This is a genomic window from Janthinobacterium sp. YR213 (genome assembly GCF_900099875.1).
GTDB classification, from domain to species: Bacteria; Pseudomonadota; Gammaproteobacteria; order Burkholderiales; family Burkholderiaceae_D; genus Janthinobacterium; species Janthinobacterium lividum.
On record NZ_FNDA01000007.1, the window covers coordinates 55976 to 113646 of the forward strand.

Sequence of the window (57671 nt, forward strand, 5' to 3'; positions counted from 1 at the left end):
TGACGGCCTTCCAGGTGGGCGGCGTGACCGTTGCCACCAGTGCCGCCAGCGAGACCAGCGTGACCCTGGCCATGCCTGGCGTGCCCGTCACTGGTGCCTTGAGCCTGGTCAGCGCCAGCGGTACGGCGGCCACCAGCTATAACGTCAATGTGTACCTGCCGTTGAGCGTGGGCAGCGTCGCGCCGGCGACGGGCGGTGTCGGTTCCAGCGTGACGATCACGGGCGGCGGCATGGGCGCCGTGACGGCGGTACAGTTTGGCAATGGCGCGGCGGCAACGCCGCAAAGCCAGACGGCCAGCAGCGTGACAGTGGTGGTGCCTGCGGGCGCGGCGACAGGCGCGCTGACGGTGCGCGGTCCCTACAACGATGTGATCAGCAGCGACGCGTACACGGTCCTGGCCAGCGTGGCAGTGACGTCGATTACGTCGGCCGTCAACGGCGCGACCTTGTCGGTGACGGTGCAGGGCAGCAATCTCGACCAGGTCAGCTCGGCTTCGGTGGGCAATACGCCGGCCGTCATCGTCAGCGCCAGCGCCAGCCAGCTGCTGCTGTCCGCGCCAGCCTCGGCAACGGGCAATGTGATGCTGTCGGCCGCTTCGCGCATCGCCGTGAATGCGGGCACGGTGTCGGCCTTTACCTTGGGCAGCATTGATTTCGCGCAAGTGCTGAATTTGAACGCCAGCAATACGGCCTTGCGCCTGACGCGCGGCAAGCCGGCCGCCGTGCGCGTGTCCGTGCTGGCCACGCAGGCGGGCCAGGCCAGCCCGGCCGTGACCTTGAATGCGACCGCCGCCAATGGCAGCAACCTGGGCAGCATCGCAATGACGGGGCCGGCGCTCTTGCCAACGACGAAGAACGATGACAGTTTCAACGGCAATTTCAGTGCCGTCCTGCCCTCCGGCTGGATCTTGCCCGGCGTGCGCGTGCGCGTGACGGCCGTCGGCAATGACGGCGTGCAAGTGAGCCAGGAAGCGGCACCCATGGTGGCCAGCCTGGCCAGAATCCGTTTGGTACTCGTTCCCTTGAGCACCGACGATGGCGTGGCGCAACTGCCTGACGCCGAGGTGATCCGCGCTGCGCTGTTGCGCGTGTATCCGTATGCGACGGAAAATATCAGCATCACCACGCGCGCCGCGCTGAGCATGCCAGGCAGCAGCACGGCCGACAGCTGGTGGAGCGATACCCTGGGCAAGCTGGAAAACAAGCGCGCGCTGGAAGACAGCGGCGCCTATTACTATGGTTTCGTGCCGAGAATGTCCTCCACCCGCGCCGCCGGCCTGGCCTACATCAACCAGCGCAGCAGCGGCAGCGACTTCACGTCGGCCATCGGCCTGGATGCCCGCTTCAACAGCATCGCATCGGTCGACCCATTCGGCAATCAATGGCCTGAATGGCTGACCACGCTCGTGCACGAACTGGGCCACAACCACTCGCTGCAGCACGTTGCCTGCGGCGGCCCGGCCGGCGCCGCTGCCGACTACCCGTATGCGGATGGCAATCTGGGACCGCAACCCCTGTATAACAGCAACTATGCGGGCAGCATCGGCCAGCTGAGCAAGGCAGTCTATGGCAGCACGCCGATGAAAGACGTGATGAGCTATTGCAGCGGCGCCTGGTTCTCCGACTACAGCTATGCGCGGGTGCAGCAATTCCTGGAAAAACGCAGCACGCAGGGGACGGGCAGCAATGTGCTGGCCGCCAGCATGTCCGTGGCCGAGAACGGCTATCTGACCATTTCCGGCCGCATCACGCCAGCCGGCGTGGCCTTGCGCCCAGCCGTTGCCTCGTCGGCGCGCATCGGCGCCGCTGCCAGCGGCAGTGGCCATGCTTATACCTTGCGCGTGTTGACGGCGTCCGGACAGACTATCGACTTGCCCTTCGATGGCGTCTCCGTGGCCGACCATGGCGGCAACGCCATGAGCCACTTCCGCGTCAGCTTCGCCAATCCGGGCGAAATCAGCGATGTGCAAGTGCTGGCAAATGGCAAGGCTTTAGCCAAGCTGGAACGCACGGCGCGCCGCAGCAAGGCTGCCGCCAACGATGCCACGTTTGATGCGACGCAAAGCGGCGGCCAACTGGCGCTGGTTTGGAATGCCGAGGCGGAACCGTATGCCGCCGTCATGCACGTGGCTGCCGATGGCCGCAAGACGGTGGTTGCCAGTGACTTGACGGGTGGCAAAGCCAATGTCGACGTGAGCGCCGTGCCGGCCGGTGGCCGTTTCGAAGTCAGCCTGTCGTCGTCCGTGGGCGCACGCCTGATGAAGGTGCAGCGCCGCTAAGCGCTGTGGCTGGATACAAAAAAGGCTTGCCGCGGCAAGCCTTTTTTTATGGCCATCGGCATGATGGCGCGGTGCAACCCGGTGAAGTCAGGCGAAGCGTTTGCCTTCGAGAGGGAAGCCCTTGATGAATTCGGCCGCGGGCAGGCGCTTGCCGCCCGGTTTTTGCAGTTCCGTCAGGCGCAGCGAGCCATTGCCACAGGCCACGACGATGCCGTGCTGGGCGTCGGCTGCCAGCACCTGGCCGGGCGCTTCCTTGCTATCCGCTTCGAGCACGTCGGCGGCCCAGATCTTGATGGTGGTGCCATCGACCTGGCCGCAGGCGCCGGGAAACGGATTGAAGGCGCGGATCTTCAGGCCCAGTTCCAGCGCCGGCAGGCTGAAATCGAGCGCCGCTTCTTCCTTGGCGATCTTTGCCGCGTAGGTGACGCCCGCTTCCGGCTGCGGCACGGCTTCCAGCGGCTGCTGCTGCATCTTGCGCAGGGTTTCGACAATCATCTTGCCGCCCAGGGTGGCCAGCTTGTCGTGCAGGGTGGCGGTGGAGTCGCCCGCTTCGATGGGCGTGCGCTCGATGGCCAGCATGGGGCCCGTATCGAGGCCTTCTTCCATCTGCATGATGGTCACGCCCGTTTCATCGTCGCCGGCTTCGATGGCGCGGTTGATGGGCGCCGCGCCGCGCCAGCGCGGCAGCAAGGAACCGTGGATATTGATGCAGGGTTTGATGTCGAGCGTGCTGCGCGGCAAGATCAAGCCGTAGGCCGCCACCACCATCACGTCGTAGTCGGTGGCCAGCAGGCGCGCGTGGGCTGCCTTGGCTTCGGCGGCGCGCTGCGGGTCCTTGCTGTCCATGCGCAGCGACAAGGGCTGCAGCACCTCGATGCCATGTTGCTGCGCATATTGCTTGACGGCCGAGGCGTGCAATTGCATGCCGCGTCCGGCAGGGCGGTCGGGCTGGGTCAGCACCAGCGGAATCTCGAATCCCGCTTCGTGCAAGTCTTTCAGGGCCGTGGCGGCAAATTCAGGCGTGCCTGCGAAGATCACTTTCATATGGTTCCTTGACGTGAGGTGTACAGGCCCGCGCCAAAATGCGCCAGGCTGGCGTGGTGTGACGACTTCTGTTGCGGCTTAGTCTATCAGCAGTGGCTTAGAAGCGGCGGTTCTGAGCGCGCAGGCTCGCTTCGCGCTCGAGACCACGGATTTCCTTGATCATCTTGGTCTTGATGCGGTTGCGCTTGAGCGGCGACAGGTATTCGACGAATACCTTGCCCAGCAAGTGATCCATCTCATGCTGGATGCAGACGGCCAGCAAGCCATCGGCTTCCAGTTCGAACTGCTTGCCGTGGCGGTCCAGGGCGCGCACCTTGATGCGGGCCGGGCGCTCGACGCCATCGTAGACGCCAGGCACGGACAAACAGCCTTCATCGTAGACCTGCTTTTCTTCGCTGGCCCAGGTGATTTCCGGGTTGATGAACACTTGCAGCTGGTTTTTCTCTTCGGTGATGTCGATCACCATCATCTGGATATGCTCGTCCACTTGCGACGCGGCCAGGCCGACGCCCGGGGCGTCGTACATGGTTTCGGCCATGTCGTCGATCAGGGTTTGCAGGCGCGCGTCAAATTCGGTGACGGGCTTGGCGATCGTGTGCAGGCGAGGATCGGGGTAACGCAGGATATTTAATATGGACATACAGATTCGACTGGTTAAGGTGGGCGCCGGTGCGCCGGATTATTCATGCCTGGGCCATGCGAACGATGGCAGGGCTATTTTATTTGAGTACGCTACGGTTGGGCGCGTATGGCACAACGGCGCGGCAGATGCGTTTGCCAGTGCGCTATTCGTCTGCTGCAAAGGGAAATTTTATCACAGACGCCCATGCTCCTGTGGATGACGGGCCGTTTTGCACGGCCATTGCACGCATTGTTGCGCGCGTCGGTATCGCGTGCGCGCCATGGCGCTAGCATGGGATGGCACAGTACACAGCGAGGTTGTCATGCATGCAATTGCCACGACGGCAGACGCGGCCACGGAACTGGCGGGCTGGCTGCGCCTGCAGCATCTGCCAGGCGTGGGGCCGGTGGCGGCGCGTGCCTTGCTGGTCAGCTTCGGCTTGCCGCCGGCCATCTTCAGCGCGTCATTCGAGGCCTTGCGCGAAGTGGTGCCGGCCAGCGTGGCGCGCGCCATCGTGCAGCCGCCCAGGCCGGTGGCCAACAGCCAGCTCGAGCTCACTCTGCAGTGGCTGCAAGGCCCCGGCAATGCCGTGCTGACCCTGGCCGATGCCGCGTATCCGCCTCTGCTGCTGGAGATCGCCGATCCGCCGCTCTTGTTATATGTACGGGGGCGGGCGGAACTGCTGTCGCGTCCCGGCGTGGCCATCATCGGCAGCCGCAATGCCAGCGCGCAAGGCATGCAGAATGCGGCCGCCTTTGCGCAAGCCCTCAGCACGGCAGGCCTGACCATCATTTCCGGGCTGGCGCTGGGCATCGACACGCACGCGCACGAGGGCGGCTTGCGCGGCGCGGGGGCAACCATCGCCGTGATCGGCACGGGCGCCGATCTGGTGTATCCGCGACGTAACCTTGATCTGGCGCAAAGAATTGCCGAACAGGGTTGCATCGTCAGCGAATATGCACTGGGGCTGCCCGCCATGCCCGGTAACTTTCCGCGCCGCAACCGCCTGATCAGCGGCCTGGCGCGCGGCGTGCTGGTGGTCGAGGCGGCCGCGCAATCGGGCTCCCTGATCACGGCGCGCCTGGCCGGCGAGCAGGGACGCGATGTGTATGCCTTGCCCGGTTCCATCCATGCCACCCTGGCCAAGGGTTGCCATGCGCTCATCAAGCAGGGCGCCAAGCTGGTCGAGTCGGTCGATGACGTGCTGCAAGAGCTGCAGTGGCTGGGCGGCATCCCCGGCGCGCCGGCCGTGGTGGAAGACGAACCGCCGCTGCTGGCCGCGCTGGGCCATGATCCCCTCGATGCCGATACCCTGGCCGCGCGCAGCGGCCTGGCCATGGGCGCGCTGATGGGCGAATTGCTGGCGCTGGAGCTGGCGGGCCGGGTGGAGCGCTTGCCAGGAGGACTGTTTCAACGCTGTAAATGACAGCTTGTCACTTGTGTGGCGGCCTTGCCGCACGGCGGCGCTTTGTCGGCGCGCACCCTTGTGTCGCAGCGAACTTAGCTGATAGAGTAGAGCCATGTTCGATATCCTGGTGTACCTCTACGAGACTTACTATCGCCCCGATGCCTGCCCCGAGCCGGCAGTCCTGGCGCGCAAACTGTCGGCCGTCGGTTTCGACGACGTGGAGATTTCCGAAGCGCTTGTCTGGCTGACGGATTTGAATGCCATGGCCGGCGTCGAGCAAACCCTGACGGCCAGTTCCACGGGCACGCGCTTCTATGTACAGCAGGAAAGCGACGTGCTGGGCACGGCCGCCATCGGCTTCATCCAGTTCCTGGAAAGCGCCAAGGTACTCTCGCCGCTGCAGCGCGAAATCGTCATCGAACGGGCGCTGGCGCTCGACGAGGCACCCGTGTCGCTGGGCAAGCTGAAAGTCATCGTGCTGATGCTGCTGTGGAGCCAGGGCAAGGAACCGGATGCCCTGATGTTCGACGACTTGTTCGTCGACGATGAAGACCTCCCGCCGCGCTTATTGCACTAATATATAGCCGTATTCTTCGCTGTCTGCCCGACCCTGGCGCCGCTGCCGCGCCATCCCCTTTACCATGTGTTGCACCAGCGCGCCCGCCAGCCTGTTGTGTTTGCGCTTGCGCATTCTTGCTTGCAGATAACTTGCCGAATTCTTCAATAGGCGCTTATCATTGGCCGCTTGACAAGACCACAAGTCACACGGCCTTGCGCAGACAAAAGCGTCGGCGCCTGGCAATGCACTGTATGATGCGCATGCTGAAACTATCCTAGAGCATTTTTCGAGACTAAAAAATATGACAAAAACCCTCATCATCGCCGAGAAGCCTTCTGTCGCGAACGATATCGCGAAGACGCTTGGCGGCTTTACCAAGCACGATGAGTACTTTGAATCGGATGAATACGTCCTGTCGTCGGCGGTCGGCCACTTGCTGGAGATCGCCGTACCGGAAGAATTCGACGTGAAGCGCGGCAAATGGAGTTTCGCGCACTTGCCGATGATTCCACCGTATTTCGCGCTGAACCCGATCGCCAAGACGGAAGCGCGCCTCAAAGTATTAAACAAGCTGATCAAACGCAAAGACGTCACCACCCTCATCAACGCATGCGATGCGGGGCGCGAAGGCGAGCTGATTTTCCGCCTGATCGCGCAGAACGCGAAAGCCAAGCAGCCGGTCAAGCGCCTGTGGCTGCAGTCGATGACGCCGGGCGCCATCCGCGACGGTTTCTCGCACCTGCGCAGCGACGAGGAAATGCTGCCGCTGGCCGATGCGGCCCGCTGCCGTTCGGAAGCCGATTGGTTGATCGGCATCAATGGCACGCGCGCCATGACGGCGTTTAATTCGAAGGAAGGCGGCTTCTATCTGACCACCGTGGGCCGCGTGCAGACGCCGACCCTGTCGATCGTGGTCGAACGCGAAGATAAAATTAAAAAATTCGTGCCGCGCGACTTCTGGGAAGTGCGCGCTGAATTCGTCTGCGCGGCCGGTATCTATGAAGGCCGCTGGCTCGACACGAAGTTCAAGAAGGACGAGAACGATCCCGAGAAGCGCGCCGAGCGCCTGTGGAGCAAGACGGCTGCCGACTCGATCGCCACCGCCTGCCGCGGCCGCCAAGGCATCGTCACGGAAGAATCGAAACCGACCACCTCGATGGCGCCGGGCCTGTTCGACCTGACCAGCCTGCAGCGCGAAGCGAACTCGCGTTTCGGCTTCTCCGCCAAGAACACCCTGGGCCTGGCCCAGGCGCTGTATGAAAAGCACAAGGTATTGACGTATCCGCGTACCGATTCGCGCCATCTGCCGGAAGACTACATGCCGACCGTGCTGCAGGCGCTGGAAACGGTCAAGGACAACAGCAACTACCACCAGTTCGCCAAGCAGATCATCGACAAGGGCTGGGTCAAGCCGAACAAGCGCATCTTCGACAATACCAAGATCTCGGATCACTTCGCGATCATCCCGACGACGATCGCGCCAAAGAACTTGTCCGAGCCGGAACAGAAGCTGTACGACCTGGTCACGCGCCGCTTCATGGCCGTGTTCTTCCCGCCTGCGGAATTCCAGGTCACCACGCGCTACACGGAAGTGTCCGGCCATCAGTTCAAGACTGAAGGCAAGGTCATGACCAATCCGGGCTGGCTGGCCATCTACGGCAAGGAAGCATCGACGGACGCCGACAAGGAAAGCAATGGCAACGGCAACCTGGTGCCGGTCGCCAAGGGCGAGAAAGTACAGACGGAAAGCGTCAACGCCAACGGCCTGGTCACCAAGCCGCCTGCGCGCTTCACCGAGGCAACGTTGCTGTCGGCCATGGAAGGCGCCGGCAAGCTGATCGACGACGACGAGCTGCGCGATGCGATGGCTGGCAAGGGCCTCGGCACGCCAGCGACGCGCGCGGCCACCATCGAGGGCTTGCTGACGGAACGCTATCTGATCCGCGAAGGCCGCGAACTGATTCCGACGGCCAAGGCGTCGCAGCTGATGACCTTGCTCAAGGGCCTGGGCGTCAACGAATTGACGGCGCCGGAGCTGACGGGCGAGTGGGAATACAAGCTGTCGCAGATGGAAAAAGGCAAGATTTCGCGCGAAGAATTCATGCGCGAAATCGCGCAGATGACGCAAATCATCGTCAAGCGCGCCAAGGAATACGATAACGACACGATTCCCGGCGACTACGCGACGCTGGAAACGCCGTGCCCGAATTGCAGCGGCGTGGTAAAGGAAAACTACCGCCGTTTCGCCTGCACCAAGTGCGAATTCTCGATGAGCAAGACGCCGGGTTCGCGCCAGTTTGAAATCGCCGAAGTGGAGCAATTGCTGAAGGACCGCACCATCGGCCCGCTGCAAGGCTTCCGCTCGAAGATGGGCCGTCCGTTCGCCGCCATCCTGCGCATCGTGCGCGATGAAGAGATCAAGAATTTCAAGCTGGAATTCGATTTCGGCCAGAACGACGAGAGCGAAGATGGCGAAGGCGTCGATTTCACGGGCCAGACGCCTGTGGGACCGTGCCCCAAGTGCAACGCCGGCGTGTACGAAATGGGCCTGGCCTATGTGTGCGAACACAGCGTAGCCAAGCCGAAGACGTGCGACTTCCGCAGCGGCCGCATCATCTTGCAGCAGGAAATCTTGCCGGAACAAATGGCAAAACTGCTCAACGATGGCAAGACGGACTTGCTGCCGGGCTTTGTTTCGCAGCGTACCCGCCGTCCGTTCAAGGCCTTCCTCGTGCGCGGCAAGGATGGCAAGGTGAGCTTCGAGTTTGAAGAGCGCAAGGCCAAGCCGGGCGCGAAGACCAAGGCGGCAGCGACCGAGGCCGAAGGCGAAGAAGGCGCAGCGCCAGCGAAGAAGACGGCCGTCAAGAAAGCGGCAGCCGTCAAAAAGGCGCCAGCCAAGAAAGCCACGGCCGTGAAAAAGCCGGCCGCCAAGAAGGCGCCGGCGAAGAAAGCGGCAGCGGCGGAGTAATCCGGCGCCAGCCAAACAAAAGCCAGGGATGTCCCTGGCTTTTTTTACGTCCCGAGACTCTTAGTCAAGGTAGTCCGAATACTCGCGCTGCGCGTAGTTCTGCAAATTCGCCCACGGCTGCGCCTTGCTGACGGTCGGCTGCAGCTTGACGTCGACCCGGCGATAGAAGGTATTCGCGCGGTCGCCGCTTTCGATGATCAGCGGAATCTGCTTTTGTTCATCCCACAGGATGCGCTGGAACACGCCATTCTTTTCCACTTCGCGCCAGCGCGCGCCCGTCACGTTCGACGCCTGTTTCGACAGCGGCATGGCGGCCACCAGTTTCGGGTCCAGCAGATAGAAACTGTTTTCCCAGGAGCCGTCGAAATTGACGTTTTCGTATTCCGCTTTCGGGATCGCCACCACCACCTTGTCATGCGCATCGATGTATTCCACGCGCACGGTGTTCTTTTCCAGCATCACGTGGCGCGGTATCAGCACGGGATTGAAGTGCTTGTGCTCATGCTGCGTGGCCTTCAGCGCCACTTTGGTGTTGTCTCCGTGCTTGTGGCCTGCATGCGCGTCCGTCGACGGCGCCAGCACGCGCTCGACCCACACGTGGCCGGGGCGGCGCAGCATCTTTTCTTCGTAACGGCTCTCGCGCGTCACGCCTTCCGGCGTCAGGACGCGGCTGTAATAGGTGATGCCCAGGTCCAGGTCGGCAGGAGCGGACGGCGTGGCAGCAGCGGCTTGCGCGCTGGCGGCAAAGCCGGCGGCGAGGAGGATGGCGATCAGTGACGATTTCATGGTGTTGCCTTTACGTGCAGAGGGGCGGAGGGCATACGCCATCCGCCCCGGTGGGGTTGCCGTGTTGATGTGGATCAGAAGCCGAAGGCCGCCTTCAGCAAGTCAAACACCTTGGTATTGTCCAGGGTGCCCTTGAAGGTCTTGGAGCCGGCGCCCGTGGCCAGCAGCTTGACGTCGCCGCCGCCGTGGGTTTCGCTGGCCAGGCGCACGCCTGTTTCCTGCAGGTAGTTGTCTTTCAGGGCCGTGGCGCTGTCGACATTGCTGCGCAGGGCAGGGCGGTTCGGGCCGTTGCCGAACACCAGGGTGGTGTAGGTATTGCCATCGGCATCCTTGCTCGGCTGGTTATCCTTGTAGCCGCGGTTGATGTCGAGGATATGGTTGCCGCGCTTGCCGTAACCGTTGAAGGCCAGGGTATGGTCATGGTCGGCCGTGACGACGATCAGGGTATTTTCCAGTTTCGGATCGGTTTCCCGGATCTTGCCGATGGCTGCCTTGATGGCGTCGTCGAAGGCGATGGTGTCCGTCAGCGCGCGCTTGGCGTTGATGCCGTGCAAGGCGTGGTCGATGCGGCCGCCTTCGACCATCAGGAAGTAGCCGTTCGCATTTTTCGACAGCAAGTCGATGGCTTTCAGCGTCATTTCCGACAGGCTAGGCTGGGTCGCGCCTTCGCCCAGCGGTGGCGTTGCCGTGCGGTCCAGTTCATATTCCAGGTGGCTGCGGGTGCTGTACAGGCCGATGAATTTCTTGCCGCTCGGCGCTGCCGCCATTTCCGCTTTCGTCGCGGCCACGGTGTAGCCCTTGGCGGCAAATTCCGTCAACAGGTTGCGGCCATCGGCGCGGCCATACTTGTTGCTTGCCGACCAAGGCGTAAAGTGGTTGCGGCCGCCACCCATCAGCACATCGACGCCATCGCCCAGGGCCGCGTTGTAGCCCGCGCCGCCCGGCGCCGTTTGCGCGGCGATCGCGTATTGCGCATTGCGGTTGCAGATGTGCGAGAAGGTCGTCGCCGGCGTGGCGTGTGTCAGTTCCGTGGTGGTGATGGCGCCCACGGCCTTGCCCTTGGCTTTTGCCAGCTCCAGGATGGTCGGCGCGCTCTTGCCGCCGGCCGGGCAATTGTCCACGCCCAGGTTGCCGTTGGCATCGCGGCTGGGTTCCTTGGCGATCGTGTCCTGCGCCATCGAGATGACTTCATTGTTCATCTTGACGCCGGTCATGTAGGCGGCCATCGATGGCGCGCTGTCCGTCGTTTGCGCATCGTTCGAGAACGTCTTGATGCGCGCCGTGCGTTCCAGCGTGTCCATCGTCAGGCTGCCGTCTTCCTTGTACTGGTAGATGCGCGCCGCCGTCACGACGGACGGGCCCATGCCGTCGCCGAGGAAGAAGATGACGTTCTTGGCGTCGGCGGCGTAGGCGCTGGCAACGCTGGCGGCCACGAGCGTGGTCAGCAAGGAGAGTTTCAGGGCCGATTTCAGTACGGCGGGTGTCGATGCAAGTTTCATGTGCTTGTCCAATTCTTGTCTCTTGGGGATTACAGACCGCCGGCGGTCTTGACCAGGCCGAATACTTTGGTGTTGTCGATGGTGCCGAGGAAGGTTTCCGAACCCTTGCCGATGGCGCCCAGGAAGACGTCGGTGCCGCCGTGGGTTTCATTGCCCGCCGTGGTGCGGATCACCGCTTCCTGGTGGTAATTATTGGCGCTGGTGACGGTTTCATCGAGGCTGGCCATGGCGGCGCGGCTCGACTGGGTGCGGTTTTCGCCATTGCCGAAGCCGATGATCGAATACGGTGCGCCATCGAGGTCTTTCTCGATTGCACCGGTGACGTAGTTCTTCACCACGCCCAGCACGCCAGGGTTGCCGGCAGCCGTCTTGCCCGTGCGCTTGGCGTAGCCGTTCAGCACCAGGGTGTGGTCATGGTCGGCCGTGACGACGATCAGGGTGTTGGCCAGGGTCGGGTCGGTGAGCTTGGCTTTGTCGATGGCCGCCTTGATGGCGTTATCGAATGCGACGGTATCTTGCAGCGCTTTCTTGGCCGTGGTTTCGTGCAGCGCATGGTCGATGCGGCCGCCTTCGACCATCAGGAAATAACCCTTCTTGTTCTTGGCCAATACGTCCATGGCCTTGGTGGTCATTTCCGCCAGGCTCGGTTCCTTGGCGGCATCGCGGTCCAGGTCGTAGCTCATGTGGCTGGACGTGAACACGCCGAACAGGCGCTCCGTCTTGGCCGCATCGACGGCCTTGAAGTCGGCGCCCGTGTTGGCGACCGTGTAGCTCTTCGCTTTCAGTTCGGCGAGCAGGTCGCGTCCGTCGGAACGCTTGCCGCCATCCTTGAACGGCTTGAAGAATTGCGCGCCGCCACCGAGGACCACGTCCAGGCCGGCAGTGCCCAGCGCGCTGTTGTAGCCCGTGCCGCCAGGCACCAGGGCCGCGGCGATATCGTTTTCCAGGTCGCGGTGGCAGATGTGCGAATAGGTCGCGGCCGGCGTGGCGTGCGTCACGCGCGCCGTGCTGACGACGCCGGCGGCAAAGCCCTTGGCCTTGGCCAGTTCCAGCAGGGTGGTGGCGGGCGTGCCGTTGCCGGTGCCGCATTTGTTGACCAGCTTGTTGCCGTTCGCATCCGTGCCCGGATCGATGGCGACCGTGTTGGCCGACATCGAGATGACTTCATTGTTCATCTTGACGCCCGTCATGTAGGCGGCCATCGATGGCGCGCTGTCCGTCACTTGCGCGTCGTTCGAGAACGTTTTGACGAAGGCCGTTTCCGGCAGGGTGTCCATGGTCAGCGCACCCTCTTCGCCCACCGAATAGATGCGCGCGGCCGTCATGGTGGTCAGGCCCATGCCGTCGCCGAGGAAGAAGATGACGTTTTTCGGCGGTGCTTCAGCCACTACCTCTTCTTTTTTGGCGTCGCTGCCGCAGGCGGCCAGCATCAGGGTGATGGCGACGCTGCAGCCAGCGACGGAAATTTTTCTGCGTGTCATGTGGTTCATCCGGCTAGGTTTGAAAGAGCTAGCAAGATAACAATCCAATGTGACGCCCTCATGACGCTGTGACACATTTGGCCACGCCGGTGCGCGTCCGCCTGGCGTGTTGTTTTAGCGCACGTCCTCGGTGGAAAAGTACACCGTGCCGCGCAAGCGGGCCGTTGTTCCCAGCTGCGCGCGCAAGGCCGCTTGCAAGCTGGCGGCCGGGGTTTCCTGCACGCCCCGCTTGGCCGCCACGATGTCGCCATGCGGCGCCTGCGCAGGGCTGGTCCAGGCGACGATATGTTCGAAATCGGGGCGGCTGTCGATGCGCTTGACGAGGAAGCGCTGCGTGCCGTCGCCCACCTGCAGATAGCGCGCGCTGGCGTGTACGGCGGGTGCCGGCGACAGCTGGCGCATCAGCAGGACGCGCTCGACGATGATGGCGGCAGCGCCGTAGCCGGGTTCGGCTTTTCCAGCTTTCTCGAAGTGGCCGCGCACCACCGTCGCGCGGAACTGGCGCAGCGGCAGCGGCGCGGCGGGCAGCAAGCGCGCCAGCTCGAAATGTTCCGGTTCGAGGGTCCACAGCGCCGTACGGCCCTCGAACTGCTGGCGCAGCCGCGCATCGAGGGCGGCGTCGGCCAGCCGTACTTGCAGCACCACCTGGTAATCGTGCGGCGCATGGAACATCGGCAAGTGCGAGGCATACAGCCCTTGCTTGCCGCCAAACAGCACCATGCCGTGCAGGCCCCAGGTCGGGGGCGTGGCGTGGGCAAAGCTGGAGGCGAGCAGGAGCAGGGACAGGAAGAGGGTGCGCAGCATGGGTTTCATCGATGAGTTGGAATGGCCCAATGATAGGGGCGGTATCATGGACGGTACAGCAACCATTTTTCACCTTTCGTATCCCATTTGGAAATCATCATGCACATGAGCCTTGCCGACCTGCGCGTGTTTTGCAGCGCCGCGCGCCAGCCGACCCTGGGCGCGACGGCGCTGGAATTGCACCTGACGCCATCGGCCGTGTCGAAAGCCTTGCGCCGCCTGGAGGGGGACATGGGCGCGCCCCTGTTTGACCGGAGCGGCAAGCAATTGCTGCTCAACGACAGCGGCCGTTTGCTGCTCGAGCGTGCGCGCACCTTGCTGGCGCTGGCCGAACAGGCGCGCCTGGACGTGATGGGCGAACGGGGCGCCATCGATGGCCGCATCGCCGGCCCTGCCTTGCTGCTGTGGCGCCACGCGGAGACCCTGGCGGCGGCGCTGGACGCCTATCCGCAGGCCAGCTTGCGTTTGCAACCGGCTTTCGAGGATGCGGCGCTGGCGGCCCTGGCGCGCGGCGATTGCCATGCGGCACTGGTGACGCAGGACGCCATCGCCCAGCGCGGCGCCGACTGGCCTGCCACCTGGCACAGCACGGCGCTGGGCAGCATGCGCATGCTGCTGGCGGCCGGGCGCGGCCATGTGCTGGCGCGCGGCGTGCCGGTAGCCTGCGCATCCGTGCGCTGTGGCATGCAGGACGTCTTGCCGCACGCGTTTGCCAGCCCTGCCCACTCCCTGCTGTGCGGCGAGGAGCGGGGCCGCCATACCGATGGCTGGCGCGGGGTGGCCGGGCGCACCATCCGCTACTGGAGCGACGACGTGCAGCTGCTGCTGGGCTATGTGCAGTCCGGCCGGGCGCTGGCCTACCTGCCCGACTTCGCCGTGCGCGCGCACGATTTGCTGCAGGTCGAGCTGGCCGGCAGCGTCGATTGCAGCGAACAGGTGCTGCTCGTGTGGGATGGCGCGCTGGCGGGGCAATGGCTGCATGCATTGGCGCGGCAGTTGTCTATTAATCCGAAATAAGCAACAAACTATTGCGCTTTAACGGGTTTTTCTACCGGATTGAGCAACGTAAGATGCATGCATCCCAATCATTTTGTGAAGGCACAGCATGTTCTCCAAATCCATCAGCAGCGTTCTTGTTTCCACCCTGTTTGCCGCCGGCGCCGCGTCGGCCGCCGCCAGCGCTCCCTTGACCCTGGAAGTCTTCAACCCGGGCGAAGCGGCGATCTTCCCTGTCGCTTCCGTGCTGGTTGCGGGCAACCATGACGCCGTGCTGATCGATGCGCAATTCTCGCGCGCCGAAGCGCAAAAGCTGGTGGAGAAGATCCGTGCCAGCGGCAAGAAACTGACGACCGTGTACATCAGCCACAGCGATCCCGATTTTTACTTTGGCCTCGACGTGATCAAGGCTGCTTTCCCGCAGGCGAAAATCGTTGCCACGCCGGAAACAGTCGCGGAAATCCGCCGCAAGGCCGACGCCAAGGTCGGCTACTGGGGGCCTATCCTGAAAGACAATGCGCCGAAAAGCATCGTCATTCCCGAAGCGTTGCAAGGCAAGCGCATCAGCCTGGAAGGCCAGTCGCTGGATATCGCCGGACCGACGCCAGCGCGCACCTATGTGTGGATTCCATCGATCAAGGCCGTCGTCGGCGGCGTGGTACTGTTTGGCAACTTGCACGTGTGGACAGCCGATACGCAAAGCCTGCAATCGCGCCAGGACTGGCTCAAGACACTGGACGGTATCGCCGCCCTGAAACCCGTCACCGTCGTGCCCGGTCACTTCAAGGTGGGTTCGCCCCTGACGCCGGACAGCATCAGTTTTACGCGCGACTATTTGGTGACGTTTGAAGCGGAAACGGCCAAGGCCGCCAATTCGGCCGCCCTGATCGAAGCGATGAAAATGCGCTATCCGAAGCTGGGCCTCGATGGCGCCCTGGAAACCAGCGCCAAGGTGGCCAAGGGCGAAATGAAATGGTAAGCGGCAACAAGGAGTCAAGCATGCCCACACTGCATTACATTTTCGACCCCCTGTGCGGCTGGTGCTACGGCGCCGCGCCGCTGGTCGAGGCGGCGCGCGCCGTGCCCGGACTGACGGTGGCGTTTCACGGCGGCGGCATGATGACGGGCAGTAATCGCCGCCAGATTACGTCCGCCTGGCGCGGCTATGTGCTGCCGCACGACCGGCGCATCGAGCAATTGTCGGGCCAGCCGTTCGGCGACGCCTATATCGATGGCTTGCTGAACGACACGACGGCCATGCTGGATTCCGAACCACCGATCACGGCCATCCTGGTGGCCGAATCGCTGGCCGGCAAGGGCCTGGACATGCTGCAGCGCGTGCAGCGCGCCCATTACGTGGACGGCTTGCGCATTGCCGACCTGCCCGTGCTGGTAACCTTGGCGCAAGAGCTGGGCATGGATGGGACGGCATTCCAGGCCGCGTATGCGCAACAGGCGGGCGCTGCCACGCAACGGCATATCGATGCCAGCCGCGCCTTGCTGGCGCAGGTGGGCGGGCAGGGCTTTCCCACGTTCGTGCTCGACGATGGCAGCGGCACGCTGTCCGTGATCGATATCGGCGGCTTTTTGGGCCAGCCCGCGAAGTTGCAGGCGCAACTGGGTGGCGTGTGCGATGCGCAAGGGTGCGCATTGTAAATAGCTATCGATTCGATAAAATCAATTAACTTTTCCTTTGTTGTTGACCTCGTTACACTGGTTTCATTAGTCAACAACGAAGGAAAAGCAGCATGAGCCAACAGCCGCCATTCAGTACCGCCTCGGGCATCCCCGTCGCCGACAACCAGAATTCCATCAGCGCCGGTCCTCGTGGCCCGCTGCTGCTGCAAGACTTCCACCTGATCGAAAAACTCCAGCATTTCAACCGCGAGCGCATCCCCGAGCGCGTCGTCCACGCAAAAGGTTCGGGCGCCTACGGCACTTTTACCGTCACGCACGACATTTCGCGTTACACCAAGGCCAAGCTGTTCAGTGAAGTGGGCAAGCAGACGGCCACCTTTGCGCGCTTTTCCACCGTCGGCGGCGAACGCGGCAGCGCAGACACGGAACGCGACCCGCGCGGTTTCGCCGTGCGCTTCTATACGGAAGAGGGCAACTGGGATTTGGTTGGCAATAACACGCCCATGTTCTTCATCAAGGACCCGATCAAGTTCCCCGATTTCGTCCACACGCAAAAGCGCGATCCGCAAAGCAACCTGAAATCGGCCGAGATGATGTTCGATTTCTGGAGCCATGCGCCGGAAAGCCTGCACCAGGTCACCATGCTGTTCTCGGACCGCGGCACGCCGGACGGCTACCGCCACATGGATGGCTTCGGCAGCCACACGTATAGCCTGATCAATGCCGACGGCCAGCGCGTGTATGTGAAATGGCACTTCAAGACGCGCCAGGGCATCAGGAATCTGCCTGCCGCGGAAGCGGGCCGCCTGGCCGGCGCCGACCCCGATTACGCCCAGCGCGACCTGTTCGGCGCCATCGAACGCGGTGACTTCCCGCAGTGGGAAGTCAAGCTGCAGGTGGCGACGCAGGAGCAGCTCGATGCATGGGAGCAGCGCACGGGCTGGAACCCGTTCGACCTGACGAAAGTATGGCCGCATGCGGACTTCCCGCTGCTGCCGGTAGGTATCTTCGAGTTGAACCGCAACCCGGACAATTACCACGCGGAAGTCGAGCAGGCGGCCTTTTCGCCGGCCAACGCCGTGCCGGGCATGGGATACTCTCCGGACAAGATGCTGCAAGGCCGGCTGTTCGCCTACCACGACGCCCAGCTGTACCGGGTCGGCACGAATCACCAGCATCTGCCCGTGAATGCGGCCCGCTGCCCCTTCCATAACCAGCAGCGCGACGGCGGCATGGCGATCCACAATGGCGGCGCGGCGCGCAACTATGCAAACGTGGCGGCGGCGGGCACGCAACCGCAAGGCCTGGGCCATGGCGAGGGGGCGCTGGCGCTCGATGGCGGCGCGGCGCGCTACGATGGCCGCGGCGTGGAAGACGACTTTACGCAGGCCGGCAATCTGTTCCGTTTGATGTCGGCACAGGCCAAGCAGAACCTGTTCGATAACCTGGCCGGTCCCTTGAGCCAGGTGCGCGCGGAAACATTGCAGCGTCAGCTGGGCCACTTCGACCAGGCCGATGCCGCCTACGGCGCCGGCGTGCGCGCCGCCCTGCAGGCGCGTGGCGTGACCCTGTAAGCGTGTATTGCAGGCGGAACAAGCAGGTTCCGCCTGTTGTTGATCCAGCACAAATTAGAGATGAATACCAAATATTGCCGTATGGACATATTTGCCGCCCATGCGTAGACTTGTCGGTCTGATGATCGCGCCGTCTTCCTGGCGGCGCCCTGACTAGAAAGTCTTGCAATATGAATATGGCGAAGCTGTCGGTGCATGGGGACGACCCCACGCTCAAATCCATCCTTGAAGTCTTGCCCACCGATCCGGAACGGCAATGGCGCAAGGGCGAGGCGAAGGGCGCGGGCCGCGTGCACCTCGATTCCGGCTTCGAGGTGCTGATCGCGCAGGCATCCAAATCGCAAGTGTTGCCCTCGCGCATACGCAGCTACCTGGCCGAATGCCGCTCGCGCGGCGTCACGTTCACCATGCCGCGCATCGTGGCCGAACTGCAACTGGAGTTGAATGGCGACGATACGCTCGATGCGCCGCTCGACCTCTCGCTGGCCGACATGCAGCACCTGACGGAAATGGGCATCAGCCTGAGTCTGGTAACGCGTTCCGCCGCAGCCTGATGAGCGCCTGACACTTAAAAAATGGCCACCTGTTCTGGGTGGCCATTTTTTGTCATGCTTCGGCGATGTCGACGGTGACCATATTGTCGTCCGGCTTGCGGTCGATCAGCTTGTTGTCGGGATCGATGCCCGCCTTGTCGGGGCGGCTGCCGACGATGACGGTATAGCTCGCTTCGCGCTTCGTCATGCGCAGGCGTTCGCGCAGCAGCGGATGGCCATTCGCGTCGTCGACGCCGATCTCGATCCAGTCGTGCAGGGGCGCGTCGTGTTCCTCGCCCTGTTCGCCGGCCGTCAATTTGCTCGCCTGCACCTTGATGGTGACGGCGTACTTGCCGTCGCTGCGTTTCGTGGCCGTGGCCGACAGGGCGCGGTTGTCGAACAGCACGATTTTCTCGAACAGGTCGTCGATCAGGTAAGCCTGCTCGGGCGGCGCGACCTGGCGCAAGCCGGCAATCAGGGCTGTCACGCTCGCATACGGCGGGCCTTTCTGGCCATAGGTCTTGAGCAAGTCGCGCAGCACGCCGTTGACCTTGTCTTCGCCGATGATGTCTTGCAGCAAGTACATGGCCAGGCTGCCCTTGTTGTAGTGGATATACGCCTGGTTTTCATTCTCGGCCAGCGGCAATTCCTTCTTGCGCTCTTCGCTGCGCCCCATCAGGTATTGATTCAGGTCATAGCGCAGGAAGCGGCGCATCTTGGCCGGCCCCACGGTTTTCTTCATCACCATCAGGGCCGAATATTCGGCCAGGGTTTCGCTGAGCACGGTAGCGCCGCGCGTATTGCCGCCCACCAATTGATGCGCCCACCACTGATGCGCCACCTCATGCGCCGTGACGTAGAACGGATAATCGATATCTTTCGGGTTCTTGTCATCCACCTTGGCAATGAAGCCCAGCCCTTCCGAGTACGGTATCGTGTTCGGGAACGATTGCGCAAACGTGGCGTAGCGGGGGAACTCGACGATGCGCAGGATCTTGTGCTGATAAGAGCCGAAGTTTTTCGTGTAGTACTCGAGCGCTTCCTTGCTGCCGCGCACGAAGCGGTCCAGATTGTATTCATGGCCCGGGTGGTAATACACGTCGATGGCCACGTCTTGCCAGCGCTCGTGCCTGACGGCGTAGCGGGCCGACTGGAATGCGTAGAAATTCAGGATCGGCTGCTCCATCGTGTAGTGGAAGTAATGGCGGCCCTTGGCGATCCAGTCGTTGTCCAGCATGCCCGGCGCGATGGCCGTCTGGCCGTCGACGGTGCTGACGGTGGCGTCGAAGTTGATGCGGTCGGCATCGTTGCTGACGTAATTGTCGGCCAATCCCTTCGCATCGTCGCGCGGCAAGGCCCGTTCGCGCGCGGGCAAGCCGTGTTTCTTGCGGTCGCGCGGGTCCGTCAATTCCTGCTGCGCCTGGTAGCCGATGTGCGGCAGCACGGCATTCGTGAAGAAGGTGCCGTTGGCGACCACGGGCGTGTCCTGGCCCAGGCCGAAGATGCCGCGCGGCGCATAGCGGACGTCGAAATCGAGGCCCAGGGTAGCGCCCGGCGCCAGTGGCGCGGCCAGGCGGTAGCTGTAGAAGCCCAGCTTGCCATCATCGAGGCCGGGATGCACACGCGCGTCAAAACGCAGGCGCATGGTGGAGGTCGGGTCTTGCTGCACAAAAATGTGGCTGATCGGCAGGCTGGTCTTGTTTTGCAGCACATAGCGGCCCGTGACGGCGAGGGTGCGCTGCGCCGGATAGATGGCCACATCGAGTTTCACGTCGGTGATTCTCGGCTGCGGCGTGGCGGCAAACTTGCGGTACTGGCGCTCGACACTGGCGCGGTCCGCATCGCGGGCGAATTCGGACTTGTAATCGTTGGCCACGTGGAAGACGTAGAACAGCACCGTGCCGGTGCCGAGGAAGAGCAGGGCGCCGCCGGCAAAGCTGGCCAGTACGCCGTGCGTCAGGCCATGGCGCGCCAGGCGCAGACGGATGCGCCAGCTATCCTGCGCGCCGCGGGGCCAGAACAGCAGGGACAGCACCGTCAGCATGACGGCCGCACCGCTCCAATACAGCAAGTACCAGCGCTCGCGCAACAGATAGTGGCCGGCGCCGTTCATGGCCGAATACACGAAGTCCGGCGTGTTGCCATACAGCAGCAGCGGGTCGCCCAGGCCCAGCGAGGAAAAGCTGATGCTGGCGATGTGGTACAGAATCATGGCGAAATACGCCAGGTACTTGTGGTTGATCAATACCTGCAAAAAGATGGCCAGCACGGCGATCAGCGCGTAGGACGGCAAGTGCGACAGGAACAGCGATTCCAGGTACAGGCCGGGGTCGAGGCGGTAATAGCCCTTGAAGACCTGGATCGACATGCCGCACAGCATGATGACCAGGCTCAGCAGTGCTTGCAGGCCGACCAGCGCAAACAGTTTCGACAGCAGGGGCAGCCAGTTCGGCACGGGCAGGGCGTCGAGCATCTGATACGTGCCCGCTTCCCGTTCGCGCCATACCAGCTCGCCCGCGTAGAAGGTGGTAATGATCAGCATGAACAGGGCGAACGAAGCGTTGACCATGTCCAGCACCTTTTCCGTCACCGGATAGGTATTCGTGCCGTAGATGGAGCCCATGTCCAGCGCGCCCGCATACATGGTCAGCACGCCGGCCAGCACGATGACGACAAAATAGATGTTCTTGATGGTTTCGCGCAAGTTCAGCCAGCTCATCTTGACGAGCAGGGCGGCCAGGCTGCGCTGCGCGAAGTCCGGTGTTTCCTGCGTGGACAGCGAAGCGTTCGACAGGCGCAGCGGGACGTCGCCCTCGCTGCGGCGCTTGCCGGCGCCCGCGTCCGTCGTGGCGTGGAACTGGAAGCGCCAGTAGCCGAGCAGCAATGCCACCAGGGCGAGGCCGGACCAGATGGCGCGGTTCAGCAGGTACACGCCTTCCAGGGTCACCAGGCGCGTGTTGCGCTCCGCGTTTGGCCAGTATTCCGTCAGGCGTATCAGCGCCGTCGTGCCGAAAGGATCGATCAGGGCGGCCAGGGTCTTGTAGTCGAGGTCGCGTGCCAGCGACGGCGCCACCAGGTAGCCGATCAGCATGACCACCGAGCTGATGTATACAGGCAGCATGCGCCGCGTCAGGGCCGCGATGACGAAGAAGATGGCGCCGAAGATGAACAGGTTGGGCAGCAGCGTAAACACATACGGCATCAGGTAGGCCAGCGCCCGTTGCGGCCCCAGCCGTTCCGGATCGATGCCGGGCAGCCAGGCGCCCAGCCAGGCACCGATGACGATGCTGGAAAACACCACGGCCAGCACCAGGTAGGCGCCGAGGAAGCGGCCGAAAACGTACTGGTATTTCCTGATCGGCGCGCTGAAGAAGAAATGCTGCATGCCGTATTCGAAATCCTGCTGCACCGAGCGGCCCATCATGGCGGCTACCACCACGGCGCCGAAGCAGCCCAGCAGACTGCACGTGAACGCCAGCGAGCGGGGCGCGTTGATCAGGAACTTGCCGCCGAAACTGATGCTCGCTTCCTTGAAGACGCCGCCGGCGGCAGCCATCCACAGCATGGCCAGCGCCAGAAACATGGCGAAATACACCCAGGTGGACAGCAGCTTGAGCCGCTGTCGCGCTTCAAAGCGGGCGATGGCAAGCATGGCCGTCCCCTCAGTCGCACTGCGGGGCGACGCGGTGGCGCCCCGCAATGGTGGCGAAATACAGGTCTTCCAGGTCGCCGATGGCTTCCTCGAAGCCGTCGCCCGGGTCGTCGTCGCTGTAGACGTGGATTAAGGTGCGGCCCGACAGCAAGCGCGTGGAAATGACGGCGTGGCGCTGCTGGAAGCTGGCCAGCTCCTTCTTCTCGACGAAACGCGCCCAGATCTTGCAGCTGACTTCGTCGATCAGTTCCTGGGTCTTGCCGCACAGCAGCAAATGGCCCTTGTTGATGATGGCCATGTTGGCGCACAGGTCGGCCACGTCGGACACGATGTGGGTCGACAGGATCACCGTCTTGTCTTCGCCGATGTCGGACAGCAGATTATGGAAGCGGACTCTTTCCTGCGGGTCGAGGCCGGCCGTCGGTTCGTCGACGATGATCAGTTTCGGGTCGCCCAGCAGGGCTTGCGCGATGCCGAAGCGCTGGCGCATGCCGCCGGAAAAGCTGCCCAGGCGCTGGTGGCGCACGTCGAACAGATTGGTCTGCTGCAGCAGGCCATCGACGACCTCGCGCCGGCGCGCCCGCTGCGACAAGCCTTTCAGGGTGGCGAAGTGGTCGAGCAGCTCGTAGGCCGTCACTTTCGGGTACAGGCCGAAGTCTTGCGGCAGGTAGCCCAGCATGCGGCGGATCTCGTCCTTGTCGTCGAGCACGTCGTAGTCGCCGAAGAAGATGGAGCCGGAATCGCATTCCTGCAAGGTGGCCAGGGTGCGCATCAGGGTCGACTTGCCGGCGCCATTCGGGCCCAGCAAGCCAAACATCCCGGGCGGTATCGTCAGCGACACGTTATCCAGCGCCGCCACGCCATTCGCGTAGGTCTTCGACAATTTGCGAATCTGCAATTCCATACAACTCCTAACTCATGCGTTGCAGCCCGATGGTGCAGGGCTTCTCTATGCTGGCATTGTATTGAATTTAAGACGTACTGGGCAGTTACATGCGATACACGGCATTTTCGCGTGGCCAGAGTGCAGATGGGCGGGGTGGACGGCACCCCGCTTCACCCTGGCTGGCGTGTCTAGTTGCGGAACAATACGGATTCCCGGTTGAACCACCAGCGGCACAGCATCAGCAGGGCGCCCGCGATCACCGTGGTCGAGGCCAGAATCACGCCGAACATGCGGTAATCCATGGTGCCCTTGACCAGTTCCTTCATGGCCAGCGACACATTGGTCAGCGGCACCATGGCCCACATCCAGTTCAGCTCGACGCCGGGCAGCATCGCCGCCACAGTGGGCAGGATGACGAACAGCATCAATGGCGTGATCATGCCGGCCGCTTCCTTGTAGCTTTTCGCGTAGATCGAGATCGACAGCAGCAGCGAGGCGAAGATGGCGGCGGTCGGCACCAGCATCAAGGTCACCATGGCCAGGTCGGGCAAGCCGATGCTGCGCACCATGACGGCCATGTTGCCTTCCAGCGAACTGCCGAAGATGGCCAGCAGGGCGCCCATGCTGCCCACCATCAGCACGGCCGAGGTCATGCCGACCGTAAACAGCACGAGGAACTTGGCCAGCACGATGGCGCTGCGCGGCACGGGCGCCAGCAGCAGGGTTTCCAGGGTGCCACGCTCCTTTTCGCCGGCGCCCAGGTCGATGGCCGGGTACATGGCCGCCGTCAGGCACACCATCAGCAGCAGATAGGGCAGCATGCCGCCGACGATGGCGCCCATCTGCTCGCGTTCGTTGGCCGTCGATTGCTTGTCGAGCACGATAGGATTGAGGGCAAAGGCCAGTTGGGCCGGACTCAGGTTCAGGGCCGACAGCGTCCCTTCGCGCAGGCTGGCGTTGTAGGTTTCGACGATCTCGCGCACCCGCTGCTGGGTCACGTCGACGGTGCTGGCGCTGTTGTAGTGCAGCACCACCTTGGCTTGTTGCTGTTGCTGCAGCGCCTCCTCGAACCGGGGCGGAATGACGACGGCAAACTTGATGGTGTCGTCGCCGATGGCGCGGCGGATGTCGCCCTCGCTGGCCAGCGGCACTTCGCGCAGGTTGTGCTGCTGGGTAAAACGCGCGCTCAAGCCCGGCGAATGGTCCTTGCCGAACAGCGTGTAGCGCATTTCCGCCGTCTTGGCATTCTTGAACATATTGTTCGAGACATAGGCGAAGCCGCCAAAGATCAGCGGCATGGCAAAGATGGGGATCAGGATGGTGAAGATCAGCGTCTTGCGGTCGCGCGTGAGTTCCAGCAACTCTTTCAGATAAATGGTCCACATGGCTCAGGCTCCCTGGTTGATGACGCTGACAAAGGCGTCGTACAAGTCCGCGCTGCCGCCCAGGTGGCGCAGTTCGTTGACCGTACCATTGAAGGCGGTGGTGCCGCGGTTGATGATGCAGACGCGGTCGCACAGCTTTTCCACCTCGTGCAGGTGGTGCGTGGAAAAGATCAACGGCACGCGCAGCGCCTTGTAGCTGGCGATGAAGTCGAGCAGGATCTTGGCCGACATCACGTCCAGGCCCGTCGTCGGTTCGTCGAGGATCACCACCTGCGGCTCGTGGACAACGGTGCGGGCGATCGCGCACTTCTGTTTCATGCCTGTCGACAACTGATCGGCCCGCTTGCCGCCGTATTCCTCCATCTGCAGAAGTGCAAACAGTTCGTCGCAGCGGCGTTTCAGCTTGTCGGCCGGCATGCCATGCAGGCGGCCGAAATATTCCACGTTTTCGCGCGCCGTCAGGCGGCCGTACAGCCCCGTCGAGCCGGACAGGAAGCCGATGCTCTGGCGCGCCACCAGCGGCTGGCGCAGCACGTCGACGCCGTTGACGAGGGCGCTGCCCGCGTCCGCTTGCAAGGCCGTCGACAGCAGGCGCAGGGTAGTGGTCTTGCCGGCGCCATTCGGGCCCAGCAGGCCCAGCACTTCGCCGGGGGCGCAGCTGAAACTGACGTCGCGTACGGCGTGAAACCAGCCTTCATGTTCGCGCGGATCGCTGACGTGCACGCCCTTGCCCTTATGGGGCGGCAGGCGAAAACGTTTTGCCAGGTGCTTGACTTCAATCATGTGCTTCATCCATTCGACGGTGAAGAACGAGAGTAGCATGCAAAAAATGTAACTTGCAAGGTGGAAATATCGTTTGGTCTATTGAAAAAAACAGCATCTTCATGCAAGCTGGCCCGGTGGGCGCCGGCGGACGGCGCGGGAGAGCGCAATGCAAACGATCGATCAGGCGATGCAGGACAAGGTACTGGCCGTGGCGCGCGCCGGCATGACCAGTGCCGAAGCCATCGGTTTCTTCCGCGTCAGCCTGGGGCTGTACTACCTGGCCGGCCTGATGACGGAGGAAACCCTCGATTTCAAGCAGATCGACGCGAAGTACAACCGGTTTATCTACCACTCGATAGGTGGCGGGCACAGCATCGCCAGCGTGCTGCAATTCATGAGCGGCGAGAAAGTCTTGCGCGTGCTGCAATCGGAGCGTTTTCGCGCCGCGTTTGCCGAATACTGCCCGGACATCCCCGTCGACAGCATTTCTTTCCTGATTTCACTGAACCTGGGCGTGGCGAAAAGCCTGTCCGGCCTGGATGCCGTCGGCCCCGTGGTGGACTGGATCGAGCAGGAAAAAGCGCGCACAAGTCAATAAAGCCCCGTTCACCCTGCGCGCAGCGTGGGGACGGCTGGCCTTGATCGTCCTATAATTCATGTTTTCCCTTACATGAATAGCCACGATGACCGCGAACCGCCATTTTGCCCCCCTGGATCGTTTGATTGTTGGCGCCGACAAGGCCCTGCGCGTCATGGCGGGCGTGGCCTCGGCCTCGCGTCCCACGCCGGCCGCGCATGCGCCCGATGCGGAGCTGAGCCCGGCCGAGCAGCGCCACAGTGCCGGCTTGATGCGCGTCAACCATGTGGGCGAAGTGTGCGCACAAGCCCTGTACAACTCGCAGGCGCGCTATGCGCACAGCCCGGCCATCCGCGCCCAGTTCGACGAAGCGGGACGCGAAGAGGAAGACCACCTGGCCTGGACGGCGCAGCGCCTGACGGAGCTGGGTTCGCGTCTGAGCCTGCTCAACCCCCTGTGGTATGCGGGTTCGTTTGCGCTGGGCACCATCGCCGCGCGCATGGGCGACGGCCGCAGCCTGGGTTTTGTGGTGGAAACGGAACGCCAGGTGGAAGCGCACCTGGCCAGTCACCTGGAAGAATTGCCGCCGCAGGACGCCAAGTCGCGCGCCATCGTCAAGCAGATGGCCATCGACGAAGTGGAGCACGGCGCCGCCGCCCAGCGGCTGGGCGCCATCGATACCCCGGCGCCCGTGAAGGCGCTGATGGGCATCATGGGGAAGGTCATGACGAAGACGGCGTATTACTTGTAGGTCGGATTAGCGCGGCAATGCCGCGCGTAATCCGACATATTGTTGACGTTACTGGTGTTGTCGGATTACGCGCTGGCGCGCTAATCCGACCTACTCTTCGATAATCTCGAAGGAATGGGTAATCTCTGCCGTCTTCGCCAGCATGATCGACGCCGAGCAGTATTTGTCATGCGACAAGGCCACGGCCCGTTCCACGGCCGTCGGTTTCAGGGCCTTGCCCCGCACGGTGAAGTGGAAGTGGATCTTGGTAAATACTTTCGGGTCTGTATCGGCGCGGTCGGCCTTCAGGGTCACTTCGCAGCCGCTGACGGCTTCGCGCCCGCGTTTCAGGATCAGCACCACGTCATAGGCGGTGCAGCCGCCCGTGCCCAGCAAGACCATTTCCATGGGGCGTGGCGCCAGGTTGTGGCCGCCGCCATCGGGCGCGCCATCCATGGTCACCAGGTGGCCGGAACCCGTTTCTGCCCGAAAACTCATGCCCGACGGGCCATTCCAGCTGACTTTGCATTCCATCGTACTCTCCGAAAATTGTAAGCGTTTTGTATTGTAATAGAGGAATGCCTGTCCATGTGCCGCCCGCCGGCCCGCAGCCGGCCTCGATTGCGGCTTGACGCGGCAAGGCAAAGCCGCTTATACTTGTCGGCTTTCCGTTCGCTCAGGAAAAGTAAATAAGGCAGAGTCCGCACGGCAGCATCGGCGGAACCACCATTTGAGCGTGTAATCTATTAGGAAGTCAACATGAAAACATTTTCCGCTAAAGGACATGAAGTCCAGCGCGATTGGTTCGTGGTTGACGCGACGGACAAAGTCCTCGGACGTGTTGCCAGCGAAGTGGCACTCCGACTGCGCGGCAAACACAAACCAGAATTTACTCCTCACGTCGATACCGGCGACTTCATCGTCGTCATCAACGCAGGCAAACTGCGTGTGACCGGTACCAAAGCTACTGAGAAAATTTACTACCGTCACTCTGGCTATCCAGGCGGCATCTACGAAACCAACTTCCAGAAAATGCAACAGCGTTTTCCAGGTCGCGCGCTTGAGAAAGCGGTCAAAGGCATGCTGCCTAAAGGCCCACTCGGCTACGCAATGATCAAGAAGCTGAAAGTGTACGCGGAAGGTTCCCATCCGCACGCTGCTCAGCAACCTAAAGCACTTGTTCTCTAAGGAACTGACATGATCGGTAATTACAATTATGGAACCGGCCGTCGCAAAAGTGCAGTGGCTCGGGTTTTTATCAAAGTTGGCACAGGCTTGATCGTTGTTAACGGCAAACCAGCAAACGAATACTTTTCGCGCGAAACGGGTCTGATGGTCATCCGTCAACCACTGGAACTGACCGGCAATGTCGAGCGTTTCGACATCAAAGTCAACGTCCATGGCGGCGGTGAGTCGGGCCAGGCTGGTGCAGTTCGTCACGGCATCACCCGCGCTCTGATCGACTACGATGCAGCGTTGAAACCGGAACTGGCTAAAGCCGGCTTCGTTACCCGCGATGCACGTGAAGTCGAGCGTAAAAAAGTTGGTCTGCGCAAAGCACGTCGCGCAAAGCAATTCTCGAAGCGTTAATTTCTACGCTACAGCACCTTCCGGGGTGCTGGTCGAAAAGCCGCTGGACTTCGGTCCCGCGGCTTTTTTGCATTTCAGCGGGATGCGCCGTTGCGCTGTAAAATACGCGAAAACCCGCAGGGGGAGCGTTTCCCCTCTTCTTTTATGCAATCTTATGCAATCTATACACAAGGAAAGAACATGATCAAAGTTGGCATCGTCGGCGGCACTGGATACACGGGCGTGGAGTTGCTGCGCTTGCTCGCTACCCATCCAGATGTCGAGTTGACGGCGATTACTTCGCGCAAGGAAGATGGCTTGCCCGTTGCTGACATGTATCCTTCCCTGCGCGGCCATGTGAAACTGGCGTTTTCCTCGCCGGACAAGGCTAATCTGGAACAGTGCGACGTGGTCTTCTTTGCCACCCCGCATGGCGTTGCCATGGCGCAGGCACCAGCCTTGCTGGCCGCCGGCGTGAAAGTGATCGACCTGGCCGCCGATTTCCGCCTGAAAGACCAGGCCAAGTTCGAACAGTGGTACAAGATTCCCCATACGGCCCCCGAGCTGATCGAACAGGCCGTGTATGGCTTGCCGGAACTGAACCGCGAAGACATCAAGCAAGCGAAGCTGATCGCCAACCCCGGTTGCTACCCGACCACCATGCAGCTGGGTTTTTACCCGCTGCTCAAGGCTGGCCTGGTCAACGCGGGCGGCTTGATCGCCGACTGCAAGTCGGGCGTGTCGGGCGCCGGCCGCAAGGCGGAAATCGGCATCCTGTTCTCGGAAAGCAGCGACAGCTTCAAGGCCTATGGCGTGGCCGGCCACCGCCACCTGCCGGAAACGACGGCGCAATTGCAGCGTTTCACGGATGAGAAAGTGGCGCTGACCTTCACGCCACACCTGGTACCGATGATCCGCGGCATGCATTCGACCCTGTACGCGCAGCTGAACAAGGATGTCAGCAATGAAGAATTGCAATCCTTGTTCGAAGAGCAATACAAGGATGAGCCTTTCGTCGACGTGATGCCGTTCGGCGCGCACCCGGAAACCCGCTCTACGCGCGGTTCGAACATGCTGCGCCTGGCCTTGCACCGTCCCGAAGGCGGCAATACCGTCATCGTGCTGGTGGTGCAGGACAATCTGGTCAAGGGCGCGTCGGGTCAGGCCGTGCAGTGCATGAACTTGATGTTTGGCTTGAAAGAAACGGCCGGTTTGCAACACATCGCCCTGCTGCCGTAATTATCGGCGCCGCTGCTTGCGCGGGTCCGGCGCCTTTTTGCCGGACCTGTGATAAATTGGACTGCCACGTACCCCGACAGGATGACGTTCATGTTCGAGCGCAATGCGAAAAACCCCATCGACACCCTGATCGGCGCATCCACGCGGATCGAGGGCGACCTGCTGTTTTGCGGCGGCTTGCGCATCGATGGCCATGTGCGCGGCAACGTCACGGGCGAGCCGGGCGAGCCCACGTATGTGGTGCTGGGCGAGGCGGGCCGCATCGATGGCGAAGTGCGCTGTTCGAGCCTGGTCGTCAGCGGCGAGATCAATGGCCCCGTGTATGTGTCGGAAATGCTTGAAATCCAGCCAAAAGCCCGCATTGTAGGAGAGGTCTATTACAAAGTGCTGGAAATGCACAGCGGCGCATTGGTGCAAGGCAAGCTGAGTCGCCACGACAGCGCCGACCCCGTGCTGCACCTGGCCGTATCGGAAATGTGAGCAGGAACAACACCGTCCAGCCGCATCAGCGGCGGCCGCAGCGCGAGTTGCGCCAACAGTCTATAATGACTTAATGTTTTCTAGTAGGAGTGCCTGATATGAATGCCGTCGCTGAAATGCAAGATGTGATCCCTTCCCCTATTATCTTTACCGATAGCGCCGCCGAAAAAGTCGCGCAGCTGATCGAAGAAGAAGGCAATCCCGACCTGAAATTGCGCGTATTCGTGCAGGGTGGCGGCTGCTCCGGTTTCCAGTATGGCTTCACCTTCGATGAAATCGTCAACGAAGATGACACCACCATGGTCAAGAACGGCGTCCAGCTGTTGATCGACTCCATGAGCTACCAGTACCTGGTCGGCGCGGAAATCGACTACAAGGATGACCTGGAAGGCGCGCAGTTCGTGATCAAAAACCCAACTGCGACGTCCACCTGCGGTTGCGGTTCGTCTTTCTCCGTTTAAGCACTAAACTGGGCAAGCAAGAAAATAGCGGATCTTCGATCCGCTATTTGTGTTTCTGCGACCGCTTAGCGAGGGTATAGCGCCCCCAGTACCCGTAACCCCTGCGCACCCGTCACGGCCGGCAAGTTACCCGGCTTGCGCTGCGTGAAACGCCAGGCTAGCCAGGCAAAGGCCAGCGCCTCGACCTGGCTGGGCGCCACGCCCAGTGCTGCCGTCGATGCCACCGCCATGCCCGGCAATTCGGTGGCCAGAGCCGCCATCAGGCTGGCGTTCTGCGCGCCGCCGCCACACACATACACGGTTTCCGCCCGTGCGCCGTCGCGCCCGATGGCGTGCGCCAGGCTGGCGGCCGTCAGCTGCGTCAGGGTCGCCTGCACGTCGGCTGGCTTGGCTTGCGGATAGCTGGCCAGCTTGGCGCCCAGCCAGTCGGCATGGAACAGGTCGCGTCCCGTGCTTTTCGGCGCCGGCAAGTCAAAATAGGGCTCGTCGAGCAAATCCGCCAGCAGTGCAGGGATGACCTGGCCCGTGGCGGCCCAGGCGCCGTTGGCGTCGTAGGACTGGCCCAGGTGCCGCAAGACCCAGCCATCCATCAGCGCATTGCCGGGACCCGTGTCGTAGCCCGTCACCGTGCCATCCGCATGCAGCACGCTGATATTGCTGATGCCGCCGATATTGGCCAGCACGCGCGTGTGGCCCGGCAGATTGAAGATGGCCTGGTGAAAGGCCGGCACCAGCGGCGCACCCTGGCCGCCGGCCGCCACGTCGCGGCTGCGCAAGTCGGCGATGACGTCGATGCCCGTCAGTTCGGCCAGCAGGGCCGGGTTGTTCAGCTGACGCGTAAAGCCCAGCTCCGGGCGGTGGCGGATGGTCTGGCCATGCGCGCCGATGGCAGCGATGGCGTCCGGGCCGATACCCGCGTTGCTGAGAAGCATGGCGACGCAATCGGCGTAATGACGCACGAGTCGGTTTGCCGCCAGCGCTTCGCGTTCGATTTCATTCTGGCCCGCACTTTGCAGCGCCATCAGGTCGGCGCGCAGGCTGGCGGGAAAGGGAATGTACGCGTCGCCCAGGCTGCGCGTGCCCTCGTCGGAAAAGTCGACCAGCGCACCGTCGACGCCATCGAGACTGGTGCCTGACATTAAACCGATATACAGCATGGGGTATTCCTTGAATGCGTAAGTGGTGAGGTGCATTGTGCCGCATTTGTGCCGGCCGCAGAAGCGCACGGGGAAAAACAAAGGCACCGGCCATTTGCATGGGCGGTGCCTTTCTTTATATGTTGCCCGAAGGCAGTGTTGCTTAGCGCGCAGCCAGTGCCGTGTCGTTCGGACGCAGCAGAGTGAAGCGGTGCATCATGTCAGCCGACACCATGCGGAAACGGCTCAGCTCGGCGGCCGTCAACGGCGCCTGGGCTTGTACGTTCAGCTTGCTTGGATCCTGTGCCACGCCGCCGACGCGGAATTCATAGTGCAAATGGGCGCCCGTCGACCAGCCGGTGGTGCCGACGTAGCCGATCACATCGCCCTGGCTGACTTTTTGACCTTTTTTCAGGCCCGAAGCGAAGCGGCTCATGTGTGCGTAGGCGGTGGAATAGTTGGCCCAGTGTTTCAGGACAACAACATTACCATAGCCGTTTTGGCTGCCGACGGAATCAACCACGCCATCGCCCGAAGCGCGGATAGGGGTGCCCGTTGCTGCAGCGAAATCGATGCCCTTGTGCGCTTTCCAGTTGCCGGAAATCGGGTGCACGCGCATGGAGAAGCCGGACGAGATGCGGGAGAATTCGAGGGGGGATTTCAGGAAGGCTTTTTTGAGGGACTTGCCGTCGAAACTGTAGTAACCGCCGCCTTGCTTGCTGGCTGGGTCTTCGAACCAAACGGACTGGTAAGTCGTGCCGCGGTTGGTGAATTCACCGGCCAGGATGCGGCCCGCTCGGACAAATTCGCCATCTTGCCAGAATGTTTCGTAGACAACATTAAACGAGTCACCGCGTTTCAGGTCGGAGCGGAAGTCGATATTGGTGGAGAACATTTCCACGATTTGCGCGGAAATCGAATCTGGCAGGCGGGTGCCGTCCAGGCTGGAGTCGGTGGCGGCGAACAGGGTGGAAGTAATCTTGCGCGCGTGCATTTCAACGCGGCGTTCCAGCTGGGCAGCTACTTCCGTGGCCACGAACTTGTCGCCCTTGCGGGTGATCAGGATGTTCTTGACCGATTTGTCCGTGCCGTCGACGAGCGTGGCGCGCATCCAGTTGAGGTCGCCGTTTTCGGACGTTTGCGCTTGCACGCGCTTGCCCGATTTCAGCAACATCACGCCGCGCGCGATCTTGTCGGTTTTAATGAAATTGGCGGCCGCCGCATCATCCACGCCGAGACGGGTCAGCAGGGTGGCGAGGGTATCGCCAGCGCGGACTTTTTCTTCGTGGGTGAAATTCTGGTCTACCTGTTCCATCGCGGAAATTTGCGAGGCGAGATCAGGCATTTCCAGGTTCTGGGCGATGGACGTGACCGGCAAGTCCGATGCGTCGGGCGCCATGGGCGACACAGCGACCGCGCCGAAGGCGGCCACGGCGAGCAGCACTGCGGAGGCACCGATAATGCGTGCCTTGCGTGTCGTCGTCAGCTGTGTGTACAAGCGTGAGCCTGTGATTTTATGTATAGGGTTCATGCAATCAGTTAAAATTTGCCCTTGAACGTGACCTGAACTAATGCTCTTTGTTATTGTTATTTTGGTTCGTTTTCATACGGCAAGATTGATGGGATCGAGCATTATAGCAAACTCCGCAAACCTACTACCATTTTGAGATCTACAGTCAAATTTTATGGAAATCAACACCACCGCATCGCCTACAAAGGCTAACGCCGCTCAGACCGCGCTTCCGCTGTCGGACAGAGTACAAGAAGCCCTCGCGATTACCAAGCGTGGCGTCGACGAACTCTTGATCGAAAGCGAATTTGCGCAAAAATTAGCCCGCTCCGAGAAAACCGGTGTTCCGCTGCGCATCAAACTGGGCCTGGACCCGACTGCACCCGACTTGCATCTGGGCCACACTGTCGTGCTGAACAAGATGCGCCAGCTGCAAAACCTCGGCCATCAAGTCATTTTCCTCATCGGCGACTTCACGTCCATGATCGGCGACCCTTCGGGCCGCAACGTCACGCGCCCGCCGTTGACCAAGGAACAGATCGAGATTAACGCGATGACGTATTTCGCGCAAGCATCTTTAGTGCTGGACGCCAGCAAGACCGAAATCCGCTATAACTCCGAGTGGTGCGATCCGCTGGGCGCGCGCGGCATCATCCAGCTCGCTTCCCACTACACGGTGGCGCGCATGATCGAGCGCGACGATTTCACCAAGCGCTTCCAGGGTGGCATTCCTATTTCCGTGCATGAATTCCTGTACCCGCTGATGCAGGGTTACGACTCGGTGGCCCTGAAGTCGGACCTGGAACTGGGCGGCACGGACCAGAAGTTCAACCTGCTGGTGGGCCGCGAACTGCAAAAGCAGTACGGACAGGAGCAGCAGTGTATTTTGACCATGCCTCTGCTGGAAGGTTTGGACGGCGTGGAAAAAATGTCCAAGTCGAAGAATAACTACATCGGCATCACGGAACCGGGCAACACCATGTTCGCCAAGCTGATGAGCATTTCCGACGTCATGATGTGGCGCTACTACGAGCTGCTGTCGTGGCGCTCGATCGCCGAATTGGCCCAGCTGAAGCGCGAAGTCGAGGAAGGCCGCAATCCGCGCGATGCCAAAGTTGCGTTGGCGCAAGAGATCGTTGCCCGCTTCCACTCGCAGCAGGCGGCGGAAGAGGCGCTGGCCGACTTCGTCAACCGCTCGAAGGGCGGCATCCCCGACGATATCCCGGAAGTGACCTTGGCTGGCGCCCCGCTGGGCATCCCGCAATTGCTCAAGCAAGCGGGCCTGTGCCCATCGACGTCGGAAGCCATGCGCAAGATCGACCAGGGCGGCGTGCGCATCGACGGCACCGTCATCAGCGACAAGGGCTTGCAAGTGGCGGCTGGCCAGTTTGTGTTGCAAGTTGGCAAGCGCAGCTTTGCGCGCGTCACCTTGACGGCATGATCGCGCTGCTGCAGCGCGTTACGCAGGCCAAGGTCGACGTGGCCGGCGCCACGATCGGCGCCATCGATGCCGGCCTGATGGTGCTCGTGTGCGCGGAGCGGGGCGATACGGAGAAGGAGGCGGACGCCCTGCTTATAAAACTGCTGGGCTATCGCGTGTTTGCCGACGAGGCGGGCAAGATGAACCGCAGCGTGACGGACGTGGCCGGCGGCTTGCTGCTGGTGCCGCAGTTTACGCTGGCGGCCGACACCAAGTCCGGCACGCGCCCGTCGTTTACGCCGGCGGCCGCGCCGCAGGACGGCTTGCGCCTGTTCACGCATTTCGTGAACCAGGCGCGCAGCCGTCACGCGACCGTGCAAACGGGACAGTTCGGCGCCGACATGCAGGTGTCGCTGACGAACGACGGGCCCGTCACCTTCTGGCTGCAAGTAAACGCAAAGCAATAACTAAAAAATATAAAGAGGAGCAAGCGATGAAATTGTGGAGCGAGACGTTTCGTGATGGCGGCCTGATGCCGGCCGACCATGCCTTTGCCGAGATCGATCCGGCCAGCCGCGTGCGCCTCGCCGGCAACCGCAATCCTCATCTGGCCTGGGACGAGGTGCCCAACGGCACCGAGTCGCTGGCCCTGTTCTGCATCGACCCCGATGCGCCGCAAGACGCCAGCCTGGCCAACCGCGATGACCAATCGCTGCGGCTGACGGCGCCGCGCGGCGACTTTTATCACTGGAGCTTGCTTGATATTCCCCTGGCCATGCGGGTTATTGCCGCCGGTGAGTTTTCCAGCGGCATCACGCCGCGCGGCAAGCCTGCCGCCAGCGGCGGTGCGTTGCCACTGCGCCAGGGCCTCAACGACTATACGGCCTGGTTTGCCGACGATGCCGCCATGGCCGGGGACTATTACGGCTATGATGGCCCATGCCCGCCGTGGAATGACGAGCGCATCCACCATTATATTTTTCGCCTGTACGCGCTCGACGTGCCGCGCTTGGCGCTGCCCGAGCGTTTCACGGGGCAGCAAGCCCATGCAGCCCTGTACGGCCACATCCTCGACGAAGCCCAGCTCGTCGTCGCCTATTCGCTTCACCCCGAATTGGCACTTACCCTGAAGAAATAACGCATGAGCACCACGATTTTACTGATACGCCATGGCGAGACGGCCTGGAATGCGGGCCGCCGCCTGCAGGGCCATATCGACATCGCCCTGAACGAGGCGGGCCTGGCGCAAGCGGGGGCGCTGGGGCAGGCGTTGGCGGACGAACCGCTGGCCGCCATCATCGCCAGCGATCTGCAGCGCGCGCAGCAGACGGCGCAAGCCGTGGCCGATGTGAAAGATTTGCCCGTGCAAACGGATTCCTTGCTGCGCGAGCGCTGCTATGGCGCCTTCGAAGGCTTGCTGTATGCGGACATTGCCGCGCGCTATCCGCACGAATATGCGCAATGGCAATCGCGCCAGATCGATGCCGTGATGCCGTCGGGCGAGCGCCAGGCCGAAAGTTTCCGCCAGTTCTATGCGCGCGCGAACGGCGCCATCGCCCGCTGGGCCGGGAAATATGACGGCCAGACGATCGCCATCGTCGCCCACGGCGGCGTGCTCGAATGCGCCTACCGCGAGGCGGTCGGCATGACGCTCGACAGTCCGCGCGACTTCCAGGTCAAAAATGCCAGCGTCAACCGCTTTTCTTACGCGGACGGTAAGTTGCATTTGGTGCATTGGGGAAATATCGAACACTTGAGCGCGCCCGCGATGGACGAGCTGGGCTAAGAGCCGGGCAAACCGGCGGACGGGCTCGCCGAGCCCCTGTTTTGCTGTGCTGCACAAGCGCGGCGCCCGCCCAAGCGCACTGAAGCAAAAAAATAGTGCTTATTAATTAGGCAGGGAATCGGTTAAAATAGCAGGTTCCTCCGTCCATTCCAGGTTCTTCAGTGCAAATCGGCCCTCACATTCTGCGCAACAACGTTTTCGTCGCTCCCATGGCGGGTGTGACGGATCGGCCTTTCCGCCAGTTGTGCAAGCAGTTGGGTGCCGGCTACGCCGTGTCGGAAATGGCGGCGTCGAATCCGCGCCTGTGGGCGACGGAAAAAAGCTCGCGCCGCACGGACCACGAAGGCGAAATGGAGCCGAAGGCCGTGCAGATCGCCGGCGCCGATCCGCAAGACCTGGCCGACTGCGCCAAGTTCAATGTGGACCGGGGCGCGCAGATTATCGACATCAACATGGGTTGCCCCGTCAAAAAAGTGTGCAATAGCTGGTGCGGCTCGGCCCTGTTGCAAGATGAAAGCCTCGTCGAAAAGATCTTGCACGCCGTCGTCAATGCCGTCGACGTGCCCGTCACCCTGAAATTCCGCACGGGCTGGAACCGTTCCAACAAGAATGCCCTGACCATCGCCCGCATCGCCGAGCAAGCCGGCATCCAGATGCTGACTTTGCACGGCCGCACGCGCGCCGATGGCTACAAGGGCGATGCCGAATATGAAACGATTGCCGCCGTGAAAGCATCGGTGGGCATCCCCGTGGTGGCCAACGGCGACATTACCAGCCCTGAAAAGGCCCGCTTTGTGCTGGATCAAACGGGCGCCGATGCCGTCATGATCGGCCGCGCGGCGCAGGGCCGGCCGTGGATTTGCCGTGAAATCGACCATTTCCTGCGTACCGGTACCTTGCTGCCGGCGCCGTACGTGGATGAAGTGCGTACCCTGATGGACGAGCATTTACGCGCCCATTACGCATTTTACGGCGAATTCCTCGGCGTGCGCACGGCACGCAAGCACATCGGCTGGTATGTCAAGGATCTGGAAGGCGGCGAAGCGTTCCGCCAGCAAATGAACTTGCTGGAATCGACGGATGCGCAATTGCTGGCCGTCGATCAATTTTTTGAGTCGCAATGGAAATTTGGCGAACGGTTACAATACCGCCTCTCCGAATCCAGTGAAAGTGGCCTGATCGATGTGATCAAACCTGTGGCCACGGCAGCATGAGCAGATAGCAAGGCAGTGATATAAGTTATAAGCAATAGTGACAAGCAAGAGTGATAAGCAGTACAAGGGCGAGCGCCTATACAGAGCGTCATGCAATATTAATTACAACACCGAGGCAAGGGGGCAGCACGCGGACCGCATGGGCGGCGCGGCGCCGGATTGCCAGGTGTTCAGCCGGTTGAAGCATAAAAATGAGCAAAGAAAGCATTCAGGAAGTCGTACAGAAAAGTCTAGAAGATTACTTCAATGACCTGGGCGAACAGCAAGCATCGAATATCTATGACATGGTCGTGCTGACCGTGGAAAAGCCCATCCTGGAAGTCGTGATGACACGCGCCGATGGCAACCAGTCGCACGCCGCGCAGATGCTGGGCATCAACCGCAATACCCTGCGCAAGAAATTGCAGGAGCACGGTTTGCTGTAATGCCGGCATGCAAGTGACGCCAAGATTTGAATCCGCCGCAGCCCGGCACCGGGCCTGCGCCATTCGCCAAGAACACTTAACCACCTAGCCACAGCCATGATCAAACAAGCTCTCCTCTCCGTTTCCGACAAGACCGGCGTTCTCGAATTCGCCCGCGCCCTGTCCGCCCTCGGCGTCAACCTCCTGTCCACGGGCGGCACCGCCAAATTGCTGGCTGACAACGGTGTTCCCGTCACGGAAGTTGCCGATTACACGGGTTTCCCGGAGATGCTCGATGGCCGTGTGAAGACACTGCACCCGAAAGTGCACGGCGGTATCCTGGCGCGCCGCGATTTCCCTGAGCACATGTCGAAACTGGTCGAGCACGACATGCCGACCATCGACATGGTGGTGGTCAACCTGTACCCGTTCCAGGGCACGGTCGCCAAGGCCGATTGCACCCTGGAAGATGCGATCGAAAATATCGATATCGGTGGCCCGACCATGCTGCGTTCGGCAGCCAAGAATCACAAGGACGTGGTTGTCATCTGCGACCCGACCGACTATGACGTGGTGCTGGCGGAAATGCGTGCGGCCGACGGCAAGGCAGGCGACGTCAGCTACGATACCAAGTTCATGCTGGCGAAAAAAGTCTTTGCGCACACGGCGCAATACGATGGCGCCATCACCAACTACCTGACCAGCCTGGGTCCGACGAAAGTGCACGCCGAGCGCGGCGCCTATCCGCAAATCCTCAACGTTGCCTTTGAAAAAGTGCAAGACATGCGCTACGGTGAAAACCCGCACCAGAGCGCCGCCTTCTACCGCGACCTGGTCACCACCGATGGTGCGCTGGCCAACTACCGCCAGCTGCAAGGCAAGGAATTGTCGTATAACAACATCGCCGACGCCGATGCTGCCTGGGAATGTGTGAAGAGCATGGGCGGTTTCGAGCAAAGCGCCGCCTGCGTCATCGTCAAGCACGCGAATCCATGCGGCGTCGCCCTGGGCAAGAATGCGGCGGAAGCGTATGCGCGCGCCCTGCAGACGGACCCGACCTCGGCATTCGGCGGCATCATCGCGTTTAATACCGAACTGGATGGCGCCACGGCCGGCGAAATCGCCAAGCTGTTCGTCGAAGTGCTGATCGCCCCGTCGTTCTCCGCAGAAGCGAAACAGATTCTGTCGAGCAAGCAAAACGTGCGCATGCTGGAAATCCCGCTGGGCAGCGGCGTGCACGCCATGGACTTCAAGCGCGTCGGTGGCGGCTTGCTGGTGCAATCGCCGGACGCGAAAAACGTCGGCATCGGCGACTTGCGCGTGGTCAGCAAGCTGCAGCCAACGCCGCAGCAACTGGCCGACCTGATGTTCGCCTGGAAAGTGGCGAAATTCGTCAAGTCGAACGCCATCGTCTTCTGCGGCAATAACATGACCCTGGGCGTGGGCGCTGGCCAGATGAGCCGTATCGACTCGGCCCGCATCGCTTCCATCAAGGCGCACAACGCCGGCCTGTCGCTGACGGGCTCCGTCGTGGCGTCGGACGCCTTCTTCCCGTTCCGCGACGGCCTCGACGTTGTCGTCGACGCGGGCGCAACCTGCGTCATCCACCCGGGCGGCTCCATGCGCGACCAGGAAGTGATCGATGCGGCGGATGAGCGCGGCGTCGTGATGCTCTACACGGGCACGCGTCACTTCCGTCATTAAGAAGGCGGTCTAAACCTACTGCGCGGCGCGGGGCGCGGCCTGCGATGCTCACTGTGCTACAGCACAGTTGCGCTTCTCGGCCACGCCGCATCGCCGCTCGCTACGGTTTATCCCACCTTCTTTGAAGGTGGTTAAACGGCAGGCACCGGTTATTCACCGGTGCCTGCCGTATTCATTATAGAATCTGGCGATGATTATTCTTGGCATCGATCCTGGCCTGCGCACGACCGGCTTTGGGGTCATTGAAAAACACGGCAACAAGCTGCGCTATATCGCTTCGGGTACCGTCAAGACAGGTTCCGAAGGGGAATTGCCGCCGCGCCTGAAGGTCATCCTGCGGGGCGTGAGCGAAATCGTCGGCACCTACCAGCCCGATTGCGCGGCCATCGAGAAAGTGTTCGTCAACGTCAATCCCCAATCGACCTTGCTGCTGGGCCAGGCGCGCGGCGCGGCCATTTGCGCGCTCGTCCATGCCGACCTGTCGGTGGCCGAGTACACGGCGCTGCAAGTGAAGCAGGCTGTCACGGGCCACGGCAAGGCGGCCAAGGAGCAGGTGCAGGAAATGGTGTCGCGGCTGCTGTCCTTGCCCGGCTTGCCCGGCACGGATGCGGCCGATGCCCTGGGCGTGGCCATTTGCCACGCCAACAGCATCGATGCGCTGGCCATGATCGGCGCGCTGGCGCCCCAGCTGCAGGGGCTGCGCATGAAGCGCGGCCGTTTAGTGGGATAGCTGCATGGCCCTCATATATATACACAACATTAGGAACACGCGATGATAGGCCGTCTCTCCGGTATTTTGCTTGAAAAGAATCCGCCACAATTGCTGGTCGATTGCCAGGGCGTCGGCTATGAAGTCGACGTGCCGATGAGCACGTTTTACAACCTGCCCCACGTGGGCGAAAAAGTCGTGCTGTTCACGCACCAGGCCATCCGCGAAGATGCGCACCTGTTGTTTGGCTTCGGCAATGCGGCCGAGCGGGCCGTGTTCCGCCAGTTGATCAAGATCACGGGCGTGGGCGCGCGCATGGCCTTGTCGATCCTTTCGGGCATGACGATAGCCGACCTGGCGCAAGCCATTACCCTGCAGGATTCCGGCCGCCTGGTGAAAGTGCCGGGCATCGGCAAGAAAACGGCCGAGCGCCTGCTGCTGGAATTGAAGGGCAAGATCGGTGCCGATCTTGGCCCGCTGGGCGCGCATGCGGCGCCGGATGCACAATCGGACATTTTGAATGCCCTAGTCGCGCTCGGCTATTCGGACAAGGAAGCGCTGGCCGCCGTGAAAAACGTGCCGGCTGGCAGCGGCGTGTCGGACGGCATCAAACTGGCGCTGAAAGCGCTGTCGAAAGGCTGATAAGGCATGAGCATCCAGACCGACAGCTTCACGGAACAGCGCATCATCGACGCGGCCCCCATCTCGCACAACGAAGAGGCCATCGAACGGGCCTTGCGCCCCAAGCAGCTCGACGAGTATGTGGGGCAGGAAAAGATCCGCGACCAGCTGGAAATTTTTATTACGGCCGCGCGCCAGCGCAAGGAAGCGCTCGACCACACCTTGCTGTTCGGCCCGCCGGGCCTGGGCAAGACGACCCTGGCGCACATCATCGCGCGCGAAATGGGCGTCAATTTGCGCCAGACCTCCGGCCCCGTGCTGGAGCGCCCGGGCGACCTGGCGGCGATCCTGACGAACCTGGAAGCGAACGACGTCCTGTTCATCGATGAAATCCACCGGCTGTCGCCCGTCGTGGAAGAGATTTTGTATCCGGCGCTTGAGGATTATCAGATCGATATCATGATCGGCGAAGGCCCGGCCGCCCGTTCCGTAAAGCTCGATCTGCAACCGTTTACATTGGTGGGCGCCACCACGCGCGCCGGCATGCTGACCAATCCGCTGCGCGACCGCTTCGGCATCGTCGCGCGCCTGGAGTTTTATAACACGGGCGAATTGACGAAGATCGTTACGCGCAGCGCGGCCTTGCTGAAAGCGCCGATCGACCCGGAAGGCGCGCACGAGATCGCCCAGCGCGCGCGCGGCACGCCCCGCATCGCCAACCGCCTGCTGCGCCGCGTGCGCGATTTTGCGGAAGTCAAAAGCAATGGCGAGATCACCAAGGTGGTGGCCGACCGCGCGCTGGCCATGCTCGACGTCGATTCCGCCGGCTTTGATGTGATGGACCGCAAGCTGCTCGAAGCCGTGCTGTTCAAGTTCGGCGGCGGCCCCGTCGGCATCGGGAATCTGGCGGCAGCCATTGGCGAAGCGGCCGATACCATCGAAGACGTGCTGGAACCGTATCTGATACAGCAAGGTTTCCTGCAGCGCACGCCCCGTGGCCGCGTCGCCACGCCGGCCGCCTACCTGCACTTTGGCGTCAGCGCCCCGCGCATGGGCCCGGGCGGCGAAGCGTGGGAACTGTGATGGTGGAAGGCAGCCAGCAGACCACGCCGGGCATGCAGATATGGATCGACGCCGATGCGTGTCCCGTCGTCATCAAGGAAATCCTGTATCGCGTGGCCGACCGCCTGGAATTGCCGCTCACCCTGGTCGCCAACCAGGGCTTGCGCGTGCCGCCCTCGCGTTTTATCCGCACCGTGCAAGTGCCGTCCGGCGCGGACGTGGCCGACCAGGAAATCGTGCGCCTGTTGAATCCCGGCGACCTCGTCATCACGGGCGACATCCCGCTGGCCGCCGACGTGCTGACCAAGGGCGGTTTTGCGCTGAACCCGCGCGGCGAGTTTTATACGAAGGACAATATCGCCCAGCAACTGACGATGCGCGCCTTCATGGAGGAATTGCGCAGCGGCGGCGTCGACACGGGCGGCCCGGCCGCGTTCAGCCAGTCGGACCGGCAGCAGTTCGCCAATAGCCTGGACCGGCATTTGAGCAAGCATCACCGCAAGCCGGCCCCGGCGCAGTAAGCGGTGGACGAAAAAAACGTGGACGAAAAAAAACCGGCGCAAGCCGGTTTTTTTATGTGCATGTAACTTAGCGTGCAGCTTTGCGCGTGCCTACCACTTCCACCGTCACGCGGCGGTTCTTGGCGCGGCCGGCGGCACTCGTGTTGTCGGCCACCGGTTGCGCTTCTCCCTTGCCTTCCGTATAGACGCGGCTCGTTTCCACGCCTTGCGCCACCAGATAGGCCTTGACGGCTTCGGCGCGGCGCTGCGACAGTTTCTGGTTGTAGGCGTCGGAACCGACGGCATCCGTATGGCCTACCGTGACGATGACTTCCAGATCCATGCCCGTCAATTGTCCGAGCAGCTGGTCCAGCGCCGCCTTGCCTTGCGGCTTGAGTGTCGATTGATCGAAATCAAACAGCGCTTCGGAGGCAAACGACACTTTTTCCGCTACGGGGACAGGCGCCGGTGCGGCCACGATGACAGGTGCCGGCATGGCGACGACAGGGGCGACTTCGGGCGCCGGCTGGTAGGCGGGCGTGGCGCTGGCCGGGCGGCCCAGTTTATACACGAGGCTGACGGAATACAGGTCCGCATCGCCGCGGTTGCCGACGGCATCGTTCAGGCGATAACGTTCGACTTCGCCGCGCAGGGCCAGCGCTTCGCTGAACTTGTATTCGAGGCCGAGGCCCAGCTTGGCATTGAGTTTGCGCTCGCTGGCATGGGTATTGGTCGAACCGAGCAGGCGGTTACCGCTGAACTCCGTGTTGGTCCTGGTATAGTGCATGCCGACACGGCCCAGCAACGACAGGCGCTGCGACAGCGGCAGCTGGCCCAGCAGGTCCAGGTTCACGCCGCGAAACGCCGCTTGTCCGTTGAGCACGCCGTTGCCGCTGGTGGTCGACTTGAAATCGAACTTGCCCAGGTCAAAGTAGCCCGCTTCCACGGCGACATACTGGTTCAGTTGGCGGCCGACAAACAGCTTATAGCCGGTGTCGCGCTGGTCCTTGCTGAAGCCGGTGACGGTTTCGCCGTTGGCGGCCAGGCTGGCGCGCAGGCGCGGCTCGTCGATGGTGGCGCGCGACTGGCCTACGCCCGCGCCGATGTACCAGGCGCTGTTGGCCCAGTCCGGGTTGATGAAAGTGTTGTCCTGCGCCTGCGCCGATTGCGCCGCCAGCAAGGCGCCGGCCATGACGCTCAGGGCGCCCAGTGTGTGTGCGATAGTCATCGTCATGTCCCGATTATTTGGTGATCTGGTTGTTGCGCAGGGTAACGGCGGCAGCCGTCAGCACGCGGCCATTGAGCAGGGTCGTGTTGTCGCCCACCGTGATGGCAGCCGACTGGCCCAGGATATTGCCCTTGAAGACGCTGTTCGCGGCCAGGGTGGTCGGGCCGACAGGCAGCCAGCTGACGTTGTCGGCCGTGGCGCCGTTATTCAGGGCAACTACCGAATTGACGGTCGAGTCCAGGGTCAGCGCCGTGCGGAAGATGTACACGCCGGGACCGTTCAGTGTCAGCGTACCGGTAATGCTGATGGCACCGGCATAGCAATACACGCCGGGGCCGAAGGTCTGGCCACCGAGGTCGATGCCGCCGGCAAAGGTGACGTCGCAAGTCCGGCTATTGCCGTCCGTGATCGCCGCTTGCAAATCCGTCATGGCGCCGGCCAGGATGGCGCCCGACTTGTAGTTGGTAAAGCCGGCCGCCTGGGTCGGATCGGTGGTCTGCGAAGGCGCACCGACGTCGCCCGTGATCAGGGTGGTGCCGCCCGAGTTGTTCGTGATCGAGGTGCCGGCCAGTACGCCGAACGGCGCCGCGCGGCCCAGGATGATCGGATTGAGGACGGGCGGGATGGCGACGGCCGTGACCGTCAGCAACGCGCTGCCAGACTGGCCGCCGGCCGTGGCCGTGATGCTGCTGGTGCCGGCGGCGATGCCGGTGGCGACGCCCGTGTTCAGTACGCTGGCGTTGGCAACGGTGCCTGACGTCCAGGCGGCGCTGTTGGTGACGATGGCGTTCGAGCTGTCCGAATACGTTGCGGTGGCAATGAATTGCTGTTGGGCACCAACAGCGATGCTGGCTGTGGCTGGCGTGACGGCGATGCTGACCAGGGTGAGGGCAGGTACGGTCACGGTGGTGCTGGCCGTCTTGCCGTTGAAGCTGGCATTCATGACGCTGGTACCAAAGGCAACGCCGGTAACGAGGCCGCCGCTGGCGACGGTGGCCGAGGCGGGCGTGACTGAAACGAAGGTGCTGCCGGTCGTGACGTCCACGCTGCTGCCATCCGAATACGTGGCAAGGACGGCCAGCTGGCGCGTCGCGGCGGCCGGGATGACGGGGTTTTGCGGCGTGACGGCGATAGCCAGCAGGGTCGCTGGCGTGACGGTCAGCACGGTGCTGGCTGTCAAGGTGCCCGTGGTAGCCGTGATCTGTGTCGTGCCGGCAACCTTACCCAGCGCCAAGCCGCCAGCGGCGATGCTGGCCGTGGTAGGGCTGGCCGAAGCAAAGGTCGACACGGCCGTGACGTCTCGCGTGGCGCCGTCGCTGAAGCTGCCGCTCACCGTGAATTGCTGTGTTGCGGCGATGGCGATGGATGGCGCGAGCGGCGTGATGGCGATCGCCGTCAAGGTGGCCGGCGAGACGGTCAGCTGGGCCGCCGCGCTCTTGCCGCCGAACGCGGCGCTGATGCTGCTGCTGCCGGCAGCGATGCCGGTGCTCAAGCCTGTGGCGGCATTGACTGTCGCGCTGGCTGGCGTGGCCGACGTCCAGGCCGACTTGGCGCTGACGTCTTGCGAAGAGCCGTCGCTATACGTGGCGATGGCCGTGAATTGCTGGCCCGCGCCGATGGCGACCGTGGCCGTGGCTGGCGTGACGGCCAGACTGGACAAGGTGGCAGCCGGCAAGCCGAGGATGGGATCGCGTCCCTGGTCGCCGCCGCCACAGCCGGCCAGGGCGGCCATGGCCAGCAGACCTGCCGAGACGAGCAGCGGGTTCAGATATCGCTTGAAGAGATTCATATAATTCCTTTGTGCATGGCAGTCATTGCCGGGCATCCGCGGATGAGGTCATCCGGCAGAGCCATGCCGCCTTTCGCTACAGGGCGATGGCGTCACAGGCATGCACTATTTCATTTAGGAAACTGAAGGTATGTGCGCTGGCGCGCTTAGCTTGTCTTTGAGGGGGAATGGGTTCAAAAGGGAACGATTCGGCCTGAAAAACAACGGCCGTGTGCGGAAAGCAGGCACAAAAAAGCCGGCGCAGGGCCGGCTTCGACAGGGCGGGGCGGTTGCTTACTCTTCGCGCACCCACGTTTGCGAGCGCCCAAACATCGGCACGCCGACATAGCCGCGCACTTGCAGCTTGGTGCCACCTTCCGTCAGTTCTGCCTTGCTCTTGTAGACCTTGCCGCTGGCGGGGTCCGTGATTTCGCCGCCCGTCCATTCCTTGCCGTCATATTTCAGGCCGGACAGGATCACCAGGCCGATGATGGGCTGGTCCTTGTTGGCGCCCGTGCACTTGTCGCACTTGGGATTTTGATCTTCATTCGGGCCACGGAACAGCTTTTCGATCTTGCCTTGCAAGACACCATTGTTTTCCGTGATGACAACGAGGGATTTCGGCTTGCCGCTGGCGTCATCGATGGTTTTCCACGTGCCGACGGGGGTGTAGTTGCCGTCGCGCGCGGTGGCGCTGCCGGCGATGGCCAGGGCGGCCACCAGTACGCTTGCTTTGAATAGTTTATGCATCGCTAGTCTCCTGTGGTTTTTTTGATCTGTTACGAAACAGTATAGATACCAAGGCAAGACCAGCAGTGCTGCGCGGCGTCAGGAGATGACGCCGCGCAATCCTTCCAAACTTGCCTTATGCGCTGGCTAGTTTAGCAAACTGTTCGCGCAGTTTTTCAATTGTCGCCGAAAAACTGAGCAAACGCTCGTTTTCTTGCGCGACGATGGCGGCAGGGGCGCGCGCAACAAAGCTTTCATTGCCCAACTTGCTGTTGACCTTGGCAATTTCCGCTTCGATGCGGGCGATTTCCTTGCCCAGGCGCTCGCGTTCGGCGGCCACGTCGATTTCCACTTTCAGCATCAGCTTGGTGGTGCCGACGATGGCGACGGCCGCTGGCGAGTCCGGCAGCGCATCGACGATCTGCACTTCAGCCAGCTTGCCCAGCGACTGGATGTACGGTGCGTACGATGCCAGCGCGGCTTTTTCCGTGGCATTGCCCGCTTCGACGATCAGCGGCACGCGCACGGACGGCGAGATCTGCATTTCGCCGCGCAGGTTGCGCGTTGCGTCCGTCAAGGCTTTCAGCTGCTGCATCCACGCTTCCGCACTTTCATCGATCTTGTCGGTGTTGGCGATCGGATACGGCTGCATCATGATCGAATCGCCCTCTGGCTTGAGCGTCTTGCCGGCCAAAGGCGCCACCGTTTGCCACAGGGCTTCCGTGACAAACGGAATGATCGGATGTGCCAGGCGCAGCACGACTTCCAGCACGCGCAGCAGGGTGTGGCGGGTGGCGCGCTGCTGGCCTTCCGTGCCCTGTTGCACTTGGACTTTCGCGACTTCCAGGTACCAGTCGCAATACTCGTCCCAGACGAATTTGTAGATGGTGGCGGCGATATTGTCGAAACGGAAGTCTTCAAAGCCCTTGGCCACGTCCAGCTCCGCTTTTTGCAGCAGCGAGATGATCCATTTGTCCGCTTGCGACAGGTCGGCGTCATTCGGCGTGCAGTCCTTGCCTTCCGTATTCATCATGACGAAACGGGTGGCATTCCACATCTTGTTGCAGAAGTTGCGGTAGCCTTCGCAGCGGCCCAGGTCGAAATTGATGTTGCGGCCCAGCGATGCATAGCTGGCCATGGTGAAGCGCACGGCGTCCGTGCCGTAGGCGGAAATGCCTTCCGGGAACTCCTTGCGCGTTGCCTTGGTGATCTTTTCCGCGTCGCGCGGGTTCATCAAGCCCGTGGTGCGCTTGACGATCAAGCCTTCCAGGTCGATGCCGTCGATCAGGTCGATCGGGTCCAGGGTGTTGCCCTTCGATTTGGACATCTTCTGGCCCGTCGAATCGCGCACGAGGCCGTGCACGTAGACGGTTTCAAACGGTACCTTGCCCGTGAAGTGCGCCGTCATCATGACCATGCGCGCGACCCAGAAGAAGATGATGTCGAAACCCGTCACCAGCACGGACGATGGCAGGAAGGCTTTCATGTCCGGCGTTTCTTCCGGCCAACCCATGGTCGAGAACGGTACGAGCGCCGACGAGAACCACGTGTCGAGCACGTCGTCGTCGCGTTTCAACGGGCCCGTGCTGCCGGCCGCCTGCGCCTTGGCGATGGCTTCCGCTTCCGTCTTGGCAACGAAGATATTGCCGGCATCGTCGTACCACGCCGGGATTTGATGGCCCCACCACAGCTGGCGCGAGATGCACCAGTCCTGGATGTTGTTGAGCCATTGGTTGTAGGTGGTGCTCCAGTTTTCCGGCACAAACTTGATTTCGCCGCTGGCGACCTTGTCCAGCGCCGTTTCCGCGATCGACTTGCCTGGGAAGAAGGTGCCTTCCGGGGCCGGCTTGCTCATGGCAACGAACCACTGGTCCGTCAGCATCGGCTCGATGACGACGCCCGTGCGGTCGCCGCGTGGCACCATCAGCTTGTGCGGCTTGACCTGTTCCAGCAAGCCTTGCGCGTCGAGGTCGGCGACGATCTGCTTGCGCGCGGCGAAGCGGTCCATGCCGCGGTAGGCTGCCGGCGCGTCGTCGGTGATCTTCGCGTCCAGGGTCAGGATGACGATCTGCGCCAGCTTGTGGCGCTGGCCCACGGCGTAATCGTTCATGTCGTGCGCCGGGGTGATCTTCACGCAGCCGGTGCCGAATTCCTTGTCGACGTATTCGTCGGCGATGATGGGGATTTCGCGGTCCGTCAGCGGCAGTTTCAGCATCTTGCCCACCAGCGCCGTGTAGCGCTCGTCCGTCGGATCGACGGCCACGGCCACGTCGCCCAGCATGGTTTCAGGACGGGTCGTGGCCACCGTCAGGAAACCGCTGCCGTCGGCCAGCGGGTACTTGATGTACCACATGGAACCGTCTTCTTCCTCGGACACCACTTCCAGGTCGGACACAGCCGTGCCCAGCACGGGGTCCCAGTTGACGAGGCGCTTGCCGCGGTAGATCAGGCCTTGCTCGAACAGGCGCACGAAGACGTCGGTGACGACTTTCGAGCGCGGTTCGTCCATCGTGAAGTATTCGCGCTGCCAGTCGGCCGAGGCGCCCAGGCGGCGCATCTGGCCGGTGATGATGGAACCGGATTTTTCTTTCCATTCCCACACTTTTTCCACGAATTTCTCGCGGCCCAGGTCATGGCGCGAAATCTTTTGCGCGTCCAGCTGGCGTTGCACGACGATCTGCGTGGCGATGCCCGCGTGGTCGGTGCCGGGTATCCAGGCCGTGTTGTGGCCCAGCATGCGGTGGTAGCGGGTCAGGCCATCCATGATGGTCTGGTTGAACGCATGGCCCATGTGCAGGGTGCCGGTGACGTTCGGCGGCGGCAACTGGATGCTGAAGGAAGGTTTTCCCGCATCGAGGGTGGCGGTAAAGTAACCGCGCTGCTCCCACTCGGTGCGCCAGAATTGTTCAATGTCGGCGGGCTCGAAAGACTTGGCTAATTCCATGATTTGGCGTGTGATTGGCAAAAGGAACCATTATAGATGACGCGGCATCGCCTGCAGCGTGGCAAGCCGCCTTTTTCAGTGTTTTGGCGGCTTTGCGGGCCGTTGACGGGCAACAGAACGGGGATAAAAGCGCTGCCGATGTTATAATGCCGGCCTTGGCGCCTCCTGCCCTATCTTTGCGGAGAGCGCCAGCGGGCGCAGTTGTATCAAAGTTTCACTCCAACTCTCGTCCGCGTCACCCGGCCAGCGCATCTGCGATGCCAGCCACTTTCAGAGCGTCCCCTGCGGGCTGGGCGCCTGAGCCACGCGCACCGCCAGCGGTGCACCATTCACGGCGGAATCAAGGCGGCTCGTCATTGCACGCCGCTGCCGCCACAGCTTAGCCAGGAATGTTGTTATCTGGCCCGTCGTCTTTCGATACGGCATGTTCCACAGCGCCTGGCCGCTGTGGCTATGCCATGGCCGCGCGCTTTCCCGGTTTTGCCTGCATAAGGAAACCAGCATGAAAAAACTCTCGATCAGTGTCGGCCTCGTTTCGACCATCGCCACCCTGGGCGCCTTGCCTGCCGCCCATGCCCAGTCCTCCGTCAACGTGTATGGCTTGATGGATGCGGGTCTGGTGCAGGAAGGCGGCATCAGCAAGCTCACCAGCGGCGTGTCGGCCGGTTCGCGTCTGGGCTTGCGCGGCACGGAATCCCTGGGTAACGGCTTGCAAGCCGTGTTCACGCTGGAAGCGGGCGTCCTGAGCGACACGGGGCGCTCGGACCAGGCAGGCCAGTTGTTTGGCCGCCAGGCGTTTGTCGGCCTCGACAGTCCGCTGGGCATGTTGACCGTGGGGCGCCAGTACAACCTGCAGAGCCAGGCGCTGACCGACGTGGCCGATCCATTCGAGGGCGGCATGGCGGGCGCGTCGACCAACCTGGCCGGCTATTCGGCCACGCGCATCGACAATACCGTGCGCTACACCTCGCCCGAGCTGCGCGGCGTCACGGCCACGGTCATGGTCGGCTTTGGCGAACACACGGGGATTGCGGCGGACCAGCGTTCGCTGGGCCTGGCCCTCGGCTATGTCAACGGTCCATTGACCTTGCGCCTGGCGCGCCAGAGCCGTGCCGGCGAGCCGGGCAAGGCCGACGTGAACAACACGATATTGGCTGGTAACTACAACTTCGGCGTGGCCACGGCATTTGCCGGCTATGGCCGCAATACGGGCGATGGCAGCAGCATGTTCTTTGCCGAGAATCCATACGGTGCGGCGCAGGCGCCGGCCCAGTCCACCGACAGCCGCGACGCCATCGTCGGCGTGTCCGTGCCGCTCGGCGCGACTACCCTGCTGGCCTCGTATGTGCGCAAGGATGACCGCGACGCTGCCAACCGCGATGCGCAGCAGCTGGCTATCGGCGCCACGTATGCCTTGTCCAAGCGCAGCAAGGTGTATGTTGCCTACGCGCACATCCGTAACCGCAACGATGCGGCCTATATGGTGGGCAATGCCACCGAAGTGGGCAGCGGCAACCGCGCCTTCAACGTCGGCCTGCGCCACGCGTTCTAAACCGTCACGCTAGGCGGGCAGCATGCTGCCTTCGTGCAGCAGCGCTTCGAAGGCGGGGGCGGCCAGGGGGCGGCTGAACAAATAGCCCTGCATCTGGTCGCAGCCTTGCTGGCGCAGGAAGGCCAGCTGCTGTTCCGTTTCCACGCCTTCGGCGATGACTTTCAGGCGCAAGCTGTGCGCCAGCGAAATGATGGCGCGCACGATGGCGGCGTCGTCGTCGCTGTGCGTGATGTCGCTGACGAAGGTTTTATCGATTTTCAGCACGTCGATAGGGAAGTGGCGCAGGTAGGCCAGGCTGGAATAGCCGGTGCCGAAGTCGTCGATGGACAATTGCACGCCCAGCGCCTTCAGGTTGGCCATGATGGCCGTGGCTTGCTCCACGTTATGCATGACCATGCTTTCCGTCAATTCCAGTTCCAGATGGGCCGCATCGAGGCCTGTCTCGGCCAGTGCCTGCGCCACCGCGTGCAGCAGATTCCTTTGCTTGAATTGTCGCGCCGACAGGTTGACGGCCAGGCGCAGCGGACCATGGCCGGCCAGTTGCCAGGCGCGCGTCTGGGCGCACGCCGTGCGCAGCACCCAGTCGCCAATGGGGGTGATCAAGCCCATTTCCTCGGCGAGGCCGATGAAGCTGGCAGGTGGAATACGCCCCAGTTGCGGATGTTGCCAGCGCAGCAGCGCTTCCATGCCCACCACGGCGCCGCTGGCCAGATCCAGCTGGGGCTGGTATTCGAGGTGGAATTGCCCGCGTTCCAGGGCGTGGCGCAACTCGCTCTCCAGCCCCAGGCGCTCCAGGGTGCCCGCATTCATGCCCGAGGCATAGAATTGCCAGTTGCCCCGTCCCTGTTCCTTGGCGCGGTACATGGCGATGTCGGCGTGCTTGATCAGGGTGTCGGCATCGTCGCCATCGTCGGGATACACGGCCACGCCCATGCAACAGCTGAGAAAAAATTCATATTCGCCCAGTTGCAGCGGCTGCGCCACGGCGTCCTGGATGCGCTGCAGAATGGCCGCGCCCGGTTCGCCATTGCCATGCTGGGGCAGCAGCAGCACGAATTCGTCGCCGCCCAGGCGTGCCACCGTGTCGACTTCGCGCGTGGCGTCGCGCAGGCGTTCGGCCACGCTTTTCAGCACCAGGTCGCCGGCATCATGGCCCAGGGTATCGTTGACGAATTTAAAGCGGTCGAGGTCGATGAAAACCACCCACAGGGGATGGCCACTGCGCCGCGTCACGGCCATCGCCTGCTCCAGCCGTTCGCGCAGCAGTGCCCGGTTGGCCAGGCCCGTCAGGATATCGTGCCTGGCCTGAAATTCCATTTCCTGTTCGAAACGCATGACGGTGCTGATGTCGTATTGCGCCACAACAAAGTGACTGAGCGCGCCATCGCCATCGTCGCGCACGGGCGCGACGAACAGCTCGCTCCAGTAGCTGCTGCCATCCTTGCGGAAATTGCGCACGATGGCCTTGCCTTCGCGCTGTTCGCGCAGGGCCGCCGAAATGGCGTGCATGTCTTGCCGCCCCTGCTCGGGACCCTGCAAGTCTTCCAGGCGCTGGCCGATGACTTCGCCGGCCGTATAGCCGGTGATGCGCTCGAAGGCAGGGTTGACGTATTCGATCAGGTAGCCCGGTGCGTCGGCGCTGCACAGGATGATGGCATTGGCCGACACTTCGATGATGCGTTCGCGCAGCCGCAGCGACTTTTCATTGTGCATGCGCGCGGCGATGTCTTCGGACAGGCGCAAATTGGCAAACTGCAGTGCCGCCGTGCGCTCGCCCGTGATGCGGGCAATCACGGAATTGCGCGAGACCAGCTGATACACATACGCGGCCGCCAGCAGGCTCGACAGCACACCACCGAGCAGCACATACAAAGAGCCGCGATGGCTGGCGTCCAGGCCCATGCCTTTGGCCGGCAGCAGGGCGGCACCCAGCGTGTGCCCGCTGGCATGGTACTGCAGCAGCAGCCGGGTGCTTTCCGACTCGATCTGGCGTGCCGAGACGTAGCACAGCGCCGTCAGGCACAGCCCGACTGCCAGGGTGATCAGGGCCGAGGTGGAGACGGAAATGGAGATGCGTTTGAAGAATGATTGCATGGTGGCCCCGTGGCAGCGCCGGTGCCGATCCATGATCAGGCAGGCCGGGCAGTGACTGACTGTAGGGCGGGCGGCGAAATGTCGTCCGTTCGCTACCGAACGGACGGTAATGCCGACAAGAAATATAGTCGGGTCACTGTGCCAGTGCTGTGTTACGCTGCCGCATATGGCGCCCCTCGTTCGGACGTCTTACCTCTACCCCCTAGCTGACGACTGGAAACCAGGAAACCTGCCCATGTCGAGTCCGCATGCCCAGCTACACAACCCGAATCAAAACCATTTGCTCGCCGCCATGCTCGACGCCGATTTCGCGCGCCTGGCCCCCCACCTGGAGCAAGTATCCATGTTGCTCGGTGACGTGATCTACGATTCGGGCGACAAGCTGCAGCATGTGTATTTTCCCACCACGGCCATCGTTTCCATTCACTACCTACTGGAAAACGGCGGCTCGTCGGAAATTGCCGGCGTCGGCAATGAAGGCGTCGTGGGCGTGTCGCTGTTCATGGGCGGCAATTCGACGCCGAGCCGCGCCGTCGTGCAGACGGGCGGCGTCGGCTACCGGCTGAAGGCGCATTTGCTGATGGAAGAGTTCGACCGTGCCGGTCCCGTCATGCGCTTGCTGCTGCGCTATACGCAAGCGTTGATCACGCAAATGTCGCAAACGGCCGTCTGCAACCGCCACCATACGGTGGAGCAGCAGCTGTGCCGCTGGCTGCTGCTGACCATGGACCGCCTGCCGAACCGCGAGCTGACGATGACGCAGGAGTTGATTGCCAACATGCTGGGCGTACGCCGCGAAGGCGTGACGGAAGCGGCCGGGCGCCTGCAGGCGCGCGGCTTCATCAGTTACCGGCGCGGCCATATCTCCGTGCTGGACCGTGCCGGCCTCGAAGGCCACGTGTGCGAATGCTATGGCGTGGTCAAAAAGGAATTCACGCGCCTGTTGTCGGATGTGCGCCAGCGCCAGGCGCACTGAACACCGCATCTTTTTTTTATCGTTGTTACAGCTCAGGCTACCCCATGCAATCTGTTGAAAATATTCCCCCGCGCGCACCGTCGCGCTGGCCCATGGCGCTGGCGTTTTCGTTCAGCGCCATCGTGCTGCTGGCCATCGGCCTGCTGGCCTGGCGCGCGCCGTTCGAGACGGCATGCGTCATCGACGCGCTGGTCTTCTTGCTGCTGATGCTGCTTGTCGCGCTGTACCGGCGCACCTTGGCGGCCAGCCTGCCGCGCCAGCTGCTCAAGGCGGGCGCCTTGCAGGATGCGATTTTCAACAGCGCCAATTTTTCGTGCATCGCCACCGATGCGCAGGGCGTGATCCAGATCTTCAACGTGGGCGCCGAACGCATGCTGGGCTATGAAGCGAGCGACGTGGTGGACAAGCTGACGCCGGCCGGTATTTCCGATGCGCAAGAAATCGTCGCGCGGGCGGCCGCCCTCAGTGCCGAACTCGACAGGGTCATCACGCCCGGCGTGGAAGCGCTCGTGTTCAAGGCCACGCGCGGCATCGAAGACATTTATGAACTGACCTACATCCGCAAGGATGGCAGCCGTTTCCCGGCCATCGTCTCCGTGACGGCCTTGCGCGACGTGCAGAACAAGGTCATCGGTTACTTGCTGATCGGCACAGACAATACGGCACGCAAGCAGGTCGAGGCGGAACAGGCGCTGCTGGACCAGCGCCTGCGCGAACAGCAGGCGTATACGCGCTCGCTGGTCGAGACCAACAATGCGGAGTTGAAGAAGGCGCGCCTGGTGGCGGAAAAGGCCAACCGCGCCAAGTCCGAATTCCTGTCGAGCATGAGCCACGAATTGCGCACGCCCCTGAATGCCGTGCTGGGCTTTGCGCAGCTGATGGCGTCCGACGTGCCGCCACCGAGCCCGCCGCAGCAGCGCTCGATCGAACAAATCCTCAAGGGCGGCTGGTATCTGTTACGCCTGATTAACGAGATCCTCGACCTGGCCATGATCGAATCGGGCAAGGTCACCTTGTCGCAGGAAGCCATGTCCCTGCTCGACGTGTTGCAGGATTGCCAGGCGATGATCGCGCCGCAGGCGGAAAAGCGCGGCATCCGCATGCACTTCCCCCGCTGCGGCCAGGCCTTCTATGTACATGCGGACCGCACGCGCGTGAAACAGGTGATGGTCAACCTGCTGTCGAACGCCATCAAGTACAACCAGGGCGGCGGCACCGTTACCGTCGATTGCAGCCAGCGCGGCGCCAAGGTGCGGGTCAGCGTGCGCGACAGTGGCGTCGGCCTCGATGCGGGCCAGGTGGCACAGTTGTTCCAGCCCTTCAACCGCCTGGGACAGGAAAACAGCACGGAAGAGGGCACGGGCATCGGTCTCGTCGTCACCAAGCAATTGATCGAATTGATGGGCGGCACCATCGGCGTCGACAGCACGGTGGGCGTGGGCACCACGTTCTGGTTCGAGCTCGCTTCGAGCAGCGCGCCGGCATTGGTGCTGGGCGATGGCGACGCGCTGCCGCAGGTGCAGGTGCCGCAGGAAAGCCAGCGCACCTTGCTGTACGTGGAAGACAATCCCGCCAACCTGGCGCTGGTCGAGCAATTGATCGCCCGCCGCAGCGATTTGAAGTTGCTCACAGCCATCGATGCGCACCTGGGCATCGACCTGGCGCGCACGTATCAGCCGGACGTGATCTTGATGGATATCAACCTGCCCGGCATCAGCGGCTTCGGCGCACTGCATATCCTGCACGACGACCCGCTCACCAGCCACATTCCCGTGATGGCCCTGTCGGCCAACGCCGTGCCGCGCGACATCGAGAAAGGCCTGGAAGCGGGTTTCTTCCGCTATTTGACCAAGCCGATCAAGGTCGTCGAGTTCATGGATGCGCTCGACGTGGCCCTGCACCATGCGGCCGCGCACGGCCTGGCCGACGACACTCACGCAGTACGCTAATTCAGCACTTAATTTTAGGAATACCGCCATGCTTCAAGCCACCGAGATCCTGAACGCCAGCATCCTCATCGTTGATGACCAGGAGGCCAACGTCATGCTGCTGGAACAGGTGCTGCGCAATGCCGGCTATACGCGCATTACCTCCACCATGGATCCGCAAGCCGTGCATGCGCTGCACCAGCAGCACCGTTACGACCTGATCCTGCTCGACTTGCAAATGCCGGAAATGGATGGCTTCGAGGTGATGGAAGGCTTGCGCGACATCGAGGCGGGCAGCTATCTGCCCGTGCTGGTGATCACGGCCCAGCCCGGCCACAAGCTGCGCGCGCTGCAAGCGGGCGCCAAGGATTTCGTCAGCAAGCCCTTCGACCTGGTGGAAGTGAAAACGCGCATCCACAACATGCTGGAAGTGCGCTTGCTATACCAGAAGCTGGCCGAATACAACAAGTCGCTGGAACAGATGGTGGAAGCGCGCACGGCGGAGCTGCGCGAAAGCGAAGCGCGCTTCCAGCGCTTCACGGAACTGTCGTCCGACTGGTACTGGGAACAGGATGCGCAAGGCAATCTGACGCGCTTTTCCGGCCCCGTGGCCGAAATGCTGGGCATTGGCAGCGAGGAAGAGCCACAGCGCTGGAACGCCACCGAACGCGCGCTGCTCGACGCAAAAATTGCCGCACGCGAACCGTTCCTTGATTTCATCTACAGCCGCGCCAACCTCGACGGCAGCACGCAGTACCTGCAAGTGAGCGGCGAACCGATGTTCGACAATGGCAGCCGCTTCATCGGCTACCGCGGCATCGGCCTCGATGTCACGGAGCGCCTGCGCATCGCCTGATTTATACTTGGTGCCATCCACATCCACAAGGAAAGCATCATGGCTGACAAATCTCCCTCCTATTGGTTCCCCGCCAAGACCTATGGCTGGGGCTGGGGCTTGCCCATCACCTGGCAAGGCTGGCTGGTGTTCCTGGCCGCGCTGGCGCTGTTCGCCTGCGGCGCCTTCCTGTTTCCGCCGCAAACCATGCTGGTCGGCTACATCGTCTATGAAGTGGCCATCGTTGCCGTGCTCATTTTCATCTGCCAGCTGAAGGGCGAACCGACCAGCTGGCGCTGGGGCAAGAAGAAATAAGCGCGATGGCGTCTGTTGCAATGCAGCAGATGCGCAAAGACGACACCTGCAAGAAATCATCTGGCCACGCGGCGTGAACCGCGTATAATTGGCTCGCTGCCGCAAGGCGGCAAACGCTAGGGGTCCTGCCTTTCGCTGTGGAAACACGGTGCAAGCGCGGGTGAGAAATACCCTCCGAACCTGATCTGGATAATGCCAGCGAAGGGAAGCTTTAGGATGAACGCACCCCGCTTTTCCGCGTGCGCGCAGCCGAACCTCCTTAGCTGGCTCCAGGCTTAAAAATAGTCTAGCCAAGGAGCCAAAATGAACGCCAACCCGAAATTCCTCTCCGCCACCGCCACGGTCGACGAAGCCGCCATCGCGCCGCTGCCCAATTCGCGCAAGATCTACGTGCAAGGCAGCCGCCCTGACATCCGCGTGCCCATGCGCGAGATCAGCCAGTCCGACACGGAAGCGTCGTTCGGCGGCGAAAAGAATCCGCCGATCTACGTCTACGACACCTCCGGCCCCTACACGGATCCGGACGTGCAGATCGACATCCGCTCTGGCCTCGATACGCCGCGCCTGCCGTGGATCATGGAGCGGGCCGACACGGAAGAATTGCCCGGTCCGACCTCCGATTACGGCATCGCCCGCCTGGCGGACCCGAAACTGGCCGAGCTGCGTTTCAACCTGCACCGCAAGCCGCGCCGCGCCATTGCCGGCAAGAACGTGACGCAAATGCATTACGCGCGCCAGGGTATCATCACGCCGGAAATGGAATTCGTCGCCATCCGCGAAAACATGCGCCGGCAGGAATATTTGCGCGAGCTGAAAGCTTCCGGCCCCATGGGCGAGCGCCTGGCCGACCTGATGGGCCGCCAGCATCCTGGCCAGTCCTTCGGCGCCAGCATCCCGGCGGAAATCACGCCGGAATTCGTGCGCGAGGAAATCGCCCGTGGCCGCGCCATCATTCCCGCCAACATCAACCACCCGGAAGTGGAACCGATGATTATCGGCCGCAATTTCCTCGTGAAGATCAATGCGAATATCGGCAATTCCGCCGTCACCTCGTCGATCGGCGAGGAAGTGGAAAAGATGACCTGGGCCATCCGCTGGGGCGGCGACAATGTGATGGATCTGTCCACAGGTAAACATATCCACGAGACGCGCGAATGGATCGTGCGCAACAGCCCCGTCCCCATCGGCACCGTGCCCATCTACCAGGCGCTGGAAAAGGTCAATGGCAAGGCCGAAGATTTAACTTGGGAAATTTTCCGCGACACCTTGATCGAGCAGGCCGAGCAGGGCGTCGACTATTT

The 57671-nt window shown here is 62.2% G+C and carries 51 protein-coding genes and 1 riboswitch (2 of these 52 running past the window's edge); of the genes, 33 read left to right on the forward strand and 18 right to left on the reverse strand.

Going from position 1 to position 57671, the window contains the following annotated elements:
• Positions 1–2279: the 3' portion of an IPT/TIG domain-containing protein gene (locus BLT98_RS25505; RefSeq protein ID WP_139179378.1), read on the forward strand. It extends 199 nt beyond the left edge of the window; the window shows 2279 of its 2478 coding nt (coding positions 200–2478); its start codon lies off the left edge, out of view; its stop codon occupies positions 2277–2279.
• A gap of 87 nt (positions 2280–2366) precedes the next feature.
• Here BLT98_RS25505 and fmt read toward each other — a convergent pair whose 3' ends face one another.
• Positions 2367–3323 (reverse strand): methionyl-tRNA formyltransferase, encoded by a 957-nt coding sequence (gene fmt / locus BLT98_RS25510; RefSeq protein ID WP_092612763.1) that lies wholly within the window; start codon positions 3321–3323, stop codon positions 2367–2369.
• Positions 3324–3420: 97 nt separating this feature from the next.
• Positions 3421–3963 carry a peptide deformylase gene (gene def, locus BLT98_RS25515; protein WP_034784735.1) on the reverse strand — a complete coding sequence of 181 codons (543 nt, stop codon included), beginning with the start codon at positions 3961–3963 and terminating at the stop codon, positions 3421–3423.
• Positions 3964–4267: 304 nt separating this feature from the next.
• On the opposite strand from def, the gene dprA reads away from it, so the two are divergent.
• From dprA to BLT98_RS25530, 3 genes are all read left to right on the forward strand, one after another.
• Positions 4268–5371 (forward strand): DNA-processing protein DprA, encoded by a 1104-nt coding sequence (gene dprA, locus BLT98_RS25520; RefSeq protein ID WP_092612766.1) that lies wholly within the window; start codon positions 4268–4270, stop codon positions 5369–5371.
• 94 nt (positions 5372–5465) lie between these two features.
• A complete protein-coding gene (locus BLT98_RS25525) occupies positions 5466–5930 on the forward strand; it encodes a Smg family protein (protein WP_034749287.1) in 465 nt (154 codons plus the stop codon).
• Between the two features lie 283 nt (positions 5931–6213).
• On the forward strand, positions 6214–8880 hold the full coding sequence (locus tag BLT98_RS25530) for a DNA topoisomerase III (RefSeq protein ID WP_092612769.1): 2667 nt from the start codon (positions 6214–6216) through the stop codon (positions 8878–8880).
• 60 nt (positions 8881–8940) lie between these two features.
• Here the strand turns inward: BLT98_RS25530 and BLT98_RS25535 are convergent, their stop codons facing one another.
• The 4 genes from BLT98_RS25535 to BLT98_RS25550 all read right to left on the reverse strand — a co-directional run bounded on the left by BLT98_RS25535 (position 8941) and on the right by BLT98_RS25550 (position 13450).
• Entirely contained in the window at positions 8941–9666 is a 726-nt protein-coding gene (locus BLT98_RS25535; RefSeq protein ID WP_092612772.1) for a hypothetical protein, read from the reverse strand.
• A gap of 74 nt (positions 9667–9740) precedes the next feature.
• The gene (locus BLT98_RS25540) at positions 9741–11165 is read right to left on the reverse strand and encodes an alkaline phosphatase (protein ID WP_071653279.1); all 1425 of its coding nucleotides are present in this window, start codon (positions 11163–11165) and stop codon (positions 9741–9743) included.
• 29 nt (positions 11166–11194) lie between these two features.
• On the reverse strand, positions 11195–12595 hold the full coding sequence (locus BLT98_RS25545) for an alkaline phosphatase (RefSeq protein ID WP_244517720.1): 1401 nt from the start codon (positions 12593–12595) through the stop codon (positions 11195–11197).
• A 165-nt stretch (positions 12596–12760) separates the two neighbouring features.
• A complete protein-coding gene (locus BLT98_RS25550; RefSeq protein WP_244517709.1) occupies positions 12761–13450 on the reverse strand; it encodes a hypothetical protein in 690 nt (229 codons plus the stop codon).
• A gap of 99 nt (positions 13451–13549) precedes the next feature.
• On the opposite strand from BLT98_RS25550, the gene BLT98_RS25555 reads away from it, so the two are divergent.
• From BLT98_RS25555 to BLT98_RS25575, 5 genes are all read left to right on the forward strand, one after another.
• Positions 13550–14467, forward strand: a complete 918-nt coding sequence (locus BLT98_RS25555; RefSeq protein WP_244517711.1) for a LysR family transcriptional regulator — start codon at positions 13550–13552, stop codon at positions 14465–14467.
• 88 nt (positions 14468–14555) lie between these two features.
• Positions 14556–15425: an MBL fold metallo-hydrolase gene (locus tag BLT98_RS25560; protein WP_170846498.1), complete on the forward strand. Its 870-nt coding sequence runs from the start codon at positions 14556–14558 to the stop codon at positions 15423–15425.
• A 20-nt stretch (positions 15426–15445) separates the two neighbouring features.
• Complete coding sequence (locus BLT98_RS25565; RefSeq protein ID WP_092612775.1) at positions 15446–16102, forward strand: DsbA family protein; 657 nt, start codon at positions 15446–15448, stop codon at positions 16100–16102.
• A gap of 92 nt (positions 16103–16194) precedes the next feature.
• A complete protein-coding gene (locus BLT98_RS25570; protein ID WP_092612778.1) occupies positions 16195–17658 on the forward strand; it encodes a catalase in 1464 nt (487 codons plus the stop codon).
• Positions 17659–17828: 170 nt separating this feature from the next.
• The gene (locus tag BLT98_RS25575) at positions 17829–18212 is read left to right on the forward strand and encodes a hypothetical protein (protein ID WP_092612781.1); all 384 of its coding nucleotides are present in this window, start codon (positions 17829–17831) and stop codon (positions 18210–18212) included.
• 52 nt (positions 18213–18264) lie between these two features.
• Here BLT98_RS25575 and BLT98_RS25580 read toward each other — a convergent pair whose 3' ends face one another.
• The 4 genes from BLT98_RS25580 to BLT98_RS25595 all read right to left on the reverse strand — a co-directional run bounded on the left by BLT98_RS25580 (position 18265) and on the right by BLT98_RS25595 (position 24897).
• Positions 18265–21843: an ABC transporter permease/M1 family aminopeptidase gene (locus tag BLT98_RS25580; RefSeq protein ID WP_092612784.1), complete on the reverse strand. Its 3579-nt coding sequence runs from the start codon at positions 21841–21843 to the stop codon at positions 18265–18267.
• A gap of 10 nt (positions 21844–21853) precedes the next feature.
• A complete protein-coding gene (locus BLT98_RS25585; protein ID WP_034784750.1) occupies positions 21854–22747 on the reverse strand; it encodes an ABC transporter ATP-binding protein in 894 nt (297 codons plus the stop codon).
• Between the two features lie 170 nt (positions 22748–22917).
• A complete protein-coding gene (locus BLT98_RS25590; RefSeq protein ID WP_034784752.1) occupies positions 22918–24114 on the reverse strand; it encodes an ABC transporter permease in 1197 nt (398 codons plus the stop codon).
• Positions 24115–24117: 3 nt separating this feature from the next.
• The gene (locus BLT98_RS25595) at positions 24118–24897 is read right to left on the reverse strand and encodes an ABC transporter ATP-binding protein (RefSeq protein WP_070253857.1); all 780 of its coding nucleotides are present in this window, start codon (positions 24895–24897) and stop codon (positions 24118–24120) included.
• Positions 24898–25045: 148 nt separating this feature from the next.
• On the opposite strand from BLT98_RS25595, the gene BLT98_RS25600 reads away from it, so the two are divergent.
• Both BLT98_RS25600 and coq7 read left to right on the forward strand, forming a co-directional pair.
• A complete protein-coding gene (locus tag BLT98_RS25600) occupies positions 25046–25477 on the forward strand; it encodes a hypothetical protein (protein ID WP_034784755.1) in 432 nt (143 codons plus the stop codon).
• 85 nt (positions 25478–25562) lie between these two features.
• Positions 25563–26207 (forward strand): 2-polyprenyl-3-methyl-6-methoxy-1,4-benzoquinone monooxygenase, encoded by a 645-nt coding sequence (coq7, locus tag BLT98_RS25605; RefSeq protein ID WP_092612787.1) that lies wholly within the window; start codon positions 25563–25565, stop codon positions 26205–26207.
• Between the two features lie 90 nt (positions 26208–26297).
• Here coq7 and BLT98_RS25610 read toward each other — a convergent pair whose 3' ends face one another.
• Positions 26298–26720, reverse strand: a complete 423-nt coding sequence (locus tag BLT98_RS25610) for an OsmC family protein (RefSeq protein WP_034749235.1) — start codon at positions 26718–26720, stop codon at positions 26298–26300.
• Positions 26721–26945: 225 nt separating this feature from the next.
• On the opposite strand from BLT98_RS25610, the gene rplM reads away from it, so the two are divergent.
• From rplM to erpA, 5 genes are all read left to right on the forward strand, one after another.
• Positions 26946–27374: a 50S ribosomal protein L13 gene (rplM, locus tag BLT98_RS25615; protein WP_010393282.1), complete on the forward strand. Its 429-nt coding sequence runs from the start codon at positions 26946–26948 to the stop codon at positions 27372–27374.
• Between the two features lie 9 nt (positions 27375–27383).
• Positions 27384–27776, forward strand: a complete 393-nt coding sequence (gene rpsI / locus BLT98_RS25620) for a 30S ribosomal protein S9 (protein WP_010393285.1) — start codon at positions 27384–27386, stop codon at positions 27774–27776.
• 180 nt (positions 27777–27956) lie between these two features.
• Positions 27957–28994, forward strand: coding sequence for an N-acetyl-gamma-glutamyl-phosphate reductase (argC, locus tag BLT98_RS25625; RefSeq protein WP_034784759.1), 1038 nt, complete (start codon positions 27957–27959; stop codon positions 28992–28994).
• A gap of 90 nt (positions 28995–29084) precedes the next feature.
• Positions 29085–29474, forward strand: a complete 390-nt coding sequence (locus tag BLT98_RS25630) for a bactofilin family protein (protein WP_034785332.1) — start codon at positions 29085–29087, stop codon at positions 29472–29474.
• 98 nt (positions 29475–29572) lie between these two features.
• Positions 29573–29935, forward strand: a complete 363-nt coding sequence (gene erpA, locus BLT98_RS25635) for an iron-sulfur cluster insertion protein ErpA (RefSeq protein ID WP_029496047.1) — start codon at positions 29573–29575, stop codon at positions 29933–29935.
• A 65-nt stretch (positions 29936–30000) separates the two neighbouring features.
• Here the strand turns inward: erpA and BLT98_RS25640 are convergent, their stop codons facing one another.
• Both BLT98_RS25640 and BLT98_RS25645 read right to left on the reverse strand, forming a co-directional pair.
• Entirely contained in the window at positions 30001–31092 is a 1092-nt protein-coding gene (locus BLT98_RS25640) for an anhydro-N-acetylmuramic acid kinase (protein WP_092613061.1), read from the reverse strand.
• 142 nt (positions 31093–31234) lie between these two features.
• On the reverse strand, positions 31235–32602 hold the full coding sequence (locus BLT98_RS25645) for a M23 family metallopeptidase (RefSeq protein ID WP_034784764.1): 1368 nt from the start codon (positions 32600–32602) through the stop codon (positions 31235–31237).
• Between the two features lie 154 nt (positions 32603–32756).
• Here BLT98_RS25645 and tyrS point away from each other — a divergent pair, with 154 nt between their 5' ends.
• The 11 genes from tyrS (at position 32757) to BLT98_RS25700 (ending at position 42022) form a co-directional block, all read left to right on the forward strand.
• Positions 32757–34022 carry a tyrosine--tRNA ligase gene (gene tyrS / locus BLT98_RS25650; RefSeq protein WP_034784765.1) on the forward strand — a complete coding sequence of 422 codons (1266 nt, stop codon included), beginning with the start codon at positions 32757–32759 and terminating at the stop codon, positions 34020–34022.
• Positions 34019–34468 (forward strand): D-aminoacyl-tRNA deacylase, encoded by a 450-nt coding sequence (gene dtd, locus BLT98_RS25655; RefSeq protein ID WP_092612792.1) that lies wholly within the window; start codon positions 34019–34021, stop codon positions 34466–34468. Before tyrS ends, dtd begins: the two co-directional genes overlap by 4 nt.
• Before the next feature lie 26 nt (positions 34469–34494).
• Entirely contained in the window at positions 34495–35139 is a 645-nt protein-coding gene (locus tag BLT98_RS25660) for a YbhB/YbcL family Raf kinase inhibitor-like protein (protein WP_092612795.1), read from the forward strand.
• 3 nt (positions 35140–35142) lie between these two features.
• Complete coding sequence (locus tag BLT98_RS25665) at positions 35143–35787, forward strand: histidine phosphatase family protein (RefSeq protein ID WP_034784771.1); 645 nt, start codon at positions 35143–35145, stop codon at positions 35785–35787.
• 161 nt (positions 35788–35948) lie between these two features.
• Positions 35949–37001, forward strand: a complete 1053-nt coding sequence (dusB, locus tag BLT98_RS25670; protein WP_071653278.1) for a tRNA dihydrouridine synthase DusB — start codon at positions 35949–35951, stop codon at positions 36999–37001.
• Between the two features lie 191 nt (positions 37002–37192).
• Positions 37193–37426, forward strand: a complete 234-nt coding sequence (locus tag BLT98_RS25675; RefSeq protein WP_008445162.1) for a helix-turn-helix domain-containing protein — start codon at positions 37193–37195, stop codon at positions 37424–37426.
• Between the two features lie 96 nt (positions 37427–37522).
• Positions 37523–39109: a bifunctional phosphoribosylaminoimidazolecarboxamide formyltransferase/IMP cyclohydrolase gene (gene purH, locus BLT98_RS25680; RefSeq protein ID WP_034784775.1), complete on the forward strand. Its 1587-nt coding sequence runs from the start codon at positions 37523–37525 to the stop codon at positions 39107–39109.
• A gap of 190 nt (positions 39110–39299) precedes the next feature.
• Entirely contained in the window at positions 39300–39839 is a 540-nt protein-coding gene (gene ruvC, locus BLT98_RS25685) for a crossover junction endodeoxyribonuclease RuvC (RefSeq protein WP_034749205.1), read from the forward strand.
• 42 nt (positions 39840–39881) lie between these two features.
• A complete protein-coding gene (gene ruvA / locus BLT98_RS25690; RefSeq protein WP_034784779.1) occupies positions 39882–40460 on the forward strand; it encodes a Holliday junction branch migration protein RuvA in 579 nt (192 codons plus the stop codon).
• Between the two features lie 6 nt (positions 40461–40466).
• Entirely contained in the window at positions 40467–41522 is a 1056-nt protein-coding gene (ruvB, locus tag BLT98_RS25695; protein WP_034749202.1) for a Holliday junction branch migration DNA helicase RuvB, read from the forward strand.
• A 32-nt stretch (positions 41523–41554) separates the two neighbouring features.
• Positions 41555–42022 carry a YaiI/YqxD family protein gene (locus BLT98_RS25700; protein WP_092613064.1) on the forward strand — a complete coding sequence of 156 codons (468 nt, stop codon included), beginning with the start codon at positions 41555–41557 and terminating at the stop codon, positions 42020–42022.
• 67 nt (positions 42023–42089) lie between these two features.
• On the opposite strand, the gene BLT98_RS25705 is transcribed toward BLT98_RS25700, so the two are convergent.
• From BLT98_RS25705 to BLT98_RS25720, 4 genes are all read right to left on the reverse strand, one after another.
• A complete protein-coding gene (locus BLT98_RS25705; protein WP_092613067.1) occupies positions 42090–43229 on the reverse strand; it encodes an OmpA family protein in 1140 nt (379 codons plus the stop codon).
• A gap of 13 nt (positions 43230–43242) precedes the next feature.
• Positions 43243–45018 (reverse strand): ice-binding family protein, encoded by a 1776-nt coding sequence (locus BLT98_RS25710; protein ID WP_244517713.1) that lies wholly within the window; start codon positions 45016–45018, stop codon positions 43243–43245.
• 273 nt (positions 45019–45291) lie between these two features.
• Positions 45292–45747 carry a DUF2147 domain-containing protein gene (locus BLT98_RS25715; RefSeq protein ID WP_034784781.1) on the reverse strand — a complete coding sequence of 152 codons (456 nt, stop codon included), beginning with the start codon at positions 45745–45747 and terminating at the stop codon, positions 45292–45294.
• 115 nt (positions 45748–45862) lie between these two features.
• The gene (locus BLT98_RS25720) at positions 45863–48670 is read right to left on the reverse strand and encodes a valine--tRNA ligase (protein ID WP_092612798.1); all 2808 of its coding nucleotides are present in this window, start codon (positions 48668–48670) and stop codon (positions 45863–45865) included.
• Between the two features lie 502 nt (positions 48671–49172).
• Between BLT98_RS25720 and BLT98_RS25725 the strand changes: the two genes are divergently transcribed.
• Positions 49173–50222 (forward strand): porin, encoded by a 1050-nt coding sequence (locus BLT98_RS25725; RefSeq protein WP_092613073.1) that lies wholly within the window; start codon positions 49173–49175, stop codon positions 50220–50222.
• Between the two features lie 9 nt (positions 50223–50231).
• Here BLT98_RS25725 and BLT98_RS25730 read toward each other — a convergent pair whose 3' ends face one another.
• On the reverse strand, positions 50232–52316 hold the full coding sequence (locus tag BLT98_RS25730; protein WP_244517715.1) for a putative bifunctional diguanylate cyclase/phosphodiesterase: 2085 nt from the start codon (positions 52314–52316) through the stop codon (positions 50232–50234).
• Between the two features lie 235 nt (positions 52317–52551).
• Between BLT98_RS25730 and BLT98_RS25735 the strand changes: the two genes are divergently transcribed.
• The 5 genes from BLT98_RS25735 to thiC all read left to right on the forward strand — a co-directional run.
• On the forward strand, positions 52552–53292 hold the full coding sequence (locus BLT98_RS25735; protein WP_092612804.1) for a Crp/Fnr family transcriptional regulator: 741 nt from the start codon (positions 52552–52554) through the stop codon (positions 53290–53292).
• 44 nt (positions 53293–53336) lie between these two features.
• Entirely contained in the window at positions 53337–55241 is a 1905-nt protein-coding gene (locus BLT98_RS25740) for a PAS domain-containing hybrid sensor histidine kinase/response regulator (RefSeq protein ID WP_240317681.1), read from the forward strand.
• 28 nt (positions 55242–55269) lie between these two features.
• Complete coding sequence (locus BLT98_RS25745) at positions 55270–56076, forward strand: response regulator (RefSeq protein ID WP_034784792.1); 807 nt, start codon at positions 55270–55272, stop codon at positions 56074–56076.
• A 39-nt stretch (positions 56077–56115) separates the two neighbouring features.
• On the forward strand, positions 56116–56370 hold the full coding sequence (locus BLT98_RS25750; protein ID WP_034784794.1) for a hypothetical protein: 255 nt from the start codon (positions 56116–56118) through the stop codon (positions 56368–56370).
• Between the two features lie 108 nt (positions 56371–56478).
• A riboswitch (TPP riboswitch) is annotated at positions 56479–56594 on the forward strand.
• A 79-nt stretch (positions 56595–56673) separates the two neighbouring features.
• Positions 56674–57671, forward strand: the 5' portion of a protein-coding gene (thiC, locus tag BLT98_RS25755) for a phosphomethylpyrimidine synthase ThiC (protein ID WP_034784795.1). It continues 916 nt past the right edge of the window; only the first 998 of its 1914 coding nucleotides appear in the window; the start codon lies at positions 56674–56676; its stop codon lies off the right edge, out of view.

Bases quoted from the DNA above. Each gene is read 5' to 3' on its own strand.
- fmt (WP_092612763.1), bottom strand. From the start codon at position 3,323: ATGAAAGTGATCTTCGCAGGCACGCCTGAATTTGCCGCCACGGCCCTG.
- def (WP_034784735.1), bottom strand. From the start codon at position 3,963: ATGTCCATATTAAATATCCTGCGTTACCCCGATCCTCGCCTGCACACG.
- dprA (WP_092612766.1), top strand. From the start codon at position 4,268: ATGCATGCAATTGCCACGACGGCAGACGCGGCCACGGAACTGGCGGGC.
- BLT98_RS25525 (WP_034749287.1), top strand. From the start codon at position 5,466: ATGTTCGATATCCTGGTGTACCTCTACGAGACTTACTATCGCCCCGAT.
- BLT98_RS25530 (WP_092612769.1), top strand. From the start codon at position 6,214: ATGACAAAAACCCTCATCATCGCCGAGAAGCCTTCTGTCGCGAACGAT.
- BLT98_RS25535 (WP_092612772.1), bottom strand. From the start codon at position 9,666: ATGAAATCGTCACTGATCGCCATCCTCCTCGCCGCCGGCTTTGCCGCC.
- BLT98_RS25540 (WP_071653279.1), bottom strand. From the start codon at position 11,165: ATGAAACTTGCATCGACACCCGCCGTACTGAAATCGGCCCTGAAACTC.
- BLT98_RS25545 (WP_244517720.1), bottom strand. From the start codon at position 12,595: ATGCTGGCCGCCTGCGGCAGCGACGCCAAAAAAGAAGAGGTAGTGGCT.
- BLT98_RS25550 (WP_244517709.1), bottom strand. From the start codon at position 13,450: ATGCTGCGCACCCTCTTCCTGTCCCTGCTCCTGCTCGCCTCCAGCTTT.
- BLT98_RS25555 (WP_244517711.1), top strand. From the start codon at position 13,550: ATGCACATGAGCCTTGCCGACCTGCGCGTGTTTTGCAGCGCCGCGCGC.
- BLT98_RS25560 (WP_170846498.1), top strand. From the start codon at position 14,556: ATGTTCTCCAAATCCATCAGCAGCGTTCTTGTTTCCACCCTGTTTGCC.
- BLT98_RS25565 (WP_092612775.1), top strand. From the start codon at position 15,446: ATGCCCACACTGCATTACATTTTCGACCCCCTGTGCGGCTGGTGCTAC.
- BLT98_RS25570 (WP_092612778.1), top strand. From the start codon at position 16,195: ATGAGCCAACAGCCGCCATTCAGTACCGCCTCGGGCATCCCCGTCGCC.
- BLT98_RS25575 (WP_092612781.1), top strand. From the start codon at position 17,829: ATGAATATGGCGAAGCTGTCGGTGCATGGGGACGACCCCACGCTCAAA.
- BLT98_RS25580 (WP_092612784.1), bottom strand. From the start codon at position 21,843: ATGCTTGCCATCGCCCGCTTTGAAGCGCGACAGCGGCTCAAGCTGCTG.
- BLT98_RS25585 (WP_034784750.1), bottom strand. From the start codon at position 22,747: ATGGAATTGCAGATTCGCAAATTGTCGAAGACCTACGCGAATGGCGTG.
- BLT98_RS25590 (WP_034784752.1), bottom strand. From the start codon at position 24,114: ATGTGGACCATTTATCTGAAAGAGTTGCTGGAACTCACGCGCGACCGC.
- BLT98_RS25595 (WP_070253857.1), bottom strand. From the start codon at position 24,897: ATGATTGAAGTCAAGCACCTGGCAAAACGTTTTCGCCTGCCGCCCCAT.
- BLT98_RS25600 (WP_034784755.1), top strand. From the start codon at position 25,046: ATGCAAACGATCGATCAGGCGATGCAGGACAAGGTACTGGCCGTGGCG.
- coq7 (WP_092612787.1), top strand. From the start codon at position 25,563: ATGACCGCGAACCGCCATTTTGCCCCCCTGGATCGTTTGATTGTTGGC.
- BLT98_RS25610 (WP_034749235.1), bottom strand. From the start codon at position 26,720: ATGGAATGCAAAGTCAGCTGGAATGGCCCGTCGGGCATGAGTTTTCGG.
- rplM (WP_010393282.1), top strand. From the start codon at position 26,946: ATGAAAACATTTTCCGCTAAAGGACATGAAGTCCAGCGCGATTGGTTC.
- rpsI (WP_010393285.1), top strand. From the start codon at position 27,384: ATGATCGGTAATTACAATTATGGAACCGGCCGTCGCAAAAGTGCAGTG.
- argC (WP_034784759.1), top strand. From the start codon at position 27,957: ATGATCAAAGTTGGCATCGTCGGCGGCACTGGATACACGGGCGTGGAG.
- BLT98_RS25630 (WP_034785332.1), top strand. From the start codon at position 29,085: ATGTTCGAGCGCAATGCGAAAAACCCCATCGACACCCTGATCGGCGCA.
- erpA (WP_029496047.1), top strand. From the start codon at position 29,573: ATGAATGCCGTCGCTGAAATGCAAGATGTGATCCCTTCCCCTATTATC.
- BLT98_RS25640 (WP_092613061.1), bottom strand. From the start codon at position 31,092: ATGCTGTATATCGGTTTAATGTCAGGCACCAGTCTCGATGGCGTCGAC.
- BLT98_RS25645 (WP_034784764.1), bottom strand. From the start codon at position 32,602: ATGAACCCTATACATAAAATCACAGGCTCACGCTTGTACACACAGCTG.
- tyrS (WP_034784765.1), top strand. From the start codon at position 32,757: ATGGAAATCAACACCACCGCATCGCCTACAAAGGCTAACGCCGCTCAG.
- dtd (WP_092612792.1), top strand. From the start codon at position 34,019: ATGATCGCGCTGCTGCAGCGCGTTACGCAGGCCAAGGTCGACGTGGCC.
- BLT98_RS25660 (WP_092612795.1), top strand. From the start codon at position 34,495: ATGAAATTGTGGAGCGAGACGTTTCGTGATGGCGGCCTGATGCCGGCC.
- BLT98_RS25665 (WP_034784771.1), top strand. From the start codon at position 35,143: ATGAGCACCACGATTTTACTGATACGCCATGGCGAGACGGCCTGGAAT.
- BLT98_RS25675 (WP_008445162.1), top strand. From the start codon at position 37,193: ATGAGCAAAGAAAGCATTCAGGAAGTCGTACAGAAAAGTCTAGAAGAT.
- purH (WP_034784775.1), top strand. From the start codon at position 37,523: ATGATCAAACAAGCTCTCCTCTCCGTTTCCGACAAGACCGGCGTTCTC.
- ruvC (WP_034749205.1), top strand. From the start codon at position 39,300: ATGATTATTCTTGGCATCGATCCTGGCCTGCGCACGACCGGCTTTGGG.
- ruvA (WP_034784779.1), top strand. From the start codon at position 39,882: ATGATAGGCCGTCTCTCCGGTATTTTGCTTGAAAAGAATCCGCCACAA.
- ruvB (WP_034749202.1), top strand. From the start codon at position 40,467: ATGAGCATCCAGACCGACAGCTTCACGGAACAGCGCATCATCGACGCG.
- BLT98_RS25700 (WP_092613064.1), top strand. From the start codon at position 41,555: ATGCAGATATGGATCGACGCCGATGCGTGTCCCGTCGTCATCAAGGAA.
- BLT98_RS25705 (WP_092613067.1), bottom strand. From the start codon at position 43,229: ATGACTATCGCACACACACTGGGCGCCCTGAGCGTCATGGCCGGCGCC.
- BLT98_RS25710 (WP_244517713.1), bottom strand. From the start codon at position 45,018: ATGAATCTCTTCAAGCGATATCTGAACCCGCTGCTCGTCTCGGCAGGT.
- BLT98_RS25715 (WP_034784781.1), bottom strand. From the start codon at position 45,747: ATGCATAAACTATTCAAAGCAAGCGTACTGGTGGCCGCCCTGGCCATC.
- BLT98_RS25720 (WP_092612798.1), bottom strand. From the start codon at position 48,670: ATGGAATTAGCCAAGTCTTTCGAGCCCGCCGACATTGAACAATTCTGG.
- BLT98_RS25725 (WP_092613073.1), top strand. From the start codon at position 49,173: ATGAAAAAACTCTCGATCAGTGTCGGCCTCGTTTCGACCATCGCCACC.
- BLT98_RS25730 (WP_244517715.1), bottom strand. From the start codon at position 52,316: ATGCAATCATTCTTCAAACGCATCTCCATTTCCGTCTCCACCTCGGCC.
- BLT98_RS25735 (WP_092612804.1), top strand. From the start codon at position 52,552: ATGTCGAGTCCGCATGCCCAGCTACACAACCCGAATCAAAACCATTTG.
- BLT98_RS25740 (WP_240317681.1), top strand. From the start codon at position 53,337: ATGCAATCTGTTGAAAATATTCCCCCGCGCGCACCGTCGCGCTGGCCC.
- BLT98_RS25745 (WP_034784792.1), top strand. From the start codon at position 55,270: ATGCTTCAAGCCACCGAGATCCTGAACGCCAGCATCCTCATCGTTGAT.
- BLT98_RS25750 (WP_034784794.1), top strand. From the start codon at position 56,116: ATGGCTGACAAATCTCCCTCCTATTGGTTCCCCGCCAAGACCTATGGC.